This is a genomic window from Collinsella aerofaciens (assembly GCF_028209625.1).
Classification (GTDB): domain Bacteria; phylum Actinomycetota; class Coriobacteriia; order Coriobacteriales; family Coriobacteriaceae; genus Collinsella; species Collinsella aerofaciens_AM.
In genome coordinates this window covers 57,672-115,342 of the sequence record NZ_JAQLDU010000002.1, presented here as the reverse complement: position 1 = coordinate 115,342, position 57,671 = coordinate 57,672, and the positions used below count along the sequence as shown (strand labels likewise).

General features: G+C 60.6%; 50 protein-coding genes (2 of these 50 cut by a window edge). 36 read left to right on the top strand and 14 right to left on the bottom strand.

Features of this window, described 5'->3' with window-relative positions:
• The 7 genes from PMW70_RS01815 to PMW70_RS01785 form a co-directional block, all read left to right on the top strand.
• Positions 1-194, top strand: the 3' portion of a protein-coding gene (locus PMW70_RS01815; RefSeq protein ID WP_089572163.1) for a desulfoferrodoxin family protein. Its footprint begins 169 nt before the window's first position; the window shows 194 of its 363 coding nt (coding positions 170-363); the start codon falls outside the window, past its left edge; the stop codon is at positions 192-194.
• 117 nt (positions 195-311) lie between these two features.
• Complete coding sequence (locus tag PMW70_RS01810; protein WP_271743706.1) at positions 312-2,297, top strand: NAD(+) synthetase; 1,986 nt, start codon at positions 312-314, stop codon at positions 2,295-2,297.
• Between the two features lie 279 nt (positions 2,298-2,576).
• On the top strand, positions 2,577-3,098 hold the full coding sequence (gene ruvC / locus PMW70_RS01805) for a crossover junction endodeoxyribonuclease RuvC (protein WP_035137351.1): 522 nt from the start codon (positions 2,577-2,579) through the stop codon (positions 3,096-3,098).
• Positions 3,098-3,718: a Holliday junction branch migration protein RuvA gene (gene ruvA, locus PMW70_RS01800; RefSeq protein WP_055250934.1), complete on the top strand. Its 621-nt coding sequence runs from the start codon at positions 3,098-3,100 to the stop codon at positions 3,716-3,718. Before ruvC ends, ruvA begins: the two co-directional genes overlap by 1 nt.
• Positions 3,718-4,785 (top strand): Holliday junction branch migration DNA helicase RuvB, encoded by a 1,068-nt coding sequence (gene ruvB, locus PMW70_RS01795; RefSeq protein WP_118377279.1) that lies wholly within the window; start codon positions 3,718-3,720, stop codon positions 4,783-4,785. The genes ruvA and ruvB overlap by 1 nt, the downstream gene beginning before the upstream one ends.
• A gap of 144 nt (positions 4,786-4,929) precedes the next feature.
• The gene (locus tag PMW70_RS01790) at positions 4,930-6,597 is read left to right on the top strand and encodes a formate--tetrahydrofolate ligase (RefSeq protein WP_117564492.1); all 1,668 of its coding nucleotides are present in this window, start codon (positions 4,930-4,932) and stop codon (positions 6,595-6,597) included.
• 180 nt (positions 6,598-6,777) lie between these two features.
• Positions 6,778-7,767 carry a hypothetical protein gene (locus PMW70_RS01785; protein ID WP_118377280.1) on the top strand — a complete coding sequence of 330 codons (990 nt, stop codon included), beginning with the start codon at positions 6,778-6,780 and terminating at the stop codon, positions 7,765-7,767.
• Positions 7,768-7,779: 12 nt separating this feature from the next.
• Here the strand turns inward: PMW70_RS01785 and PMW70_RS01780 are convergent, their stop codons facing one another.
• Positions 7,780-8,961, bottom strand: a complete 1,182-nt coding sequence (locus PMW70_RS01780; RefSeq protein ID WP_118377281.1) for a cation diffusion facilitator family transporter — start codon at positions 8,959-8,961, stop codon at positions 7,780-7,782.
• A gap of 218 nt (positions 8,962-9,179) precedes the next feature.
• On the opposite strand from PMW70_RS01780, the gene PMW70_RS01775 reads away from it, so the two are divergent.
• From PMW70_RS01775 to PMW70_RS09745, 3 genes are all read left to right on the top strand, one after another.
• Positions 9,180-10,517, top strand: a complete 1,338-nt coding sequence (locus PMW70_RS01775) for a TFIIB-type zinc ribbon-containing protein (protein ID WP_089572151.1) — start codon at positions 9,180-9,182, stop codon at positions 10,515-10,517.
• Positions 10,518-10,633: 116 nt separating this feature from the next.
• Positions 10,634-11,005 (top strand): DUF1499 domain-containing protein, encoded by a 372-nt coding sequence (locus tag PMW70_RS01770; protein ID WP_147338930.1) that lies wholly within the window; start codon positions 10,634-10,636, stop codon positions 11,003-11,005.
• Positions 10,932-11,102 carry an SHOCT domain-containing protein gene (locus PMW70_RS09745; RefSeq protein ID WP_089572150.1) on the top strand — a complete coding sequence of 57 codons (171 nt, stop codon included), beginning with the start codon at positions 10,932-10,934 and terminating at the stop codon, positions 11,100-11,102. Before PMW70_RS01770 ends, PMW70_RS09745 begins: the two co-directional genes overlap by 74 nt.
• Before the next feature lie 368 nt (positions 11,103-11,470).
• Here PMW70_RS09745 and PMW70_RS01765 read toward each other — a convergent pair whose 3' ends face one another.
• From PMW70_RS01765 to PMW70_RS01755, 3 genes are all read right to left on the bottom strand, one after another.
• Positions 11,471-11,689 (bottom strand): hypothetical protein, encoded by a 219-nt coding sequence (locus PMW70_RS01765; protein WP_118377282.1) that lies wholly within the window; start codon positions 11,687-11,689, stop codon positions 11,471-11,473.
• Between the two features lie 32 nt (positions 11,690-11,721).
• Positions 11,722-12,510: an ADP-ribosylglycohydrolase family protein gene (locus PMW70_RS01760; protein ID WP_118267087.1), complete on the bottom strand. Its 789-nt coding sequence runs from the start codon at positions 12,508-12,510 to the stop codon at positions 11,722-11,724.
• Positions 12,511-12,573: 63 nt separating this feature from the next.
• Positions 12,574-13,587, bottom strand: coding sequence for a PDDEXK nuclease domain-containing protein (locus tag PMW70_RS01755; protein ID WP_148333820.1), 1,014 nt, complete (start codon positions 13,585-13,587; stop codon positions 12,574-12,576).
• Between the two features lie 204 nt (positions 13,588-13,791).
• Here PMW70_RS01755 and PMW70_RS01750 point away from each other — a divergent pair, with 204 nt between their 5' ends.
• Entirely contained in the window at positions 13,792-14,061 is a 270-nt protein-coding gene (locus PMW70_RS01750) for a hypothetical protein (protein WP_118267089.1), read from the top strand.
• A 94-nt stretch (positions 14,062-14,155) separates the two neighbouring features.
• Here the strand turns inward: PMW70_RS01750 and PMW70_RS01745 are convergent, their stop codons facing one another.
• Together PMW70_RS01745 and PMW70_RS01740 are read right to left on the bottom strand one after the other, a co-directional pair.
• A complete protein-coding gene (locus tag PMW70_RS01745; RefSeq protein WP_271743705.1) occupies positions 14,156-14,749 on the bottom strand; it encodes a hypothetical protein in 594 nt (197 codons plus the stop codon).
• A 217-nt stretch (positions 14,750-14,966) separates the two neighbouring features.
• Positions 14,967-15,566 (bottom strand): hypothetical protein, encoded by a 600-nt coding sequence (locus PMW70_RS01740; RefSeq protein ID WP_271743704.1) that lies wholly within the window; start codon positions 15,564-15,566, stop codon positions 14,967-14,969.
• 341 nt (positions 15,567-15,907) lie between these two features.
• Between PMW70_RS01740 and PMW70_RS01735 the strand changes: the two genes are divergently transcribed.
• From PMW70_RS01735 to PMW70_RS01700, 8 genes are all read left to right on the top strand, one after another.
• Positions 15,908-16,759 (top strand): zinc ribbon domain-containing protein, encoded by an 852-nt coding sequence (locus tag PMW70_RS01735; protein WP_271743703.1) that lies wholly within the window; start codon positions 15,908-15,910, stop codon positions 16,757-16,759.
• Positions 16,760-16,944: 185 nt separating this feature from the next.
• Entirely contained in the window at positions 16,945-17,577 is a 633-nt protein-coding gene (locus PMW70_RS01730) for a cyclodeaminase/cyclohydrolase family protein (protein WP_158555253.1), read from the top strand.
• A 2-nt stretch (positions 17,578-17,579) separates the two neighbouring features.
• On the top strand, positions 17,580-18,434 hold the full coding sequence (locus PMW70_RS01725; protein WP_271743702.1) for a bifunctional 5,10-methylenetetrahydrofolate dehydrogenase/5,10-methenyltetrahydrofolate cyclohydrolase: 855 nt from the start codon (positions 17,580-17,582) through the stop codon (positions 18,432-18,434).
• Between the two features lie 365 nt (positions 18,435-18,799).
• Positions 18,800-20,323 carry a C69 family dipeptidase gene (locus PMW70_RS01720; protein WP_271743701.1) on the top strand — a complete coding sequence of 508 codons (1,524 nt, stop codon included), beginning with the start codon at positions 18,800-18,802 and terminating at the stop codon, positions 20,321-20,323.
• 148 nt (positions 20,324-20,471) lie between these two features.
• On the top strand, positions 20,472-20,888 hold the full coding sequence (locus PMW70_RS01715; RefSeq protein WP_117637319.1) for a hypothetical protein: 417 nt from the start codon (positions 20,472-20,474) through the stop codon (positions 20,886-20,888).
• An 8-nt stretch (positions 20,889-20,896) separates the two neighbouring features.
• Positions 20,897-22,660 (top strand): ABC1 kinase family protein, encoded by a 1,764-nt coding sequence (locus PMW70_RS01710; RefSeq protein ID WP_271743700.1) that lies wholly within the window; start codon positions 20,897-20,899, stop codon positions 22,658-22,660.
• Positions 22,661-23,243: 583 nt separating this feature from the next.
• Positions 23,244-29,798: an InlB B-repeat-containing protein gene (locus PMW70_RS01705; protein WP_271743699.1), complete on the top strand. Its 6,555-nt coding sequence runs from the start codon at positions 23,244-23,246 to the stop codon at positions 29,796-29,798.
• A 9-nt stretch (positions 29,799-29,807) separates the two neighbouring features.
• Positions 29,808-30,701: a DUF4430 domain-containing protein gene (locus tag PMW70_RS01700; protein ID WP_158559588.1), complete on the top strand. Its 894-nt coding sequence runs from the start codon at positions 29,808-29,810 to the stop codon at positions 30,699-30,701.
• A 158-nt stretch (positions 30,702-30,859) separates the two neighbouring features.
• On the opposite strand, the gene PMW70_RS01695 is transcribed toward PMW70_RS01700, so the two are convergent.
• The 3 genes from PMW70_RS01695 to PMW70_RS01685 form a co-directional block, all read right to left on the bottom strand.
• Positions 30,860-31,267 (bottom strand): GtrA family protein, encoded by a 408-nt coding sequence (locus PMW70_RS01695; RefSeq protein WP_117842626.1) that lies wholly within the window; start codon positions 31,265-31,267, stop codon positions 30,860-30,862.
• 219 nt (positions 31,268-31,486) lie between these two features.
• Positions 31,487-31,882, bottom strand: coding sequence for a GtrA family protein (locus PMW70_RS01690; protein WP_117637315.1), 396 nt, complete (start codon positions 31,880-31,882; stop codon positions 31,487-31,489).
• Positions 31,883-31,960: 78 nt separating this feature from the next.
• Positions 31,961-33,877, bottom strand: coding sequence for a fructose-1,6-bisphosphatase (locus tag PMW70_RS01685; protein WP_271743698.1), 1,917 nt, complete (start codon positions 33,875-33,877; stop codon positions 31,961-31,963).
• 320 nt (positions 33,878-34,197) lie between these two features.
• On the opposite strand from PMW70_RS01685, the gene PMW70_RS01680 reads away from it, so the two are divergent.
• The gene (locus PMW70_RS01680; protein ID WP_271743697.1) at positions 34,198-35,088 is read left to right on the top strand and encodes a DegV family protein; all 891 of its coding nucleotides are present in this window, start codon (positions 34,198-34,200) and stop codon (positions 35,086-35,088) included.
• A gap of 107 nt (positions 35,089-35,195) precedes the next feature.
• Here the strand turns inward: PMW70_RS01680 and PMW70_RS01675 are convergent, their stop codons facing one another.
• Positions 35,196-36,287: a beta/alpha barrel domain-containing protein gene (locus tag PMW70_RS01675; protein ID WP_271743696.1), complete on the bottom strand. Its 1,092-nt coding sequence runs from the start codon at positions 36,285-36,287 to the stop codon at positions 35,196-35,198.
• 191 nt (positions 36,288-36,478) lie between these two features.
• Between PMW70_RS01675 and PMW70_RS01670 the strand changes: the two genes are divergently transcribed.
• A complete protein-coding gene (locus PMW70_RS01670) occupies positions 36,479-36,649 on the top strand; it encodes a hypothetical protein (protein WP_158571045.1) in 171 nt (56 codons plus the stop codon).
• Between the two features lie 24 nt (positions 36,650-36,673).
• On the opposite strand, the gene PMW70_RS01665 is transcribed toward PMW70_RS01670, so the two are convergent.
• Entirely contained in the window at positions 36,674-37,777 is a 1,104-nt protein-coding gene (locus PMW70_RS01665) for an RsmB/NOP family class I SAM-dependent RNA methyltransferase (RefSeq protein ID WP_271743695.1), read from the bottom strand.
• A gap of 59 nt (positions 37,778-37,836) precedes the next feature.
• Positions 37,837-39,987 carry a class I tRNA ligase family protein gene (locus tag PMW70_RS01660; protein WP_271743694.1) on the bottom strand — a complete coding sequence of 717 codons (2,151 nt, stop codon included), beginning with the start codon at positions 39,985-39,987 and terminating at the stop codon, positions 37,837-37,839.
• Between the two features lie 132 nt (positions 39,988-40,119).
• Here PMW70_RS01660 and PMW70_RS01655 point away from each other — a divergent pair, with 132 nt between their 5' ends.
• From PMW70_RS01655 to queA, 3 genes are all read left to right on the top strand, one after another.
• Complete coding sequence (locus tag PMW70_RS01655; RefSeq protein ID WP_271743693.1) at positions 40,120-40,689, top strand: DUF3267 domain-containing protein; 570 nt, start codon at positions 40,120-40,122, stop codon at positions 40,687-40,689.
• Between the two features lie 67 nt (positions 40,690-40,756).
• Positions 40,757-41,332 carry an epoxyqueuosine reductase QueH gene (locus tag PMW70_RS01650; protein WP_089572108.1) on the top strand — a complete coding sequence of 192 codons (576 nt, stop codon included), beginning with the start codon at positions 40,757-40,759 and terminating at the stop codon, positions 41,330-41,332.
• Between the two features lie 70 nt (positions 41,333-41,402).
• Entirely contained in the window at positions 41,403-42,614 is a 1,212-nt protein-coding gene (queA, locus tag PMW70_RS01645; protein WP_271743734.1) for a tRNA preQ1(34) S-adenosylmethionine ribosyltransferase-isomerase QueA, read from the top strand.
• A 367-nt stretch (positions 42,615-42,981) separates the two neighbouring features.
• Here queA and PMW70_RS01640 read toward each other — a convergent pair whose 3' ends face one another.
• A complete protein-coding gene (locus tag PMW70_RS01640) occupies positions 42,982-44,745 on the bottom strand; it encodes a coiled-coil domain-containing protein (protein ID WP_271743692.1) in 1,764 nt (587 codons plus the stop codon).
• Positions 44,746-45,039: 294 nt separating this feature from the next.
• Between PMW70_RS01640 and PMW70_RS01635 the strand changes: the two genes are divergently transcribed.
• The 5 genes from PMW70_RS01635 to PMW70_RS01615 all read left to right on the top strand — a co-directional run bounded on the left by PMW70_RS01635 (position 45,040) and on the right by PMW70_RS01615 (position 49,137).
• On the top strand, positions 45,040-45,840 hold the full coding sequence (locus tag PMW70_RS01635; RefSeq protein ID WP_006235414.1) for an SDR family NAD(P)-dependent oxidoreductase: 801 nt from the start codon (positions 45,040-45,042) through the stop codon (positions 45,838-45,840).
• A 461-nt stretch (positions 45,841-46,301) separates the two neighbouring features.
• Complete coding sequence (gene tgt / locus PMW70_RS01630) at positions 46,302-47,441, top strand: tRNA guanosine(34) transglycosylase Tgt (RefSeq protein ID WP_271743691.1); 1,140 nt, start codon at positions 46,302-46,304, stop codon at positions 47,439-47,441.
• Positions 47,442-47,654: 213 nt separating this feature from the next.
• Positions 47,655-48,413 carry an LOG family protein gene (locus tag PMW70_RS01625; RefSeq protein WP_117564470.1) on the top strand — a complete coding sequence of 253 codons (759 nt, stop codon included), beginning with the start codon at positions 47,655-47,657 and terminating at the stop codon, positions 48,411-48,413.
• Positions 48,414-48,526: 113 nt separating this feature from the next.
• Entirely contained in the window at positions 48,527-48,826 is a 300-nt protein-coding gene (locus PMW70_RS01620; protein ID WP_055250873.1) for a type II toxin-antitoxin system RelB/DinJ family antitoxin, read from the top strand.
• A 2-nt stretch (positions 48,827-48,828) separates the two neighbouring features.
• Entirely contained in the window at positions 48,829-49,137 is a 309-nt protein-coding gene (locus PMW70_RS01615; RefSeq protein ID WP_055250871.1) for a type II toxin-antitoxin system RelE/ParE family toxin, read from the top strand.
• A gap of 93 nt (positions 49,138-49,230) precedes the next feature.
• On the opposite strand, the gene PMW70_RS01610 is transcribed toward PMW70_RS01615, so the two are convergent.
• The gene (locus PMW70_RS01610) at positions 49,231-50,091 is read right to left on the bottom strand and encodes a DegV family protein (protein ID WP_118206530.1); all 861 of its coding nucleotides are present in this window, start codon (positions 50,089-50,091) and stop codon (positions 49,231-49,233) included.
• Between the two features lie 156 nt (positions 50,092-50,247).
• Between PMW70_RS01610 and PMW70_RS01605 the strand changes: the two genes are divergently transcribed.
• The 7 genes from PMW70_RS01605 to PMW70_RS01575 form a co-directional block, all read left to right on the top strand.
• Positions 50,248-50,910: an HAD hydrolase-like protein gene (locus PMW70_RS01605; RefSeq protein ID WP_089572099.1), complete on the top strand. Its 663-nt coding sequence runs from the start codon at positions 50,248-50,250 to the stop codon at positions 50,908-50,910.
• 54 nt (positions 50,911-50,964) lie between these two features.
• Positions 50,965-52,401: a M20 family metallopeptidase gene (locus PMW70_RS01600; protein ID WP_161194519.1), complete on the top strand. Its 1,437-nt coding sequence runs from the start codon at positions 50,965-50,967 to the stop codon at positions 52,399-52,401.
• Between the two features lie 319 nt (positions 52,402-52,720).
• A complete protein-coding gene (locus PMW70_RS01595; RefSeq protein WP_161194520.1) occupies positions 52,721-53,659 on the top strand; it encodes a phosphate ABC transporter substrate-binding protein in 939 nt (312 codons plus the stop codon).
• 24 nt (positions 53,660-53,683) lie between these two features.
• On the top strand, positions 53,684-54,592 hold the full coding sequence (gene pstC / locus PMW70_RS01590) for a phosphate ABC transporter permease subunit PstC (RefSeq protein ID WP_117735919.1): 909 nt from the start codon (positions 53,684-53,686) through the stop codon (positions 54,590-54,592).
• Positions 54,585-55,511: a phosphate ABC transporter permease PstA gene (pstA, locus tag PMW70_RS01585; protein WP_271743690.1), complete on the top strand. Its 927-nt coding sequence runs from the start codon at positions 54,585-54,587 to the stop codon at positions 55,509-55,511. The genes pstC and pstA overlap by 8 nt, the downstream gene beginning before the upstream one ends.
• Entirely contained in the window at positions 55,508-56,380 is an 873-nt protein-coding gene (gene pstB, locus PMW70_RS01580) for a phosphate ABC transporter ATP-binding protein PstB (RefSeq protein ID WP_192934525.1), read from the top strand. Before pstA ends, pstB begins: the two co-directional genes overlap by 4 nt.
• A gap of 296 nt (positions 56,381-56,676) precedes the next feature.
• A protein-coding gene (locus PMW70_RS01575; protein WP_271743689.1) for an ABC-F family ATP-binding cassette domain-containing protein crosses the window boundary here: on the top strand, positions 56,677-57,671 show its 5' portion. It continues 865 nt past the right edge of the window; only the first 995 of its 1,860 coding nucleotides appear in the window; the start codon lies at positions 56,677-56,679; its stop codon lies off the right edge, out of view.

Genomic DNA, 57,671 nt, shown 5'->3' with positions numbered 1-57,671 from the left:
GCGTTGGCTCGGTCGAGCACCCCAGCCTGCCCGAGCACTATATTGAGTGGATCGCCCTTGAGGCCGAGGGCCGCTTAGAGGTCCATTACCTTGAGCCCGGCATGAAGCCCGCGACGTTTTTTGCCGGCGGTTCCAAGACCGGTACCGTCTATGCCTACTGCAACCTGCACGGGCTGTGGTCCGCGACGTTCTAGGAGCGCGCCCCCGCTCGGGGTATCATAGCTAGCATATGCACATGCGAGCGCCGACTGCATCATGCGGCCGGCGCTTTTACTACGATTTCGATGGTTTACGACGGAAAGGGCTGAGCCATGAAGCTCGCGCTTGCACAGATCGATATGCGCCTGGGTGATATTGAGGGCATTTGCGGCCGCATCGAGGACCAGGCTCGTCTGGCCCACGAGCGCGGGGCGCGCGTGCTGTGCGTTCCGGCTCCGCTCTTTATGGGCGCCATGCCCGGTGGCCTGGTGGGCGCTGCCGACTTTGAGCACGACATGCTTGCCGGCTTGACTGGTATCGCCGAGCGCATCCAGGAGCTTGACATGATCTGCATCGTGCCCGCGGCGGTTTCGTTTGAGGGTCAGCCGCTGCTCGACTACATGATGCTCAAGGACGGTCATGTGGTGCCGGCGCGTTCGAGCATTGCCCTGCAGCGTGGCGAGAACAACGACACGCGTTGGGCGCCGCCGGTGTTCGACGTGGACGGCGTGCGCATCGCCGTGATTTTTGACTTGGACCGCGAACTCGAGATGTTGCCGACCGGTGTTGACCTCATTGCGTATTTCCAATTCAATGCGTTTGACATGACCGACCGCGAGACTGCCGCCATTGCCGCCGTTCGCAGCGGCGCCTACCGCAAGATCGCATCCAAGCGCAGCGTGTGGTTTGCCTGTATGGCGCCGGTCGGTGCCTATGACGAGTCGGTGTATACCGGCGGTTCGTTTGTGCTCGACGACTGCGGTCGCGTGGTGGCCCAAGCGCCGTGTTTTGAGGAGAGCCTGCTGGTTCAGGAGATTCAGCGCGGCGTGATGCTCGATGCCCTGGAAGATCACGAACTGCCCGAGTTCCGTTCCGAGGAGTGGCTGTGGCAGGCGCTGGTGCTCGCCGTGCGCGACAACGCCCGGGCCCACGGTGCGTCGCGCGCCGTGGTGGCACTCGAGGGCGACTTGCCGTCGTCCCTGCTGGCGGCGCTGGCCGTCGACGCTCTGGGCCCACGTAACGTGATTGGCCTGGTGCTGGGGCGCAACCGCATCTTTACGCCGGCGCAGGAGGAGGCCGAGGCTGCTCGCTGTGCCGCCGTTCGCGCCATTGCCGAGCGCCTGCATATTCGCACGGTTGAGCGCGATGCGCCGGATGCCGCGCGCGTGCTCGACCGCGATGTGTCGGCGGGCGACGCCGAGCGCCTGCGCTCTCGCACGCTGGGCCTCATGCTGGAGGACACGGCGCTCGAGCTGGGTGCGATGGCGTTGAGTCCGCTGTCCAAAACCGAGTACGCGCTGGCGGCGCCGGCGCTTTGCGGCGGCTACCAGGGTGATTACGCGCCCTTTGGCGATGTGTACCTGTCGACGCTTGAGTTTGTGGCGCGCGTGCGCAACCGCACGTCTGCCGTGGTGCCCCAAGAGCTCGTGACGCTCAACGCGGTGGAAGATTGTATGGAGCGAGTGCTGGCGCAGGCGCTCTCGACGCTCGACGGTCCGGTCGATATGCTCGACCGCGCGGCACAGCTGCTCGGCGGGCTCGAGCCGGGTGAGGTCGATGGTGCGCTCGAGTCGCACGTGGACCGCAATCGATCTTTCGACGACATCCCGATGGCCGCTGGCAAGCCTGAGGCCTGCTCGCTGCTGCTGATGCTCGTGCGTCAGGGCGAGGCCGCCCGCCGCATGCTGCCGACGGTGCCGATCGTCTCTGCCCGTTCGTTTGCCGAGCGCGCCTGGCCGTACATGCTTGCGTGGTCCGATCTGGGGCTCAACGGCAAGGAGCGCATGACGGTTGATTCGCTGGCGCGCGCCGAGGTGCGTCGCTTTGCCGACGACGATACGAGTGACCGTATGCGCGGTGAGATGATGGGCATTTTGGGTGAGCTGCTGGGTATTTCGCCCGAGCAGATGGAGGAGCTGCGCTCTGAGGACGGTCAGCGTCGTTTGCACGAGGGCATGAAAAAGTTCGAGGGCGAGGTTCAGGACGCCATCGATAAGATGATGGGCGGCCAGGGTGGCCCGCAGGGTGGACCCCAGGGCACGCCGATGCCGCATCCGCCGGTGGATCCGAGGCAGTTCCCGTTCTTTAGCCAGAACTAAAAAGGTTACGCGGTTTTGCCAAACCGCGTAACGAGTCGACGCTGCGCGCCCGCCAGAGCGGCAATCTGCCTTTCAATCGTCGGGCATGACCACCAGGTCAATGCCCTCCTCTTTCAAGGCACCTTGCTCGCTCTGGCGGGCGCTCGCTTGCGTATGCTCAACCTACAATTCGATCTCGGCTGACTTATAGGGCTAGCGTTGTGTTATTCTAGAACAGACGTTCGTGAATAGTGCGCGGGGCCTTGTCTTGCGCTGCGCTTGTGGCGAGGGGAGGTTGGCTTGGTTATCTTGGGCATTGACCCCGGTTTGGCTCATACGGGTTGGGGGATTATCGAGGAGCGGCGTGGCGAGGTTCGCTGCCGTGCCTATGGCTGCATCGAGACCAGCGCGGGTAGTCCGCTCGCGGTGCGCCTGTCGCATATCGCCCGCGACCTCAAGGGCGTCGTGGAGCGTTATCGACCCGATACCGCTGCCATCGAGAGCATTTACTTTGGCGCCAACGTTCGCTCGGCCATCCCTACGGCGCATGCCCGCGGTGCCGCGCTCGTGGCGCTTTCGGAATGCGCGCTCGAGATTGGCGAGTACACGCCTATGCAGATTAAGCAGGCTGTTGTGGGCACCGGAGCCGCGGACAAACGGCAGGTCGCGTATATGGTTCGTACGCTCACGCAGCTCGACCACGACCCGCATCCCGACCATGCCGCCGATGCCCTGGCTTGCGCCATCTGCCACGTAAACCTCAGCCGCACCCGTGCCCTTACCGGTGGCGAGTTCTATCAACAGAGAGGAACCGGATACTGATGATTTCCCAGCTCCATGGAACGCTTGTCGAGGCCACGATGAGCTCGGCCGTCGTCGACGTGTCGGGCGTTGGCTTTGAACTCGGCATTTCTGGCGGCACTGCGGCCACGTTGCCGACGCCCGGCGGCGAGGTCCGCCTCTACACGCGTATGCAGGTGCGCGAGGACGCCATGACACTTTTCGGTTTTTCTTCAAAGGATGAGCGCACGATGTTCGACCGGCTCGTGTCCGTCTCGGGCGTTGGCCCGCGCTTGGCGCTCGCCGTACTTTCCACCTATACCGTGGGACAGCTGTATTCCCTGGTGATGGCCGAGGACGACAAGGGCATGGCCAAGGTGCCCGGCGTGGGCAAAAAGACCGCCCAGCGCCTCATCTTGGAGCTCAAGAGCACCTTTGCCAAGGACAAGGGCTTTGTGCCGGTCGATGCGATCCCCGGTCAGGTTGCGATGCCCGTGCCCGCCGCCGCTCCTTCGGCGATCGATGACGCCCGTGCGGCACTCCTTTCCATGGGCTTTAGCCCGCAGGAGACCGATGTCGCTCTGAGCGGGTATGATGGGCAGGATATGCGTGTCGAGGATTTGCTCGGCGCGGCGCTTAAGCGACTCGGAATGGATGCGTGATGTGGGAAGCCGATGACTCTCAGGACCTGTGGGCGACGCCCGGCAACTCGCCGGCGGCATCCATGGCGCACGGCGAGCGCATGGTGGGCTCGGAGCTGACGGCCGAGGACCTCGATGTCGATCGCACTTTGCGCCCCCAGCGCCTGGACGATTACTGCGGCCAGGAGCATATCAAGCAGAGCCTGCGCGTGTTGATCGAAGCGGCGCAGAGCCGTGGCGAGACGCTCGACCACGTGATCTTCTCGGGCCCTCCGGGTCTGGGCAAGACCACGCTGGCTACGGTTATCGCCAACGAGCTGGGCGCTCAGATCAAGACCACGAGTGGCCCTGCCATCGCGCGCACCGGCGACCTGGCAGCCATCCTTACTAACTTGCAGCCGGGTGATGTGCTGTTTATCGACGAGATCCACCGCCTCAACCGTTCGGTCGAGGAGGTCCTGTACCCCGCGATGGAGGACTTTGCCCTCGATATCGTGATTGGCAAGGGTCCGGCGGCGCGCTCGATTCGCCTGGATATTCCCAAGTTTACGCTGGTGGCGGCAACGACCCGCTCAGGCATGTTGACCGGCCCGTTGCGCGACCGCTTTGGCATTTCATATCGCCTGGATTACTACACGGTCGAGGAACTCGCGCAGATTGTTACGCGCTCGGCGACTATCCTGGGCGTGACGATCGACCATCCCAGTGCACTCGAGATCGGCTCGCGTTCGCGCGGCACGCCACGTCTTGCCAACCGCCTGCTCAAGCGCGTGCGCGATTACGCACAGGTGCGCGGCAACGGCCCCATCGAGCTCGATATCTGTCGCCAGGCGCTCGAGTTCTTCGAGATCGATGAGCTCGGTCTGGACTGGATGGATATTCGCATTTTGGAGACGCTCGCTAAGACGTTCTCCGGACGTGCCGTGGGCCTGACAACGCTTGCCAGCGCGGTGGGCGAGGACCCGGGAACGCTCGAGGATGTCTATGAGCCCTATCTGCTGCAGTGCGGCTTGATGATTCGCACGCCCCAGGGCCGCCAGGCAACGCTTCGCACCTTTGAGCACTTGGGGATTGAACCTACCATTTAGGGCGCTTTGTTTTGGCGGGCTGTTAAGCTATCGCTGAGCATTGGATAAACATATCGCCATTCATCGGTTACGGGTGTTTTACTATTGCGCGCCCGTGCTATGCTGAATTGGTCTTTTTCTCATTCGGTAACGAAAGGACCGCCTATGCCTACTGACATCGAAATCGCACGTTCTGTCACGCCGCTGCCTATTACCGAGGTGGCCAAGAACGCCGGCGTCGACGTTAAGCACCTGATTCCGTACGGCTTCGACAAGGCTAAGGTCGATTATTCACTGCTCAACGAGCCGACTGATCACCAGGCCAAGCTCGTCCTCGTGACCGCTATCAACCCAACGCCTGCGGGCGAGGGCAAGACCACCACGACCATCGGTCTGGCCGACGGCCTGCGCCGTCGCGGCGTCAAGAGCGCCGTGGCCCTGCGCGAGCCTTCGCTTGGCCCCGTCTTTGGCGTTAAGGGCGGCGCTGCCGGCGGCGGCTGGGCTCAGGTCATCCCCATGGAGGATATCAACCTGCACTTTACCGGCGACTTCCATGCCATCGGTGCTGCCAACAACCTGCTGGCCGCCATGCTCGACAACCATATTCAGCAGGGCAACCAGCTTGGCATCGACGTTAAACGCATCACTTGGAAGCGCGTCGTCGATATGAACGACCGTCAGCTGCGCCACGTCATCGACGGTATTGGCGGTAAGGCCCAGGGCGTGCCGCGCGAGGACGGCTTCGATATCACCGTCGCCTCCGAGGTCATGGCAATCCTGTGCCTGTCTACGAGCATTAACGACCTCAAGGAGCGCCTGGGCGAGATTGTTGTCGGCTACAGCTATGCCGGCGAGCCCGTTCGCGCCCGTGACCTTAAGGCTCAGGGTGCCATGGCGGCCCTGCTTAAGGATGCGCTCAAGCCCAATCTGGTGCAGACGCTCGAGGGTACGCCCGCGTTTGTCCACGGCGGTCCCTTCGCCAATATTGCCCACGGCTGCAACTCCATCATGGCCACGCGTATGGCGATGCGCTTTGGCGATGTCGCCATTACCGAGGCCGGCTTCGGTGCTGATCTGGGTGCCGAGAAGTTCCTCGACATCAAGTGCCGCATGACGGGCGTTCGCCCCAGCGCCGTCGTGGTCGTCGCGACCGCTCGTGCGCTGAAGTACAACGGTGGCGTCGCCAAGGCCGACCTCAACGAGGAGAACCTCGAGGCACTCAAGGCCGGCATGCCCAACCTGCTGCGTCACGTCGACAACATCCAGAACGTTTATGGTCTGCCCTGCGTAGTCGCCATCAACCGCTTCCCGACGGACACCGAGGCCGAGCTTGCGCTCATCGAGTCCGAGTGTCAGAAGCTCGGCGTCAACGTTAAGCTTTCCGAGGTCTGGGCCAAGGGCGGCGAGGGCGCGCTCGAGCTTGCCGATGAGGTCATGCGTCTGATTGAGCAGCCGAGCGAGCTCAAGTTTGCCTATGAGGACGGCGCCGATGTGGCCGACGCTCTTGAGGCCATTGCCACCAAGGTCTACCGCGCCGACGGCGTCGACTTTACGCCGGCCGCCAAGCGCCAGCTCGCCGAGCTGCGCGAGAACGGCTTTGGCAACCTGCCGGTGTGCGTGGCCAAGACGCAGTACAGCTTTAGCGACAACGCCAAGGCCCTGGGCGCTCCCGAGAACTTCCGCATCACGGTGCGCGAGCTCAAGGTTTCCGCCGGTGCCCACTTTGTGGTCGCACTGACTGGCAGTGTTCTGACCATGCCGGGCCTGCCCAAGGTCCCCGCGGCCGAGAACATCGACGTCGACAACGACGGCAACATCACCGGCCTGTTCTAAGCCTGCTGTCCATAGCTGCTAGCCCGCCCCGCCGTGCCTACCAAGGCCCGGCGGGGCTTTTTTATCCTTAGGCCCGCGCATGTCTTGTAGATACCGACGGGCTCTGCCCATCATAGGCTTTTGCGCGGGTAGAATGCATGGATAACTTGATGCTCACGCGCGACGGAAAGGAATCGTTGCATGGATCAGGACAAGACAACCGTGATGGGCGGCTACGGTTCCGCGCAGGCTGGCGATAGCGCCGATGCGACCCGCGTTGTTCCCAACCGCGGTTATACCGACCCCGCCGCGACGCAGCCTTCTGCCGAGCCCACCCGGGTTATGGGCTATGGCGACACGGCGCAGGATTCTTATGCTGCATCTTCGCAAGGCCCCTATGGCAACGCAGCTCCGGACCCGTTTGATTATGCGCCGCAGGATTCTTATGCCGCCTCGACACCGAATCCCTATGATGACCTGCCGCAGAATCCCATTCCGCAGCCTCAGCAGACGACGTATATGCCTCGCACGGCGCAGCCTCGCTACGAGTCGCGCGAGCCGTATCGCGAGTACCCCAAGTCGATTCCGCAATATGGCGAGGACGAGGAGAAGAAGCCGTCGCGTTCGTCGAGCGTGATCAAGAAGATCCTCATCGTGCTGGCGATCTTCTTTGCGCTGTCGGTTGTGTTTGCCATTGTGTCGGGCATGCTCAACAAGCGAGGGAGTTCAACGGCTGATACCGCTGCCGAGCAAACCGAGTCCGCCTCGTCTAGCACCGTCGATCTGAGCGATATCCCGGGGCAGTACTGGTCCAACGCCAAGAAACTTCTCAAGTCGCGCGGCGCCAATCTTTCGAATGCCGTGGTCCTGACTGATGATGGCTCAACGCCCGTCATCGATGCCAACTGGGTCGTTACTTCTGCTTACTATAACGACAGCGGCAACCTCGAAATTCAACTCACGCACAAGAATAGCTCGGGCAACTCGCCCGACGGCCAAAGCGGTACCGACAGCTCGAGCTCCAATACGCTGGAGGACTTGAGCAACAAGGCACAGGAGTTGGGAGACAAAGCGCAAGAGCTGGGCGACACGGCGCAGAACCTGGGCGACACCGCTCAGAACCTGGGTGATATGGCGACGGATGCCTGGAACGCACTGCAAAACGGCATCTCGGGCGCGCAGGGAAACTAGCTGTTAAGCGGGCTACAGTTGCTCGGCCGGACGCTCGGGCGAGCTAAAGCCCGAGTCAAACGTAACGACGCATGAGGCATTGGGTCGGCGCTCGTGCACGATGCGCGTGACGAGCTCCAGCAGCTCCTCGTCGGATATGTCAAAGCCGTCGGGACGCACAAGGTCAAACGAAACGAACCCGTCGTGCTCGTGCAGGTCGTGGATGGAGAGCGCGGGGTCGATCTGCATGATGCCGCGCTTGACCCAGCCGCGCAGGTCGTCGCCGGTGGTGGCGATGGGGTCACAGTGCAACGTGATGCCGATGCCCATCTGGCGCTTGATGTCGTGCTCGATGGTGTCCAAAATCTCGTGGTGCTCAAATGCGTCGCCCTCGCCGGGCATCTCCACGTGGGCGCTGGCAAACTGACGACCGGGGCCGTAGTCGTGCACCATCAGGTCGTGTGTGCCCAAGACCTGCGGATAGGACATGATCTTGTCGCGGATTGCCTGAACGAGCTTGGGGTCGGGCGCTTGTCCCAGCAACGGGCTGATGGCGTCGCGCACTAGACCCATGCCGCTGATGCAGATGAAGATGCCCACACCCAGGCCTGCCCAGCCATCGAGGTCAAAGCCGGTCGTCTGCGAAATAAGCGCCGCCATCAAGACCGAACCCGAGGTGATGACGTCGTTTTTGGAGTCCTGTGCTGTGGCAATGAGTGTTTCGGAATCGATACGGTTGCCCAGCGCGCGGTTGAATGCGGCCATCCAGAATTTGACGAGCATGGACAAGACGAGAGCGGCTAGGGAGACCAGCGTGTAGGCGGTGGGGGAGGGCTTGATGATCTTGGTGACCGACTCGAGGATCAGGTTGATGCCGACGGCGCAAACCAGGACGGCGACGAACAGACCGGCTAGGTACTCGTAGCGGCCGTGGCCATAGGGGTGGCCTTCGTCTGCCGGGCGGCTGGCAAGGCGGAACCCGAGCAGGCTTACGATGTTGCTCGAGGCATCGGAGAGGTTGTTGAAAGCGTCGGCGATGAGGGAGACGGAGCCGGCGAGCAGGCCCGCGATGCCCTTGGCCAGGCACAGAGTGATGTTGAGGCCAATGCAGATGAGGCTTGCGGCGAAGCCCGCGTTGGTGCGGCAGGAGGTATCGACCGGCTCGCCCTCGCTGCCGGGAACAAGCGTATGTACCAGCCGATTTACAAATAGCATAGCGGTCGTCCTCACAATCATGTTTAAGGGGATAGTGTAGCTCGCGCGGAGGCGCTGTGCACCGATGCTCAGAAAATGCAGTAATGGTCTGCCGGTGCTAACGAGCGAGCCTTCTCGTCTGCCTGGGTGCTCGATTTTGGGCCACATGGGTATGGGCATGTGCTTACCTGCCCGACATACTTAATGTCGACAGCCCCAGTGCAAAGGAGGACGTATTCATGGACGAGATGTTTGCCATTAAATGCCAAAACTGCGGCGGCCCTATGTACTCACACCAGGCTAAACGCAGCTTTGAGTGCGCCTATTGCGGCACGGTCGTTCCGTGGCAGGCCGATGCGGGGGAGCCCAAGAGCGCCCTGGGCATTCGCCATACGCCACTGACGGTTGTCGATGGGCTGCTTAAGCTCACGCATGTGTCGCAGCTCGAGCGCCCGGTGGACCCCGACTGGTATTTCTTTAATGAGCACTGGCGCAATCAGTCGGTTCTGGAGCATCTGCTGTGGGAAGACCGCGGCACGGCCCAGGAGTTCCAAGAGGCCACGCACGTGAGCATCCCCTGTCCCTTCTGCGGAGCGTCCTTTGAGGGCGAGTCGACCCAGCGCGTGTTTGAGTGCCCGTCCTGCGGCAATAAGATCGGTGTCGCCGACCTGCTCAAGCCGGGGACGTTTAGCAAGCGCCTGACCATGGGCGTTGGTGCGGAATATGTGCCCGAGCAGGGTATTCCCTGCGAGATAACGCCGCAGCAGGCGCGCGCCAATGCGCTTGAGCTGGTGCGCCGATATCCAGACGCCTTTGCCGGTCACGATGTGGAAGACGCGATTCAAAACGACATGATGCTCTTCTACTTCCCCATGGCGCTCGCGGACCTGCGCATGATGGCGTCCTTCCCGGGCAAGGGCCTGAGCAAGGAGACCCTGGTGTACTACGAGGTGCTCGACTGGGCATATCCCAGGGCAAACTACCTGGACGTTCGCCTTATGGGCATTCTGGAGCCATGGGACTTTGCCAAGGTTGGGTCGTTCGACCCGGCCATGCAGGAAGGCGACTTCCGCGTTGTCTCCGTCGATGCGTCCACCAAGGACCAGGTGGTCATTGACAAGCTGGCGCTCGACATTGTTGGCAACGATGCCGAGACTTTCCTGGGGCTCAATAAAAAGAGCATCCGCACCTGGGCGCGCAAGGCCCGCAAGCACAAGGACGGCCTGGTTATGGTGCCGGTCTACTTTGTCGATCGTCCCGCGTCGGATGGACGTAATGGCGAGCAGGTGCGCATTGCCGTGAACGGCCAGACGGGCCGTGCGGCGGCGGTGGTGTTTAGCGACAAGCGCGAGACGCATATTGTGGCGCCGCTCAATCCGAGCCTGCATCTGTCCGGCGAAAGCACCGTTCACGCCACGCCCGTCGAGGTCAAATACATCAAATCGCCATTCCTGTACCAAATTGTGCGCCGTGGAGGCGACGAGCAGCCACGTCAGGTGGCAGCGGCTGCCGAGGGTTCCTACCGAGAAGAAAAACCCAAGCGCAAGGGATTGTTCGCTGCGATCTTTGGGAAGTAGGGAAGCGGAGCCGGGGCGTCGGGCTGCATCGCAAGGTCATGAGACGAATTTAAGACTGCTGGGAACGTGCTACCATTGCCGATAGCCTTAATCTTGTAAGAAGCGGAGGCCAGATTATGGGTTTTGCGGATCAGCAGCTTCAGCTTCAGGTACCGTATTCTCCTGACGACACGTTTAATGCCTTGAAGGCAGCTATGGAAAAGCTGCCTAAAGTAAAAGTTGATAGTGCATCGCCCACAACAAGAACAGTTGCAGCCGAGATTGGTATGAGCCTTTGGTCTTGGGGCGAAAATATCAGTATTTCGGTTGTTCCAGTTGAAGGCGGATCTGGCGTTACTGTCAAGTCGTCATCTAAGGTCAGGGCAAACGTATTAAACGGGGGCAAAAATGCAAAGAATATTGCCGAGATAGTCGATGCCCTATCGAAGGAGCTTGAGCGGTATCCGCAGGTTTCACAGACTATTGAGACGCTGGCGGATAGTGATTGATGTAGTTGCAAGGCTTGAGAGGCTTGCAACGCTGCGTGATAGTGGAGTGCTTACCGAGGAAGAGTTTGCTGCAGAAAAGGCAAAAATCTTTTTGTAATCAGACACGGTGGTTGGATTTGCATTCTATTATTGAACTTGGTTATACCAGGCTGAAAATATCGTGTGTAATAAAGGTGCGTAGTAGTCTCGTCTTGATTGGCAGATGTAAATAAACGGTGGAACGGCTGTAAAAGAGCCTTGCCACTGGGTAAAATCAGGATGTGCCGCGGAACCCGCTCCTCAGTCGGTCAACTTTGGAAGCGCGGGCAACGCAGGTGCTATCGTCTTAAAGGGTCGGCTGCAACCGACCCTTTTCTATGACTCCCTTCGCTATCCGTTACTGCTTATATTCCCGCCAGATCGAGTAGAGGTTCCGGGCAATGCCGGTCACATACATCGAGAGGCGCAGGATTTCAAGAAACAAGTTCATAGTTTGAATTGAGCCAGCATCTGCCCGAAGGTGCTGAGCTCGAACGGCTCATAAATGAGCGAATCGCCGTCCGCGGTCCTGTAGACCCCGCAGGGGAGGTAACGCCCGTCGGGGAGGATATAGAGGCTGGCTTCTTCCTTCAGTCCTACTGGAAATAGCGGAATCCCGTTTTCGTCCACTTGGAACTCGTCTATATTTGCGACCTTCCTCTCCATGATGCCTCCTGCCTTATTTCTTGAATGGCGCCCTAAAACAGGCAGCTCTCAATCAACTCTTTACCGCGCAGGGTGTCGACCCACTCCTGCGGGATGGCGTCGATGCCGTATGCCGTGCCTGCGAGCGCGCCGGCGACGGCTGCGGTGGTGTCGGCGTCGTCGCCTAGGTTGACGGCGGCAAGCACGCATTCTTCGTAGCTGTTGGTGTTCACAAAGCACCAGGCGGCAGCCTTAAGCGTGTCAAGCACGAAGCCGCCAGACCTGATTTCGTGCTCAGGCACGCCTTTCAGGTGGAGTGCCCACGAGGGGAGCGCGTCGTTCATCACGGTCCTCATCAGCTCGACAAATATGACGCATGCATCGGTTGACGTTCTGTGGGCGTGCGTAATCGCGGAGACCTCGCTGACCTCTTCGTCTGTCGCATCGGTGAACGCCAGGGGCGCGATGCACATGAGCGATCCGTTGCCGTTGTCGCGCTCGCCGGAGCCTCCTTTGCCGGTGTGCAAGGCGCGGGCGGTTGTGCCGCCGTAATCGAAAACGCCGTCGATTGTATACTCGTCACGGGCAATCCAGCCGACGAACTTGTCGCGCATGTCCGCGGTGTCGATGTGCCCGAGCTCCCTAATCGAGTCGCAGGTAGCAAGCGTCATGGACGTGTCGTCGCTCCAGGTGCCGTCGGGCTGCCCATGCGTGCCGTAGCCGATCATGTCGGTGCATTCGAATGTGCCGCGGGGCCTGAACTCGTAGGGAACGCCCAGCGCGTCGCCGACGGCAAGCCCATAGATGCAGTCGCGCAGTGTCGTTTTCGGTCTGTCTGTCATGGAGCGCTCCTCTTATGTCGGGGGATATGAAACGCCGTCGGGGGTATCGGTCGCAACGTGCTGCTACCCTTGCGCTTCGCCATTAGTCGCTTCGTTGATGGCGCGGTACTCGGCACTCAGCTCGCGCGCCAGCTCTTCCTTGCTTGGAAGATACGGCAAGTATTTGGCGGCAAACACTTGGTCGTTGTCTTCGGGCAGCGTGTACTCGACAATCGAGTCGCTTTTGTCCGCGCAGAGCACGATGCCTATAGGCGGATTGTCGCCTTCGTTCATGAGCTCGCGCGTGTAGTAGTTCACGTACATTTGCATCTGGCCCAGGTCCTGATGCGTAAGATCGTCCGTCTTAAGGTCGATGAGCACGAAGCAGCGCATCAGATAGTTGTAAAACACAAGGTCAATATAGAAATGGCGCCCATCAAAGGTGATGCGCTTTTGGCGCGCCTCGAAAGCGAAACCACGGCCAAGCTCCAGCAGGAACTTCTGAAGATGCGTGATGAGCGCCTGCTCTAGATCGCTCTCGCGAAACGCAGTATCGTCCGAGAAACCTAAAAACTCCAGTACATATGGATCGCGGATGATATCCTCGGGGCGACGAGCCGGGGCGCTCTCTTGGATTTCCTGGGTGACGGCCTCCTTGTCCTTGCTGGCAAGCAGGCGCTCGCGGAACATGGTGTTGATCTGACGCTCGAGCTGACGCGTGCTCCAACGAGAATCGGCGCATTCGTTCATGTACCAGGCGCGAGCATCAGGGTCGGGAATGCGCATCAACCTGCGGTAATGAGTCCAGCTCAATTCGCTACGCAGTGCGTCGCGAATTGGAAACGCAAGAAAGAACTGACGCATATTGCGAAGGTTTGCGATGCCAAAGCCTCTTCCGAAATCCGCGGTAAGCCTTCTGGAGAGGCCTGCAATCAATGCCTCTCCATATGCTGCGCGCTCCTCTCCGCCCTGTTCATCAACAATGCTCTTGCCGATTTCCCAATATGCCTCAACCATCGCAAAGTTAACGGCGGTATAGGCCTTGTCGCGAGCGGCGTTGAGAATCGAGGAAACCTGCTTGTAAAAAACTTCTGGCACGATTGCCGATTCTCCACGGTTTACCAGTTCGCCCATCACTGTCGCCCCACTTTCCTCTTATGGAATGCATCTTTATCGCATTTAGTTTAAAGCCTCGCGCGGACACGAATTGCTGTGCTGTCTGGCACCTTCGCATGGGAGCCTTGCGGTGACTAAAATGTGACCATAGAGGCAGTTTTAGCGAACCCCATGGGAGTGACACGCATGGACAACAACACCTTGCTGTTTCAGGACAAGGGTTCGGGTAGGTTTAAAGACGTCAAAATTTACCCTAACCGTATCGAGGTGCTCAAGAAGGGCGCTTTCGGCGGCAAGCACACCGAGATTGTCTACCTTAAGGACATCACGGGGGTCAACAGGATCAAGGGCCGCGACGTTTTTCTGCGTAACAGGCTGTTGACTGCCTGTGTCTTTAGCCTCAGCAGTCACGCGAGGGCGCAGGAATTCGTCAACGTGCTCAATATGGTGATGTGACCGGGCGCTTTCGAACACAAAAAACCGGGATGCAAGGAGTCGCACCTTGCATCCCGGCTGAGCTAAAACGGCGCTGCTGCATGCCGTTGGAGCTTTAGCGCTTGATCTCGATATCGTCGAGCTTAACGTCCATGGCCTCGGTCTTGGCCTTGGCGATGTCGTCGGCAAACTCCAGGGACTTCATCATGGTCTCGACGGCGTCCTTGTGCTCTTCGACATTGTCGATGCGCACGTACACGCTGCCGCCGTCAACGTCGGTGAAGTACTCGGTCGTCACGCCGCCCGTGTGCGTGTAGGAAGCGTTGCGCCAAGTCTTGCCGTTGTACTTGACGGGGTCATTCTCGGTCCACTCAAAGTTGGCCTTCCATTTGGCCTCGTAGTCGAACAGCTCGTCAGCGTTCTTGTCAGAGTCGAAGACGGGGATGAAGCGGTCGCTGGCGTGCTCGCTCTCGGTGAACTTAAACTGGGCCCTGTCGGCCGTGTCGCCGGCAACGTTGGTGATCTCGACGCCCTCGGGGACCTCGACCTTAAACCAGATGAAGTCGGTCCTCATATCCACGGCTGGCTTTTCTGCTCCGCCGCCACCGCCACTGCCGGTAGCGCCGCCGCTTCCGCCACAACCCACCAGGGCAACTGCGGCAAAGAGACTGATGCAGAGGGTGAGAATCGCAAAGGCCTTCTTTTTCATGGTCGTGTCCTCCTCGATCTGTAACCGCCCATGGATTACTTGCCTTTACTGTACGCGCGAGCGGCTCGTTCGGGTGGGCCATGTGTCCCATTCTGGGGGCCGGATTTGCGCCGGCAAGTGGCAATATGTCCGGGCGCAAAAGAGGGGAGGGCCGGTGCTGTCGACCCTCCCCGGGTTGGGCGCCCGTTGTTTTAATGGGGCGCGTGCGGGTGCCCCGTTACTTGATCTCGATGCTCGAAATTTCGACTTCGCGTGCCTCGGAAACTGCCTCTTCCATGTCATCGGGGAACTCGATGGAGTTGAGGAGCGCCTCGGCTTCTTTCTCGTGCTGGTCGAAGTTCGAGATGAGGACGTAGACGCTTCCCGGCTCAACGTCGGTAAAAAGCATGGTTGAGATGCCGCTGTTGTCCTCGTATGTTCCGACGAGCCACGTCCTGCCGTTATACTCGACGGACCCGCCATCCTTCCACTGGAACGTGTCCCCCTTCTTTTCCGCCTGGTCGGCGTGGGATTCCTCGGCCGTCAGCGCTTTTTTCCAAACGGGGATAAAGCGATCGGCCGAGGCGTTCTCATCTTCGGGGAAGGTGAGCTGGACCCTGTCGGCATTCTTGCCGGCAGAGTCACTTACGCCGACGCCCTCGGGCATCTCGACCTTAAACCAGATGAAGTCGGTCTTCTTGGCGACGGGGGCCTTTTCCTTGCTCTCGCTCTTGGGGGCGCTGCCGCCGCCCGATGCGCTCCCGCCGCAGCCGACAAGGGCAAACGCGGCAAAGAGGGCGATGCAGAGGGAAAGGATTGATAGGGTCTTTTTCTTCATGATGGCGTCCTCCTTGTCTGCCGATGACATCACGGCGCCGCGGGTTGTTGGGGTACTGATTGCGCTGGCGGCGGATGTCTCTGTGTACTGTGCGGCGATACCTCCGTTCGTTGTTTGCGGCCGTCGCTCGGCCGCGCCCCAACGGGTTCCTTACCTATAGATATGCCCCAGCTTGTGCTGCCCGGGAGTCTCGAAAGGTGGGCCATGTGTCCCATGTTTGGGGCACGGGGCGCATGGGACGGCACGGCTCAGCATCGACTTTTCCATGTTGCGCAACAGCGTCTTGGGTGGGGGCGTATAGACTTGGCTGTGACAAAAGCTAAACCACGAAAGGTCGAACGATGTTCTGTCAAAAATGCGGACAGCAAGTTCCCGATGGATCGACGTTTTGTACGCACTGTGGGGCCTCGCTGGCGGGTGGTTCCGTGCCGACGCCTACGGCTGCCGCACCGACTTCTGCGCCCACGTCCGGCCCGGGCCTGACCCAGTCGATGCCGCCGGTCGCGCCCGCGCCTCAAAAGCCTAAGAGCAAAGCTCCGATTGTCATCGCGGTGGCGTGTGCCGCCGTGGTACTCCTTGGGGGCGGCACGGTGTTTGCGCTTACGGTGCTCAACGGGTCAAAGAGTTCCGGCACTCAGATTTCGGTGGTCGATACCGGGTCTTCGGACGAGAAAGATTCTTCTGCCAAGAAGAAGAGCGACAAGTCCAAGTCCAAGGAATCCTCGTCGTCCGATGACGAGGCCGTTCCCGAGGACGAGTCGGCATACTACGGTTCGGGCGATTCGGACGATTACCTAACCGACGTGCATACGTACACGAACGACATGCATCCTTATAGCATGTCGATTCCCAATCGTTTTGAGATGGAAGATACTCCCAGTGGCAGTGGCACAAGGTACGAGGATCCGGAGACGGGCTTTGTAATCAACCTGTCTGGCTACGTCAACGTTAACGACGAAACTGCACACGAGATGTTTGTCGATGAGGACACCTCGGGTAAGGCCGACCTCTATACCGCGGAGGGCGACAACTGGTACGTGGTTTCGTGGCGCGAGGGCGATACGATCATTTACGAAAAGACGATCGTCACGGATTCGACAATTGCCACGGCGCATTTGGAGTGCTCGACCGCGAACCGCGACATGGGGTCGAAGATTATCGACACGCTGTTGCCGACGTTTCAGGTGGACTAGGCATCCGTGCCTATAGCCGGCAATCGGAAACGCCGATAGCCAGAGCTCCTGACAGTCTTTGTCTTATGGGCTAGACTGGCTTGGACAAGATCGATGAATGGGACAACCGCTTCCTGGCGTCGTTGTCCCATTTTTTATTATGCGTGCGGCCCATGGTGGCCGGCGCGGTGGGCAGAGGTGTTTCGATGAGCCAAGAGATGATGGACAAAACCTGCCGAGGGTTTGCCGAGGCGTTGGCTGCACGCGAGCCCGTTCCCGGCGGCGGTAGCGCCAGTGCGTTTGTGGGAGCACTGGGCGCCTCGCTGTGCGGGATGGTTGCTCGCTATGGCGCGACGAACCCCGCGCTTGCCGATCGCGCGGACGATCTGACGCGCGCATTCGCCCAGGCAGACGAGTTGGCACAGGAACTTGTGGGTCTGGTCGCCGAGGACGTTCGTGCGTACGGCCAGGTGTCTGCGGCGTACGGTATTTCGCGCGAGGATCCGGCTCGACCGGCCGCGATTCAGGATGCGCTGCACGTGGCGGCCATGCCGCCGTACCGCATTATGGATGCGTGCGGTCGTGCGCTGGCGCTTCTCGAGGACATGGCGGACAAGGGCTCCCGACAGCTGCTGTCCGATGTGGCGTGCGGCGCCGTATTCTGCCGCGCCGCCATGCAGGGCGCAAGCCTGACACTCTTCGCCAACACCACGTCTATGAAGGATCGTGCCCGCGCCGAGGAGCTCGAGGCGGCGTGCGATGAGCTGCTGGATACGTGGCTTCCGCGCGCCGATGCTCTGGCGCGCCGTGCCGCAGATGCCGCCAGGAAGAGGGGATAGCCATGGCCGAGCTGCTCAAGGGGGCCCCTGTTGCCCGTGCTTTGACCGAGGAGCTCGTCGCTCGCTGCGCCGCCCTGCGCGAGCGCGGCGTTGTGCCGACGCTGGCCATCGTGCGCGTGGGCGAGCGCGAGGACGACCTGTCCTACGAGCGTGGTGCACTCAAGCGCTGCGAAAAGGTGGGCATCGAAGCTCGTCGCGTATTGCTGCCTGCCGATGTTTCGCAGGATGAGCTGCTGGCGGCTATTAAGGACATCAATGCCGACCCCACTGTTCACGGTTGTCTGATGTTTCGCCCGCTGCCTGCCGGTCTTGACGAGGATGCAGTTGCCGCGGCGCTCGATCCCGCCAAGGATGTTGACTCCATGACGCCGGCCTCGCTGCTTACCACGCTTTCGGGTCGTGGAGTGGGCTTTGCTCCTTGCACGGCTGAGGCCGTGTTGGCGTTGCTGGACCATTACGGCGTTGAGCTGGATGGTACCAAGGTTGCGGCGGTCGGTCGATCGCTGGTGATTGGCCGTCCCGTTGCCGCCATGCTTACGGCTCGCAATGCCACAGTGACGACGTGCCATACGCATACGCGCGACTTGGCTGCCGAGTGCCGTTCTGCCGACATTGTTGTTGCCGCGGTTGGGCGTGCGCGTACGATTGGCGCGGATGCGGTTCGCGAGGGCCAGACGATCATCGACGTGGGTATTAACTGGGACGAGGCCGCCGGCAAGCTGGTCGGCGACGTCGATTTTGATGCTGCGGAGCCGATTGTTGGCGCCATCACGCCCGTGCCGGGCGGCGTGGGCGCAGTGACGACGGCGATTCTCGCCAAACACGTGATCGAGGCGGCGGAGCGCGCATTGAACTAGGCATTTTTGGCTGATTAGGGGGTTAGATATATACTCCCGTGACACGCCGTGTGCAAAAAATGCCAAATATGAGTACTGTTGCCAAGCTAGTCACATATAATTTAGGTCATTTTGGCTCTCTAACGATATTTAGTATCGATAGGGAGCCTATTTTATTGGACCTTTGAGGAATTACATAGTCTAACTTTTGTACAAATGTAGACTTTCGACGCCCACGCCCGGCAAAATAGCTGCTACTAAATTGGTGACAGTACTCATATTTGGCATTTTTTGCACACAGGGGTTGCTGTGGCCGTGGTTTCGCCCTTTTTGCGCCGAAGCGATACACTGTTGCCGTTTGATTTCTTCGCTCAAGGAGGATGCGCATGCCGTGCACAACGATTTTGGTTGGTAAGAACGCGAGCTACGACGGGTCGACGCTTGTCGCCCGCAACGAGGACTCGTCCAACGGGGTGTTTGAGCCCAAGCGCATGCGCGTGGTGCATCCCGACGAGCAACCGCGTGTCTACACGAGTGTCCTGAGCCACCTGACCGTTGAGCTGCCCGACAACCCCATGCGTTACACGAGCGTCCCCGACGTTGTCCCGGGCCATGGCATTTGGGCCGAGGCCGGCTTCAACGAGCTCAATGTTGGCATGTCCGCAACCGAGACACTCACCACCAACGAGCGCGTCCGCGGCGCCGATCCGCTCGTGGACTATGTACCCGCCAAGGGCAACGAGGGCGAGGACGGCTATGTTCCGGCCCAGCCCGGCGGACTGGGCGAGGAGGATATGGTGACCCTGGTGCTGCCGTACGCCAAGTCCGCCCGCGACGGCGTGTGTATTTTGGGTGACCTGCTCGAGCGCTACGGCACCTACGAGAACAATGGCATCGCCTTTAGTGACGTTGACGAGATCTGGTGGCTCGAGACCATCGGCGGCCACCACTGGATCGCCAAGCGCGTGCCCGATGACGCCTATGTGACCATGCCCAACCAGCTGGGTATTGACAGCTTTGACCTGGACGACGCCGAGGGCGCTCAGGTCGACCACATGTGCTCTGCCGACCTGCGCTCCTGGATGGCAGAGTGGCATCTGGACCTAACGCTGGGCGTCGAGGGTGACGGTCCCGCCGCGGTCTTTAACCCGCGCGAGGCCTTTGGCTCGCACAGCGACAGCGATCACGTCTACAACACGCCGCGCGCCTGGTATATGCAGCGCTGCCTCAACCCCAGCGATGTGTGGGACGGTCCCGACGCCGACTACACGCCCGAGAGCGACGACATTCCCTGGAGCCGCGTGCCCGAGCGCAAGGTGACCATCGAGGACATCAAGTACGTGCTTTCGAGCCACTACCAGGGCACGGAGTACGACTGCTACGGCAGCAAGGGCACGCCCGCCACGCGCGGCGCCTATCGTCCCGTCGGCATCAACCGCAACAGCCAGCTTGCCGTGCTGCAGCTGCGCCCCTATGCGCAGCCGGCGTATCGCGCCGTGCAGTGGATGGCGTTTGGCTCCAACTCGTTTAACGCGCTCGTACCGCTGTACGCCAATGTCGAGACCATGCCCGAGTACTATGCCGGCACGCAGGCTCGCGTGACGTCCGAGAATTTCTATTGGGCCAACCGCCTGATCGGTGCCTTGGCCGATGTTCGCTTCCATGAGTGCGGTCGCGCGGTCGAGGATTATCAGGAGAAGGTCGGCGGCATGGGCCACAAGCAGATTCACGACGTCGATGCCGCCGTGGCCGCGCTGCCCGAAGCCGAGGCGCCCGCCGAGCTCGCCCGCGCCAACGAGGAGTTTGCCGAGCGCGTGCGGGTGGAGACCGATGCTCTGTTGGGCAAGGTGCTCTACACCACGAGCTGCGCCATGAAGAACTCCTTCGCGATGAACGACAACGTAAGGTAAAGGCAACCTTGCAGCGAACGAGCGGGGCAAACGCCGTCAAAGGCTTTGGCCCGCTCGATTTCTATCTTGGCGGTAAAACGATTTTGTGTCGTTCACTCAATCTTGGGTACAAGAAGTCCAATGCAGTTGTTCATGATTGGAGCCAACCATGGTTATGAAACTCGATCAGCTTGTTAACGGTGCCATCAACGTGGGCTTCGGCGCCGCTGCCGTTGCCGTCGAGGGCGGCAAGAAGGTTCTCGACGACCTCGGTACCAAGGGCGAGCAGGTCCGCAAGGATGCCGGCACCCCCGATATCGCTCGCAGCGTGTCCGATATGTTCGAGCAGGCGGGCGGCACCATCTCCGACCTGACCGAGCGCCTGGGCATGCAGGGCGAGACTGCGGCACAGCGCGTGCTCGACGAGCTCATCCTGGCTCGCGTCCGCGTTATGACCGCCCCCGAGCGCACGGCCTTCCTGGCCCATGTGCGCGACATCGTCGATTCGGTCGAGGACAACGTGACCTCGGTGCCCGTCGAGTCCGTTGAACCCGACGACGCAGAGGACGCCGAAGAGGCCGAGTAGCAGCGCAGATGGCAGATTCCACCACCGATTACAACAATCAAGATCCCTTGGGTGACGAGGCGGCGGTTGTCGACGAGGTCGATGCCGCCGTCTCGGGCGCTCGCAAGAAGCCGCGCGCTGTCGATATGGTCCCCGAGGAGCCCGACGCGATGGCGCCGGATGAGGAATACCAGCTCACGCCGGCAGGTCGTCGTGAGCGCATTGGGCAGATCGTTCGCCTGATCAAAAAGTATCGCGTGTGGGACAACCTCACGCCGGTGCGCCTGCGTCGTCTGCTTGAAGAGCTCGGCCCTATGTTCGTCAAGATGGGGCAGATTCTGGCTAACCGCTCCGAGATTTTGCCGCAGCGGTTTTGCGACGAGCTGCGTCGTCTGCGCTCCGATGTAGAGCCGGTGCCGTATGAGGTAGTGCTCCGGTGTCTGGAAGAGGAGTACGGCCAGCGCCTGGGGCAGATGTTCGACGCGATCGATCCCAACCCGCTCGGAAGCGCTTCTCTTGCACAGGTGCACCGCGCCCGCCTGGTGACCGGCGAGGACGTGGCCGTTAAGGTGCAGCGCCCCGGTGCGCAGCAGGTGATGGCTCAGGACATCGACATCATTCGCTCGGTGGTGCGCATCGTCTCAAAGTTTGTCAATACCGATCAGTTTGTGGACTTGCATGGCGTGGTCGAGGAGCTGTGGACCTCGTTTCGCGAGGAGACCAACTTTTTGGCCGAGGCCAAAAACCTCAACGATTTCTATGAGTTCCATAAGAGCGTGCGCGGCGTGTCGTGTCCCAAATCTTACCTGGACCTTTGCACCGAGCATGTCGTGGTCATGGACTACATTGACGGCATCTCGATTGCCGATCCCGAGCGCCTGGTGGCCGAGGGCTATGACCTGGAAAAGATCGGCTCGGCGATTGTCGAGGACTATTCGACGCAGGTGCTCGACGACGGCTTTTTCCATGCCGACCCGCATGCGGGAAACATCATTCTTAAGGACGGCATCGTCTACTTTATTGACCTGGGCATGGTTGGGCGCATGTCGAGCCACGACCGCGGTATCGTTAAGGACATGATTTTCGCCGTGGCCGAGGGTGACGTCCCCAAGCTCAAGGATTCGCTTATGCGCTTTGCCGTGACGCGCGGCGACTCGGCCGAGCTCGACCATTCGGCCTTTCTGTCCGATTTGGACTTTATCGTTGCCGACTTTGCGGGCCTCGACCTTAAGGACCTGGATATCGGCGAGTTTTTGACCTCGCTGCTAAACCTGGCGCGCAAAAACGACGTTGAGCTGCCGAGTGTGGTGACGATGTTTGCCCGCGGCATGGTGACACTCGAGGGTCTGCTGACCGAGTACATGCCCAACGTCAACATGATCCAGATTATCCAGACGCACATCAAAAACGAGAAGAGCACCTATGCGCGCATGCGCGATATGGGGCGCGATCTTGCCGCGAGCAGCTATCGCGCGGCAAAAGGCTCGCTCGAGGCGGCCGAGTATCTGGGCTTGGCGTCGCGCATGCTCACGCGTGGCCAGCTTAAGGTGAACACGCAGATTATGAGCAGCGATAAGGCGCTGCGACAGCTGGGCGGAATTATCGATCGCATGTCGATGGCAATTGTAATCGCCGGCCTGTTTATCGGCTCGTCGGTGGTGTACTACGCGCGCATCGAGCCGGTCGTGTTTGGTATCCCGGTCATTGGCTTTATGGGCTACGTGAGCGCGCTGGTGCTGGCGCTGATGCTGGGCCGCGAGATCTGGCGCAACAGTCACGGCGGCAAGCATTAACGATTTCCCGGGGTCGGGGAAACGGGTTATTTTGCCTTGCGTCGCGCCGGCGTGGGCTGGTCCGAACAAAACTATGCCGGTTTACGGGGCTGGAGTGCCGAACCTCGACCATGCCGAAATTCGCGCTTTTAAAACCGCAGGTAGATGAGTCGTTGGTTTTCGAAAATGGCAGATATGGTTGCGAGGTGCTGAATCATCCCCGTAATCCGGCATAGTTTTGAAACGGGCTATTCTTGCAAGGTCCGCCGACAGCCCTTCCTATCGCAAACCATAGCTTTTACCTTGGGCTTCGCCTGCGTGCGGGGCCCTTTTGCGTGCTACCATACTGACAGTAATAATCGATGGCCTAGATGGTGGTGCGGAGACGCACGAATGCGCGGTTTTCCTGCGCGTTTGGGAGAATCGGGGTGCAAGTCCTCGGCTGTACCAGTAACCGTAATTCCTCTTGGCCCGGGATGTTCGCGTCGCAGATCGGACGGCGCGCCCGGGTCGGTAAGGTTAAGTCGGATCGCCTCCCATCTTGTGCGCGACCGCGGCGCATGCCGCCGGTACGCGTTGGGCTCTGGAGGGAAGGGGGACCCCGATGGGGGAACTCGAGCGCAACATGCGCGATGACGTGGGGCAGCCGCTGGGCAATGTCCCAAGTTCAGACAATAGGAGACAAATGGATATGTTTGAGGATGAGTGCCAACGCGCCTCGTGGCGTCGTCATGGAGCGATTGCCCGCGGCGTAGCCAAGCGCGGTCTGGTGGCGTTCCTGGCTTTTGCCATGGCTTTTGGCACCACGCCGGCGCAACTTTGGGCCGAGGGCGCCGAGGGCATTGCCGAGGCCGTGGCGCAGGCTGCGACGGGCGGCGAGGGCGCGGCGGCCGACGATGGCACCGCTGCCGACACCGGCGCGAACAGTGCGGCGGCGAGCGCCGCTGCCGATGACGCCGGCGCAGATCAGGGCGCAACTGCGAGTGCCGCGAATGGTGCCGACACCGCCGCAGGCAACGCGACTGAGTCCGAGAACTCTGCTGCGACGCCTGCTGCTTCGGAGCAGAAGAACGCCGTTGCCGCCGCGTCTGCCACAACGCTTTCGAGCGAGGCCAAGGTCTTCATCCAGGATACCAAGGATAAGGACAGCTCCTATTCCACGAAGTCGGGCGCGCTCAAGGCCGGTGAGACGCTTTGGGCAAATATGTACGATGAGGTCGAGGACGACTGGTACGGCACTTCGACTGAGTCCGTTGCCAATCCCGGCACTTGGACTTACACCTGGCTCGCCGGTACGACTAGGGCCAGCAGCAATGTCGCCGACTACACCGAGGTCGTAGGCCACGAGCAGTCGCTCGCCGTCACCGCCGCGATGGAAGGCAAATACTTCATCTGCAAGGTAACGGTTGATGGCAAGGACTACTATGGTCCGTCCGTTTCTTCCGGCTCGGGCATCAATGCCAACTACATTCCTGGCCCCGTGCTGGGCGCCGGTCAGATGGAGCTTAACAGCGTCAAGCTGAATAGCGACACGCCGAGCATAGGTGATACCCTGACGGCGACTCCGTACATAAGCTATTATCAGCAAGCCCCCGCCGACGCCAAGGTTACCTACACGTGGTCCGCATCCACCTCGCAGTACTCGGGCTTTACCAAGATCGAGGGCGAGACGGGTGCTTCGCTCGTGGTGGGCGACGACCTTGAGGGCAAGTACATCAGGGTCGAGGCCAACGCTGGCGTCAACACGGTGAACAAGACCACTTCCAGCAAGGTCAAACAGGCCGGTGCGGTCGAGATTTCGGCCGTGTCCATCATCAATACCAAGGACGATACGAGCGTCTTTGCGGTGGGGGATACCGCTAAGGCCCGCGCTAAGGAGAAAGGCGGCGCGTACGGCGCGTTCGTCGACGCGAGCAAGCTCAACTATCAGTGGCAGAGCTCTGACACCAAGAGTGGCACGTATACCGACATTGCGGGTGCCACGGGTGAGACCCTCGAGCTTACCGACGCTTTAGGTGGCAAGTACCTCAAGTGCAAGGTGTCCTCGAAGATCGGCTCTTCGAGCATGGCCAACAACACGGGCGCTCTCGTTGCGGCTACCGGTTCAATTAATGTTACGAGCGTGACTATGAGCCCGACTTCGGGCAAAGTCGAGGTTGGTTCTACGATTACGGCGACCGCCAAGGCGGGTTCCACCGACGTTACCGCCGATTCGCATGTCACGTGGCAGTGGTATAAGGGCACCTCGAACACCGCAAGCAAGTGCGACACGCCTATCAAGGGTGAGACCGGTAACACCCTGACGGTGACCGCCGCCCTTAAGGGCTACTGCGTCGTGGCCAAGGCCAACGGCGGCTATGGCGAGCAGAAGCCGTACTATGCGGTGGGTCCCGTTTCCGTCGCTGGCCAAGTTGAGCTTTACGACGTGCAGTTCGAGGGTTCTCCCGCTACCAATGGCGTGCGCGTAGGCGATACGCTCAAGACTAAGGTGCGCAAAAAGGACGGCTCCAACTATCACTATATCGACCGCACCGATAACGTGACCTACCAGTGGCAGTATGCAAACAGCAGCTCGAGCTACGACTCCGCCTATACCGATATCCCCGGTGCTACCGAGACCGCCTATACCGTTGACGCCGCCTATGCCGGCAAGTACCTGCGCGTGAAGGTGACGAGCGAAAAAACTGTCTCCAGCACGCAGAAGAAGAGCTCCTACGGCGGCACGCAGTCCGTTGCCCCGCTCGGCCCCGTGACGCTTAAGGGCCAGTACAAGCTGGCGGGCATTGAGCTTGCCGATAAGAACGTTACGCTCAGCGTGGGCTCAAAGATCACACCGAGCGTGCAGGTTCCGGGTAGCTGGTCGGGCTCGACCAAGGACGTGCCCGACGATGCCGAGCTCACCATGGCGTGGTATGCCAAGGGCGAGGGCGATGCCGAATGGACCGAGCTCTCCGACGGCATCGATACGACCGATGGCAGCCTGACCATTTCGGACGCGCTTGTTGGCAAGCGCATCAAAGTTACGGCGAGCGCTCTCGACAACACGGTTGAATGGGTTTCGTCCGATAGCGTTACCGCGGCGGGGGAGTATAACCTGTTGCGCGTGACCACTACGCCGCAGATCAATAGCGAATCGACCCATCTCGTCTCGGGCGATAGCGTTAAGGCGACGGCGCAGGCCAAGCGCGCCGACGGTTCGGCCACCAATGGCATCGATGTCACCGACCAGGCGACTGTTGCCTGGTATGCGGCAGACGATGCGAAGGCTCCGGCGGCTGACTGGACGCTGCTGCCCGATATGTCGGGCGCCGAGGCGACGGTTTCGGCTTCAGCCACGGGCAAGTATCTGAAGGCTGTCGCCACGAGCGGAGGCTCGACGGTCGAGCTCGTCTCCACCAACAAGGTTATCGCCGCGGGCTCGCTTGAGGCTGCAGTCCAAAAGCTCAACGATGCCAATAAGCAGATCGCTGTTGATTACAGCGCCAAGGGCGGCAACGTCAATGATGCGCTGAAGGCGCAGCTTGCCGATTTGGGCTTCACCGATATTGACGTCAAGGTCTCCGAGGACGGCGTTGCCTTTAAGGCAGAGGACGCCAAGGCCACGGTCGGCATCTCCGACGCCCAGGATAAGACCAACGGCGATGTGACGTTCTTCTTCATTGACCCCAACGACTACACCGGTTACAACATCGACGGTCTGCGTAGCGCCGATGTGGCGTTTGAACTGTCACGTGATGGCAAGACCGAGTATTACCTGCCCAACAAGTCGGTGCAGGTTGCTTGGGACGAGGCTAAACTGCAAGACCTTCTTGACAGTGCTGCCGAATCCCTGCAGATTGGCTACGCGGCGGGCGAGTCCGCCGATGGCGTGACCCAAAATGTCACGCTTCCGTACAAGGCGGGTTCCGCAAAGAAATTCTCTGTTGAATGGACAAGCTCCGACACCGAGCGCCTGTTTGTTTCTGGGTATAGCTGGGAAGATAAGACGGGTAAGGTTTCGCGCGCATCGAGCGATCGCGACGTGACGCTGACCGCCAAGGTTACGGTTACGAGCGGCGACATCAAGCTTGCCGGCTCGCACGACTTCACCGTGACCGTCAAGGGCGATCCCGAGAAGGTCGCTGCCGACAAGAAGGCGCTGCAGGAGAAGGTCGATGCGGCCTTTACCTACGGCAACATCAAGTACTCCGGCACCGACGCGCCCGCCAACAAGGACGGCTTGACCGCCGACCTGCAGATGCCGCGCACGAGCACGCTCAAAATCGACGGCAAGTATTACGAGGTCAAGTACTCCGCCAGCACCGATGACATCACGTTCAACGGTTACAAGGGCACGGTCTATCAGCCGCTGCCTGGCACCGAGGCAGCGAAGACCAAGATCACCCTCACGGTGACCGATAAGTCTAACGCCGAGGTCACGGCTAGTAAGACCCTCGATTTTGCGATTGCCCCGCAGGACCAGAACGAGCTCGATGCCGAGCTGTTCCACCTGAGCCTTGCAAAGTCAACATTCTCTCAGGGTATTCTTGACGGGCAGGATGCGTCCAATGTAACGGGGAACTTGCATGCGCCGTTGAAGGTGTACGGTCAGGGATATGCAGTTAACTGGTGCTATTCCTCCGAAGAGGCTGCAGGCCACTACGGCTTCGTGTTCAGTGAGCTCCCCGGCGGCACGGAGAACACCTATCGTTTGCTCAAGTCGAGCAAACCGAGGGTTATCGCGCATGAGAACCTTATCTTCACTCAGCCCGAATACAACACGAAAGTCACAATTAGCGGCCGTCTGAAGAGTGAGCGTTTTGCCCGTTATGCCGAGCGCTATCCCGACAATTCGGACTACGCGGTGCTTGCCGGCTTGGATGTTTCTGCGACGGTAAACGTCAAGGGAACGACGGGGCTCGACAACCCGAACGAGGGCAAGACCATTACGGTGACGGCCAAGGTCACGGGCGTTTCCGCAAGTGATGCTGACGGCAATTATACCGAGCAATCGGTGGCGCCCTTGACCGAGCTCACGCTTCCTGCCGACGAAGACACGACGGCCGAGTCGGTGCTCGAGCAGCTTATGACGGCTGCCGGTTGCACGAACCTCGAAGCAAATGCATGGGGTCTTACGAGTGCGACGATGCCCGATGGCCGCGTGCTGAGCACAACGAGCGCCGCGCCGTACAGCTACTGGTCGTTCTTTGTAAACAATGGGTATGCGAGCGTCGGTGCTCCGAGCTACTACCTCAAGAACGGCGATTGCGTCGAGTTCCGTTATGTTAAGGGTGACGGCACGCAGAAGCCCTCGACGGCTCCTGCTACCAATCCCGGAACGGAGCATCCCGATGTCGATGCGGCATGGAATGGTTTTGCGAACGGCGGCTCGGGATCCTCGACGGACGCCCTTACGCCTACAACAAAGACCGATACGCCTTCTTGGGCACTTAATCTTCTGACCGAAGAGCAGCAGAAGGCAGGTGCAAGCGCCTCTGCGTCTGACCCCATTGTCGCGAACGGAAAGGTATACCTTGTCACGGGCGCTTCGGTATGGGGTGGAAAGACGTGGAATGCTGTCCTGAATGAGATTGATCCCGAGACGGGTTCCGTTCTGCGATCTCTTGAGCTTGGCTCTTCCATGGATACCACCTGCCGTCCTGTTATTGCGCAAGGCATTATTTTGATTCCGCTTTCCGGCGGCTATCTGCAGGCTGTTTCGGCGAAAACGTTTGAGACGCTTTGGTATTCCGATGCATTTACGAAGCAGAACCTGTCTTCGTTGACCGTTGACGGCGACTACGTCTATATCAACACCCTTGATTATTGGTCTGGCAATGGCAATGACGTGCAAAACGGTACGGTCAGGCGCATCAATATTCACACGGGCGCCATCGCCGGTAGCGCCTCCGTCGCTGACGGAGGTTACTACTGGTCTGGCGGCCTGATGGTAAATGGCTACTATGTCGTTGGCGGCGACTATGGCCAGGTGCGCGTGTATTCTGCCGATCTGTCAAAGCTTGTTGGTTCGATTAAGCTGTCTGGTGGCAACATCCGTTCGGCGCTTACCGTTCATGACGGTTATATATATGCTGTTACGCGCGACGATGGTACGTTGCACAAGCTGACCATTGGTTCCGATGGTTCCATTACTGAGGCCGCGAAAGTTCAGTTTGCCGCTTATTCGACTTCGACGCCCGTTTTCAGTGGTAAGTATGCTTTTATTGGCGGGACAACCGTGAACAATTGGAAGGCTAAGGCCAAGGCTAAGGCTAAGGCTAAGGGCCTGCTTTCGATCATTGACCTCTCCGATATGAGTGTGAAGCAGATTACGAAGGCCGATGGCGAAGAGCTTGGCTTTGAGTCCAAGGGCACGCCGCTCGTCTCAACGCATGATGGCGAGACGTACGTATATTTCACCTTGAACGGCGCCAAGGGCAATTGGCCTAACTACACTACCGGCGGTGGCGTGTACATGTACAAGCTGGGCGATGCCGAGGCAACCGAGGTGTTCGTTCCCGGTTCTGGATATGCCAACTATTGCATGGCCTCGGTTGTCTGCGATCAGTTCGGCAATCTGTATTACACCAACGATTCGGGCCATCTCTTCTGTGTGAAATCTCAGGCACATCGCGTCAAGTTTGATGCTCAGGGCGGCTCGTCGGTCAATGGTCAGACCCCCGCTTCGGGCTCGACTGTCAGCAAGCCGACCGATCCGACGCGCGAGGGCTATACCTTCGCTGGTTGGTACACCGATGAAGCTTGTACAAAGGCGTATGACTTTAGCGTTGCGGTGACGGCTGATATGACGCTGTATGCCAAGTGGATCAAGAAGGCCGCTGACAACAACGGCGGTTCTGGCGGCAATGGCGGCTCCGGTTCTGGCAACGGTACGAACGGGCAGCAGTCCGGCGGTGCTGTCTCGCCGGGTCAGAAGCCGGTCTCCACGACCACCACGACCGAGACCAAGGACGATAAGGATTCCAAGAAGGATTCCGATAAGTCCGGCAAGAAGGATGGCAAGTCCGATACGGGCTCGTCTGCTACGACCGCTGCTAAGAAGTCCGCTGCTGCTCCGGCACAGGAGTCTGGCTTCAACCCGCTCGCCATTGTTGGCGTGGCGGCCGGCGTGATCGGTCTCGCAGTCATCGGTGTGTTCGTGTTTACCAAGCGTCGGTAGGTGAGGGCTGTGTCCAATAAGCCTCAGGACGCCGAGTCCAAGCAGCCCGACTCGTCGTTCATCCAGCTTGACGATGCAAAGAAAAAGGACGCCGCTTCGGCGGCGTCCGCCCCTCGGCGCAAGGCGCTTTTTGGCGCCCTGACGGCCGTCTGCATCGTCTTGATCGTTGTGTCGCTGGGTTTTGTCCAACCTTCTTCCAGCGGTGCTTGGTCCATCGATTGGATCGCTCGGGCCGTGGCGGGGAAAAGCGTTGCCGGCTCTGGCTCTACCGCCTCTCGCAAGACGGAGGCAGCGGGCTCCTCGTCTTCTGACGCTGTGGACTCCGAGTCCAAGGACTCGGATGAATCTGATTCCAAGGACAAGTCTGAATCTTCGGACAAGAAGTCTGACAAGGATTCGAAGGAGAAGAAGTCCGAAGGCAAAGGCGGCAAGAAGTCCGGGGATAAATCGGGTTCGCAGAATTCTGGGTCCACTGGCGGATCAAGCGCTTCTGACGGCTCATCTTCAAGCGCTGGCTCGACGACCGGCGGTGGTTCTGCATCCAACGGCGGCGGCGCCTCTACGGGCGATCAGGGCGGCTCGCAGCAGCCTAGCCACGTCGTCACGGTGACGGTCTCGGTCACATCGAGCGCCGTGGGTAACCCTGTCTCTTCTGGCGGCACGTTCACCTTCAATGAGGGCGCAACTCCTTACGACGCGCTGTGTGCGTTGGGACTTTCTATCAATGCGCGCCCTTCGTCGTATGGTACCTATGTTGCCGCGATTGGCGGTTTGGCCGAGAAGGAACACGGCGGCACGAGCGGCTGGATGTACTCCGTTAACGGCAAAACGCCCAATACCGCCTGCAGCAATTACATTCTCAAGAATGGCGACACCGTCGTGTGGTATTACGTAACGGGCTAGAGGCCTCGACATGGCGCGCCAAACGGGCGGTTCGGACCAACATCCGAGCCGCCCGTTTTTCATGCGTAGAGGACTGGGTCGCCGGGTCTCTCGGCAAACAAAAAGCCGGTTGGAACGTGAATTCCAACCGGCTGCGAAGCGAGATTATGTTGGGCCGTCTACGACTGCGCGCCCTCGAGGAATAAGCGACGGCTAAAGTAGTTGTACCAGGTGACCAAGAACGTTGCGATTGCCTTCATGGCCTGGTAGCCGATGCTCAAAAACGTGACGCCCACAAACATGTACAGGTCGTTGAGACCCAGACCAATTACCGACAGGATGGTGAAGATCGTAAACTCGCGCTTGCGGCTCATGCCCTCGCGATGGTCGAACACGTACTTCATGCTGAGCCAGTAGTTAACCACGACGGAGGTGGTAAACGAGACTGTGGTGCTCATCAAAAAGTCGAGATGGAACAGCTCGACGAGCGCAATCAGCATGCCCCAGTCGATGCCAAAGGAGATAAGGCCCACGACAGCGAACTTGAGGAATTGCTTAGTATGAGGTTGTGCCAGTGCCTTGCGCACGTAATCACATCCAATGCGTTGACGAATCGAGCAGAGGATACTTTAGAGCTTTTGCATGGGAAACGTAAGGTCTTTGCCAAGAACTATACGAACTCGCCAAATTTGCAAGAGACAATCCGTAAACGTGCCAAATTTGCCCGTAAACGAGCAAGGCCCACGAACAACGCAGCGCTCGACGCACGTCGTTCGTGGGCCCCGTAGTGCAACGAGGAGGCCGAGCTATTTTGTCTCCTCGCCCTCCAGGAAGATCTTTCGGGTCACAAAGTTGTAGACCATAACAAGCGCGGTGGCGCAAATCTTGGCGATATTGGCCTCGAGGCCCAGGCCGGCGTTGAGGGCCAGTACGATGCCGTCGTTGAGAGCCAAACCGATCACGGACAGCACGACAAAGATAATGAACTCGCGGCGGCGGCTCATGCCCTCCTTGTGCGCAAACACGTACTTCATGCTCGCGACGTAGTTAAAGATGAGCGAAACGATAAAGCCGCTGGTATTGGCGATCAGGATGTTAAGACCCAGGCCGTAGTGGAGCAGATTCATGATGCCAAAGTCGATGACGGTGGCAATGACGCCGACGACGCCAAACTTCATGATCTGCGCAAGGAGCTTTTGCATGGTACCTGCCTTAGGGTGGCGCCGCAGCGCCGTGGGGATGACAAACTCAGCAAGTTTAGCCAATCCCCACGGGTGGAGCTAGGCGCGCTCCTCGATAGCACCGTTTCTATATGCATCGAGCAGTTGGCGTAGGTCCTGGATTTGGCTGCGGATCTTGGCACCCGTATCGGTGTCGCTTACCATGCGGCGGCGGTCGGCCTCGTCAAAGCGGTTGGTCTCGCTCTCGATATCGATATTGCGGGTGAGCGCCTCGGCAACGGTGGTAAAGGCCTGGTGCGACTTGAGGCGGCATCCGCGCGAGCTCGAGATGAGCGTGTAGCCGGCGATGCCTGTTTTGGGATGGTAGGCGCGGCAGAAACCACCATCGATGACCAGCAGCTTGCCGTTGGCGCGGATGGGCTGCTCGCCCTTGGTAGTCTTGACGGGCGTATGGCCATTGATGATGTGACCGGTCGGCGAACATGCCATGGGGGCAACGCCGAACTCGCGCATGATGTCGTCGCAGACCGAGGGCGACTTGGTTAGCGTAAAGTACGGGTCCATCGGCTCGACCCAGGTGCTCTTATCGGCGATATAGGCGCGCTCAAAGGTACGCACCAGGCGTCCGCTGGCGGGTGAGTTAAAGCCGATCCACAGGTACCACATCCAGTCGAGGGCATCGCGGTCGCCGACGCGCCAGGCTCGGCGGGCGATATGGTCGCAAAAATCGAGATAATCGCGGCCTGCGTGCCAGGTGCCCAGGCAGTTCATGCTGCTAAAGGTACCATCCTCGTTGAGCGGCACGCAGCCATGGAACAGCAGATTGCCGTTGGCGACCTTATACATCGAGCCGTGGGTGTAGAGGAAATCGATATGGCGATGCAGGTGGTCGGCGGTGACAAACTCGGACACGAGCTTGTCGATGATGTGTTGCTCCTGGGGCGTGAGCATGTAGGGGTCCGTCGGGTCGACGGTGGGGAAGTCGCTGGTCGTGAGCGGCCACACGCTGCCGTCGGCAAGCGTGACTGTGCCGGCGTCGTGATCGATTTTGTCGAGCAGCAGGCGGTTGGTCATGTCGAACTCGGGGTGGCGCTGGATAATCTGGCCCTCGAGCTTAAAGAGCAGGACGTTGATGGCTTTAATCAGCGGGCTGATGGGCTCACCGGCGGTATAGGTGGCATCGGCAAAGGCGACAAGCTCGCGCAGCGAGATGCCATAGTCGTTCTCGAGGATCTCGTAATTGTCGTAGCGCAGGTTGTTGCGCAGCACCGTGGCGATGCAGGCAGGCTCACCGGCCGCAGCGCCCATCCACAGTAGGTCGTGGTTACCCCACTGAATGTCGAGCGAATGGTAGGTGAGCAGGCGGTCCATAATCTTGGCAGCGCCGCCGCCACGGTCGAAGATATCGCCCACCAGGTGCAGGTGGTCGACGGCCAGGCGCTTGATGAGCGAGGCGAGCGACTCGATAAAGTCGTCGGCGCTTGCGGTCTCTAGGATGGACCCAACGATGCGCTCGTGATAGCGCACGCGATAGTTGTTCTCGTCCGGATGCGTGTGCAGCAACTCGTCGATGATGTAGGCGTAATCGCGCGGGATGGCCTTACGCACCTTGGAGCGCGTATAGCGGCTCGAAAGCGAGCGGGCAACCACAATGAGTTGGTCGAGCATGGTCTTGTACCAGGTGGGCGAGTCCTCGCGCTTGCTGTGGACCAGCTCGATCTTCTCGCGCGGGTAGTAGATGAGCGTGCACAGCTCGCCCTTTTCGTCAAACGTGAGCGTGTCGCCAAAAATCTCGTCGACATGTTCGCGCACGACGCCCGAACAGTTGTTGAGGATGTGCATAAAGGCTTCGTACTCGCCATGCACGTCGCTCATAAAATGCTCGGTGCCTTTGGGCAGGTTGAGAATGGCCGAGAGATTGATGATCTCGGTAAACGCGGATTGCTCGGTGGGAAATTGTCTCGACAGCAGACGCAGATACTTAAAGTCTTGCGGATTGCGATCGAATGCGACCATGAAGCACCTTCCGATATGGTTGATAAAACTGATAAAACAGCGTCAAGCGTTTATCAGTATGCGCCGGCTTTGTTTCGATTTTGCGCCGGCGGCTGAATTGCCGGCTGAACGGTTTGGTAAATCGATTTAGTTGAGGTAGATATGGCGGTTGAGTGGAGACAAAGCGGGTGATTTTGCCCACGTTGGCCCATGACGGGGATGGGGATGTTCACGATAAAGATAATCAATACACATGGTTCGCATTGGTAAATAGTGGACATTTGTATCGTATTTAAGCTTGCTGTGCGATAATTTGCACAGCAATACTTAAGGAGCCTCATATGAGTGATTTTGTCCTGACCTGTGAATCCGCCGCCGATCGAACCCGTGAGTTCTTTGCGTCGCGCAATATCCCTGTCGTGTGTTTTCATTACGAGATCGACGATGTTGTCTATACGGACGATCTGTATCAGTCGATTACGCCGGACGAGTTTTTTGCCCAGATCGCCGCGGGCGCCATGCCCAAGACGTCTCAGGTGAGCGTGGGTGAGTACGAGGAGTTTTGGGAGCCGTTTGTTGCCGAGGGTAAAGACGTGCTGCACCTGACGTTGTCGTCGGGTATTTCGGGCACGTATGGATCGGCCTGCGTTGCGGCGCAGATGCTCGCGGATCGCTATCCTCAGGGCGGCAAGGTGCGCGTCATCGATTCGCTGGCGGCGTCTTCGGGCTTTGGCCTGCTGGCGGAATGTGCCGCCGACATTCGCGATGGTGGCGCTTCGCTCGACGAGACGGCCGCTTGGATTGAGGAGCATAAACTCAACCTTCACCACTGGTTCTTCTCGACCGATCTGTCGAGCTACCTGCGCGGCGGTCGCATTTCGGCTGCGAGCGCGATCATCGGCACGGCGCTTAAGATTTGCCCACTTATGACGGTCGATTGCGAAGGTGGGCTGTCGCCACGTGAGAAGATTCGCACTAAGAAGCGCGCGATTTCCGAGATGGCTAAGACCATGATGGCACACGTGCAGGAAGGTGCGGATTATTCGGGTAAGTGCATCATGTCGCACTCGGCGTGCCGCGAGGATGCCGAGGCAGTTGCGGCGCTGATTGAGGAACAGGTTCCGCAGCTTAAAGGCAAGATTGAGATCAATAACATCGGTACTCTGATCGGTTCGCATACCGGACCTGGTACGGTGGCGCTCTTCTTTATGGGCGACAAGCGCGTGGATTAGCGTTCGTGGGCTGGATGACAGTTTTAACAGCTGCGCTTGCCACTCCTGACATTCGAAAACAGAAAAGGCCCGTCCCGTTGTTTGCGGGGCGGGCCTTGCTGTTGCGGTTAGCGTTTCTTTCCGCGGAAGAAGAAGCCGTGCAGTGACGGCTTGAGTCCACGGTTGGCGCGACGCTCCTCGATGTGATCGTGGATCGAAGCGACACGTTCGATGACTTCGTCGGGGATCGGCACATCGGGATTCATGTTCTCGACCTGGCTGACCTCGGCGGCGGCGACCTGGTCGATAATGGGCACATCGTCGCGCGAGATGACAGGCGTGGCGTCTTCCTTCATCTTGCGGTAGCGCTGCATCATGTCGGTCTGCAGCTGCTGGGCCGAAGGCGGCGTCCAGATGATGGCGTTGGCGCCGGCGGCGATGGTCTCACGGATGCTCTCGGGCGTCTTGCCGCCCGGTGCGATGAGCGGCAGGTTGGGATAGTGTTCGCGCAACTCGCGCAGGACCTGGGGCGTGTTCTTGCCGGCCGCGATGTTGAGGATTTTGGCTCCGGCGCGCACTTTGGCGTGAGCATCGTCGTCGCAGCGAACGACCGTGGCGATGACGGGGATGTCGGCGATGTTGGTGATGTGCTCGACCATCTCGGCAGTGGCGGGGGAGTTGACCACGCAGCCCGCCGCGCCCTGCATCTCGGAGACGGCTGCCATCTGCACGGAGCGCTTACCGGTGGTGGTGCCACCGCCCACGCCTACAAAGACCGGGCACTCGGCGACGGTCAACAGCGCCTGCGTAATGGCCGGCTGTGGCGTGAAGGGGTAAACGGCAAAGACAGCATCGGCGTTGGAGTTGCGGATGACCGCGACGTCGGTGGTGTAGATAAGCGACTTGATGCGACGACCGAAGAGCGTAAAGCCGCTGGCCTCCTCGATCTCGTCGGGCATGCGGAGGGCCGCCTTTCGCAAACGCCCGTCGATGGGCAGCGGCTCCATGGGGAGCAGTCCGTTGGGGGTCACGGCTACCTGGGGCTCGGTGAACTCGTCTGCGAGCTCGACCTCGGAATAATCGACCGAGGCGACGATGTCCTCGTGAACCTCGGCGGGAACATCGATGGGGGCTTGGTCGTTTGCCGTGACCGGCGTGTCGAAGGAGCTGGTGCCGACGAAGGCGTCGACGCGCTCGTTTAGGTCGTTGAGGGCATCCATGGATCCTCGATTCTATGCGATGGTGGCCTGCAAGGTGCCGGCAGCGTTGTGCTTGCTAAATCGTTTGACGAGTTGATTTTTCCCCGCCGTGCCATCCGTTAGACCGAAGGGCCGGCGAACGTGAAGGAGCTGTGGTGGCGGGTATTGAGGTGCTATCTTGAAAGTCCCGTTTAAAAGAGAGGTGACGCGGAATGGAATTTACAGCAATGTTGGGCTCGATTGGCCTGTGTGTGGGCGCAATCGTAGCCGCCGCGGTCATCTACTTTGTGGTTACGGCCATTAAAGGCAAAAGAGCCGAGCGCAAGGAACGTGAGACACTTAAGCAGCACCGTGACCAGCAGGACAAGCGCGCACAGAGATAGCTTGTTGAGTTTTGAATCCGTGCGCTAGCTGCGTTTTCGGATCAAGGCGATGTAGAAGCCCTCAAAGTCGCGGCTGGGCGGAATGGTCAGCGTGCCGGGCATACCGTTGGCGATGGACGAGACGTGGCCGGCGGCGATGGCCTCGGTGAGGGCGTTGCTCTCGACGCGTGGCTCTTCGCCAGCTTCCTGGGCGCGGCGCTTTTCACTTTCGCTCGGCGTGCCATCGAGGGGGATAAGCTCGCAGTCCATGTGCTTGTCGAGGGCCTCTTGCAAGGCGTCCTCGTTTTCCTGCGGCAAGATCGAACAAGTCGAATAGACGAGCGTGCCGCCCGGTTTGAGGGCTCCCATGGCGCGATCCAGAAGTGCTCGCTGCGAGCGGGCGCACTTGCCGAGCAACTGCTCGGTGAGGCCGCGCAGACTCTTCTCGTTGCCGCTGATGACGGTGCCCGTACCGGTGCAGGGGGCGTCGAGCAGGATGCGGTCAAAGCGGAAGAATTCGTCGAGCTCGCGTGCGTCGATGCGCATGACGGGCACGTTTTTGGCGCCTTGGCGATGGAGGTTGGCTTCGAGCTTCTCGGCTCGGGGAATGCTCATCTCGCAGGCCGTGAGGTGTGCCTGGCCCTGGGTGAGGGCAGCGATCTGCGTCGTCTTGCCACCGGGGGCCGCGCACATGTCCAGGATGTCCTCGCCTGCCTGGGCGCCCAACACCAACGGCGGCATCATGGACGACAGGCTTTGCAAGTAGATCTTGCCGTCGCGGTAGATGTCGAGGTCCCACAGATCGGTCACCTGGGCCTCGGGCAGGATGAAGGCGTCCGGATACCAGGTAACGGTTTGGTGCGCGATGCCGGTCTCGTCGAGTGCGGCGGCGATGCCCTCGGCGGTTGCCCTGAGCGTGTTGGCGCGCAGCGTGACTGGGCGTGTGGCCGCGGCACCGAAGCCCTCGATCATGAGCTGAGCATCGGCGGGTGCATAGGCGCCGGCGACCGTGTCGATCATAAAGCGCGGCAGGTCGGCGGCGGAGTGTTGGGCGGCAAGCTGGTCGGAAAGCTCGGTAGCGGCAAACTGCCTAAGCTTGAGCTCGGCCTTGACCTGCTTTTTCTGCTTACGACGACGCGGCTTGGACATCCGTCTTTCCTTCCCGTCCCAAATAGACTACTTTCCGGGCACGCCGCTGCTGGCGTGCTTTAGTACTGGCTCTCGTGCTTGCTGAAGAAGTCGAAGCGCGGGGGCAGCGGCTTCACGTGGTGCTCGCCGGGCTTCTCGCCCAGGCTCTCCACAAACTCGTCCGTGGAGGCGAAGATGTTATCCCAGCTAAAGAAGGCGACCGGGTCGATGTCGAAGTAATCGCAGATGAGCTCGCAGCCGGCCGGGACGATGCCGTGCATGAGTACGGTCGCCACGCGCAGCTCGGTAAAGGCGTCGACGAGGGCCTGCGTCATCGCGGCATTGGCCGGCTCGCCCTCGAGCTTGTTGGCGGCCTTGGAGGCATCGCTCCAGCGCTTGTTGGCGGCACGCAGGTAGTCGTCGCACACGGCGAGCGCGCGGTGCGTCTCGAACTTGTACATGGCCTGCTCAAAGGCAAGGGCGGCCTGCTCGGCAGCCTCGACCACGGCGGCAGAGGCGGCGCCGGCGGGAATGCAGCCGTTGCGATAGGGGCTCTCGTCGCCCTCCTTGACGGCGACGCCGTAGAAGCAGCTGCGGGCCAGGCGGTTGAAGACGCCGGTCAAAAGGGCGCTCTCCTTAAGGGCAGGATCGATGACGCGTTTGTCGTCGCAGGCGCGCACTTCGTTGCCGTCCTTATCCTTGCCGGTCACGCGCGTGTCATATGCCTTGGGACTAAAGCTCACCGGCTTCTCGGACAGGCCGAGCGACAGCCAATGCGCGCGCATCTGCTCGCAGGTGTAGTGGTTGAGCAGATCGTCTGCCGGCGGGGGAGGCGTCTGCGAGGACGAGCTCGCCTTTTTGCCCATGTAGAGTAAGTGATAGCAGGCGCTGACGGTGCTCTGCGTAAGGTCCCAACCCAGGGCCTCCCACATGGCGGTTTGCGCGATGCAGTAGAAATAGATGTTGTCCTGACCGATGAACTGGTAGATCTGCGCGTCGTCAGAGCACCACCAGTCGCGCCAGTCGAGCGAGCTGTGCTGGTAGGTGGGCGCGGGGACCTGCGTGGAATCGGCGGCGGGCTCGCCCATGAGGGCGGCATCCTGGGCGGCGACACCCTCGGTTACGCCGGCGGCCTTGGCATCGCGTGCGAGCACGGTGCGCGTATAGCTGATGGGCGCCCACAGGCTCTCGGGCCAGCACCAGCAGGTGACGTCGGTCACGCCGTCGACCTCGGGCACCGGAACGCCCCAGTCGATGTTGCCGGTGATGCGGAAGGGCACGAGCGCCTTGCCGCTGCGGAAGCGCACGCCGCCGTTGGCGAGCACCGCGTGGGCGTCGTCGCGCTCTTTCCAGCTGGGGAAGGTGACGGTAAAGCTGCTCTTGTTGCCCTCGGGCTCCAGCACGGTGTGTTCGGGGAGCTGGTCCTCGACGGCATCGAAGGCCTCGCGGAACTTATTCTGGATGTAGAGCTGAGCCGGCAGCAGCCACTCCTCCATGGTCTTGGAGACCACGGAGCGAACCTGCGGGTTCTGGGCGAGCTTGGCGGTGTAGGTCTTCATAAAGTCGAGGTAGGCCGGCAGGTCGAAGTAGAGGTTGTCGACCGGGCGCAGCTCGGGCACCTCGCCGGTGAGCTGGCTCTTGGGTGCGATAAGCTCCTCGGGCTCAAACTGGTGACCCAAGTCGCACTCGTCGGCGTACGCCTTCTCGGACTTGCAGCCCTGGATGGGGCAGCGGCCGATGACCTGGCGGCCGTTGAGGAACGTGCCGGCCTTGGCATCGTAGAACTGCAGCGTGGAGCGCTTGGAGATGGTGCCCTGCTCGTGCAGACGCTCGATAATCTCCGCGGTCACCTCGTTGTGAATCTGCGCAGCCGGCTCAAGGCCCGAGCCGCCGTAGATGTCACAGCTGATGTTGTAGTTGTTGAGGGTCGCGGCCTGGCGGGAGTGATTGGACTCGACATACTCGCCGATGGACTTATCGTAGCCTTCATTCTCCTTGAGCTTGCGGTAGCTCTCCATGATGGGCGAGCCGTAGCAGTCGGTGCCCGAGGTGAAGATGACGTTCTCGCGGCCCAGGCGGTCGCGCAGGAAGCGGGCGAAGAAGTCGGCCGGGACAAAGACGCCGCCAACGTGGCCAAAGTGAAGGCCCTTGTTGCCGTAGGGCTCGCCGGCGGTAACGATGGCGCGGCGAGGCCAGCTGGGACGGTCGTTCATGGAGTATTTGGATGCCATGGGACTCCTTCGCATATGGTGGGAGCGCGGCCGGGCACGGGGTTCGGCAGCGCGGTGGTCAATTCGTGCATATCGTTCGACATTATCGCACATGCGGACGGGTACGTGGCAGGGGCGCTATCCTAAGATGCTATGAATGAGATTTCCAACATACATGCGTTTGAGGACGAGGATTTTCTACACGCTTGCTTCGTGTGGGGGATGGCCGTGGTCGCGGTGTTTGCCGTGTGCCTGGTGCCGGTGTTTATGCTGCTGGGCGGGCCTGCGGACTTGGACGCGGCTGAGGCGGGCGGCTGGACCACCGTCGTGGGCTGGATGGTCGGTGTGGCTGCGGTTTCTGCAGCGTCGTTTGCCGTGCACGAGCTGGTGCATGCGGTGTTTTTTAAGCTGCTGGCGCCTGCGGGCGCGCATGTGACCTTTGGCGCGAATCGTGAGACGGCGATGATCTATGCCTGCGCCGAGGGCGTTGTGTATTCGCGTCGGCGGTACATGGCCATTTGCCTGGCGCCCACGGTTGTTTTGACGGTGGCGTTTGCCCTGGGCTTTGCGCTCTCGGGCTATCCGCTGCTGTGTTACCTGGCGGCTGGCTTGCATTTGTCGGGCTGTGTGGGCGACTGGTATTACGTGCGGGCCATTTTGCGCGACCGCCGCATCGCTGCCTGCGAGGACACGTCCTTTGGCGTGCGCTTTTTCGCAAAGTAGTCTTTTTGGGACGGGGCTATTTTAGCTGCCATGATGTCGGGGTGAGTTTTCTGGGACGGGGATGTCGATGAAGTCGTTGTTGCTGCATGCGTGCTGTGCACCATGCTCGCTTGAGCCGGTTCGCCTGCTGCGCGAGGAGGGGTTTGAGCCCACGATTTGCTGGACCAATCCCAATATTCAACCGCGCGATGAATGGCGGCGGCGTCTGGACGAGCTGCGCCGGTGGTGTGCCGATGGCGACATCGAGCTCATCGAGGCGGGGGAGGACCGCGAGCGCTGGGAGGCCGGCGTGGCCCCGCTGGGTGCCGATCGGCCCCGTCGCTGTCGCTCGTGCTATGCCCTGCGCTTGGCCGAGGCGTGCCGCGTGGCCCAGGAGCGCGGGTTTGAGTTTGTGGGCACGACGCTCGCCGTCTCGCCGTATCAGCTGTTCGATACCTGCAATGATGTTTTGGAGCGTCTGGCTGCCGCCCGCGGTCTCACCCCGGTGATTCGCGATTTTCGCCCGTATTATCCCGAGGCTACGCGCCGTTCGCGTGAGCTGGGCATGTATCGGCAGAATTACTGCGGCTGCCGTTTCTCGGCGGTCGAGGCGGCCATGGATCGCGCCCGCATCCGCGACGAGCGCAAAGCCGCCAAAAAGTAGTTCGTTTGGGACGTCAGCCTGCTAGGATGTAGAGCGGACTTTAGCTATATAAGGAGTATCCGACGTGTCTATGCGTACCGATGATTTTGACTACAACCTTCCTGAGGAACTGATTGCCCAGGCTCCTGCCGAGCCGCGCGACTCCTGCCGCCTGCTGGTGGTGGATCGCAAAGGCTCCCAGGCGGGGAAGCCGCTGGAGCACGGCGGTACCGTTGAGCACCGCATCTTCCGCGACATCATCGACTATATCGAGCCGGGCGATGTGCTCGTCATCAACAAGACGCGTGTGATGCCGGCCCGCCTGATCGGTCGCAAAGCCGGCTCGGGTGGCGTGGTCGAGACGCTGCTGCTCAAGCGCCGTGAGGATGTTGACCCGCTGGGCCACGTTTGGGAGTGCCTGGTCAAGCCGGGCAAGCGCCTGAAGCCCGGTGCTCAGATTGAGTATCGCGCCGGTGGCGCCCATGCGCCCGAGGGGGCTCCCGTGGTGCTGACGGCCGAGGTCGTCGTCTTTGTCACCGATAGCCGCGGCGGCCGTTTGGTGCGCTTCGAGCCAGCCGGTTGCAATGCCGCCGGCGAGCCGCGCACGCTCGACGAGGCCATTCACGCCGCCGGCCACGTGCCGCTGCCGCCCTACATTACCGATTACGAGGGCGATCCCGAGAAGTACCAGACCGTCTACGCCATGAAGGAGGAGCACTCGGCTGCCGCTCCTACGGCGGGTCTGCACTTTACTCCCGAGCTCATGGCCGCTATCGAGGCCAAGGGCGCGAAGTTTGCCGCCGTCGAGCTCGAGGTGGGCATCGATACCTTCCGCTTGGTGGAGGAGGACGACCCTACGCAGCACGTCATGCACACCGAGCGCTACCACGTGTCGCAGGAGGTTGTCGACGCCGTGCATAAGGCGAAGGCCGAGGGTCATCGTGTGATCGCCGTCGGCACCACCGCGGTGCGCTCGCTCGAGAGTGCGTTTGACGCGGACGCGCCGGTGTCCGATCCGGCTGTGACAGCGCGCTATTTTGAAGGCCGCGAGGACGGTGCCGACACGCTCGGCCGCGGCGACATCGTGGCGCGCGAGAACGCCACGACGCAGCTTTACCTCATGCCCGGCTCGACCTATCACGTGGTCGACGCGCTGATCACGAACTTCCACGTGCCGCGCTCCACGCTCATGATGCTCGTAAGCGCGCTTGCCACCCGCGACCAGATCATGGATGCCTACGCCGCCGCCATCGAGGAGCGCTACCGCTTCTTCAGCTTTGGCGACGCCATGCTCATTTGTTAGTTACGCGGTTCTACGAACCGCGTAACGGCTCGACGCTGCAAACCCGCCAGAGCGGCAATCTGCCTTTCAACTTCGGCGGCATGACCAGAAGGTCAATGCCGCCTCGTTTCAAGGCACCTTGCTCGCTCTGGCGGGTTTTCGCTGACTTTGCCAAGGCATCGGCGTCGCCTTTGTTGGCACTTGGGGACGTTCCTTTTGTGTCGGCACTTGGGGACAGTCCTTATGTCAAGAGATTGGTGCAAGAGGGATAGGTTGCCTTGCGTCGATCTAAATAGGTTGCGGTGAGATAGTTCTTGAATTGGCCTTATTGAGGACTAAACAGGAACTATCTCACCGCAACTGCGTTGAACGTTTTTTGGCAACTGGTTTACTTGCTCGCGAAGAGCCAGACCAGGATGATCGCTAGAATCACGGCGACGATGCAGACGATGGCGCCGGTGAATTTGATGCGTGAGTCGCGGGTACGCTCGCGCACCGCGTCCTCGGTGGCCTCGAGCTGGGCGACTTCTCGCTCGGTCTCGGCGTGTTCGGCTTTGTCTCGGGCCAAGGATCCTGCAAGCGACTCAGTGATCTCTGGGTGGTCGTGCACCTCGGTCGCCTGTTCGATGATCGACTGCGCATGTGCGGCATCTGCTTGGGCATTGGCGATGGCCTGCTCCTGGTCGCGGCATGCCTTGTCCTCGGCGGTGATCTTCTCGCGCAGTTCGCGCTGACGAGTCGCGGCGGCCGTCTTCGCCGTCTGCAGCTCGTCGCGCGCGGCATCGGCTTCGGTCGTCACGGCTTGGTGCGCGCGTTTTGCGTCGGCGATAGGGGCTTGAGCCTGTTCGACGGCCTGCTCGGCTGCGGCAAGCGAGTGCTCAAGGTCGGCGGTGATGCGCGGGACATCTTCTTCGGCTTTACGCAGGGCATCTGCCGTGTCGGAGATCTGCATCGAGAGCTCGCTGGTGCGCACCGTATAGTTGGCGGGATTTGCCGAGGGATTGCGTTGCAGCTCGGCATACTCATGACGCAGCGTCTCGAGCTGGGCGCGCGTGGCGTCGACGGTTTGTTGTGCGGCCGCAATGCCGGCGTCTCGCTCGGCCTTCACCTTGTCGCGGATGCGCTTGGAATCCTCAAGACGTCGAACGAGGCGGTTGCCGGTCTCGCGCGAGCTCGCCTCGCGGGCCTCCACGGCGTCGAGCGCGGCCTTCAAGCGGAGTTCAGTCGCGTCATCCTCTGTCTTCATTTGTTCGAGCTGGCCCTTGAGCTCTGTCGCCTTGGCGGCGTGGGCATCACGGTCAATCTCAGCGGCCGCTGCAGTCTTTTGGGCCGCGGCAATCGCCTGGCGCTGGTCGGCGACGATCTGGTCGTAGCGGCCTGCGATATCCTGGCGCGTCTCGAGTTCCTCGGCCTGATCGGCAATGCGCTGCTCGAGTTCGGCCAAGTGGGCGCGGGCGTCGGCAAGTGCCTTTTTCGCGGCGTTCATCTCACGCATGGCCGAGGCGCCCTGGGCGATAAAGGCGCCCACGGCGTTCGCAGTGTTCGAGACGGCGGTCCCCAGATCGCGGCTCGCGGCGGGGGAGTGCGGGGCGGTCGGGCGAGCGGTGTCGACAGCGTCCGCATCGGCAGCCTGCGGCGCGGCGATATTGCCGGTACCGCCCTCGACCACAGAAAAGCCTGCTGCGTGCGGATCGACCGCGTCGGCGCCAATTGTGGGGTGCTCGAGCTGCAGGAACGAGGGCATGGTGCTGCCTTGATCGGCAACGGGGGTCTCGCCGGGCACAAAGGTCGAGGCGGCCTCGGCGGCCTCCTCTTCCTCGGCATCCACGTCGGCGTCGGCCACGGCGTCTTTCATCGCTTTGACGGCATCCATCATGGAGTCCATGACGGCGTCGAGCTCTTCTTCCGAAGACACCTCGATGGGGCCCGCAGCTTGCGGAGCAGCATCCTGTACGGGGCGGTCGTCCTGAGCGGGCGCATCGTCGTTTTGCTCGTCTGCATCTTCGGCGCCAGGGGTTTCCGCCGTAGCGTTTTCGTCCAAGAATGGGCCGTCGAGGTCAATATCATCGCAGGTCACAGCGTCGGCATCTGCAGTGACGTCTGCGGAATCATCAATATGCTGTTGAGTCTGGGGGTCCAGCTCGTCTGTCATAGGCATGTGCTCCTCATCGTTGTTTGTCACCCTATGATAAAGTCTCGCGCCGACATCCCGCGCGCTGCAGCAAAGTTTCAAAACGTGTTCGATGGCTCGCGTCGATAGCAAAAACTCGGCCACTTTATCCAGTTTGTACTTGACATTCCCTTCGCCGAAAGACGTTGCGCCGTTCGCCTGCCATGGGCTTTATTTTTCACTTGAACCCGCTAAAGTTGCATTTCAGCTTTTGGCGCGTGAAGTTGGATGCGCGCAGTCGACGGGCAGGCCCGTCGCGATTTGAAAGGACTTTATATGGGACTTTTCACTGGTAAGACCGTGATCGTCACCGGCGGCGGCAAGGCCACGCTCAAGGACGGCTCCGCTGGCTCCATCGGCTACGGTATCGATATCGCTTTTGCCAAGGAGGGCGCAAACCTCGTCATTACCGGCCGCAACGTTGCCAAGCTCGAGGCTGCCAAGGAATCCCTCGAGGCCGAGTACGGCGTCAAGGTTCTGCCTGTTCAGGCCGATGTCTCGGCTGGTCAGGACAACGAGGCCGTCGTCCAGAACGTCATCGACAAGGCCATTGAGGAGTTCGGCCGCATCGACGCCGTCGTCAACAATGCTCAGGCCAGCGCTTCGGGCGTGACGATCGCCGATCACACCATGGACCAGTTCAACCTCGCCATTTACTCCGGTCTGTATGCCACCTACCTGTACATGCAGAAGGCCTACCCGCACCTGAAGGAGACCAAGGGCTCCGTGGTCAACTTTGCTTCGGGCGCCGGCCTGTTTGGCAACTATGGTCAGTGCAGCTATGCCGCCGCCAAGGAGGGCATCCGTGGTCTGACTCGCGTTGCCGCCAACGAGTGGGGCAAGGACGGCATCAACGTCAATATCGTTTGCCCGCTTGCTTGGACCGCCGCGCTCGAGAACTTCCAGGATGCCTATCCCGAGGCGTTCAAGGCCAACGTCCACATGCCGCCGGCGGGTCACTACGGCGACGTCGAGAAGGAAATCGGCCGCGTCGTCGTTCAGCTCTGCGGTCCCGACTTTAAGTATATGAACGGCGAGACCGTCACCCTCGAGGGTGGCATGGGCCAGCGTCCGTAGGAGTTGCGGCGTTTTACCAAACGCCGTAACGGGCCGACGCTGCGCGGTCACCAGAGCGACAACTTGTCATTCAAAGAGGGCGGCATGACCAGAAGGTCTATGCCGCCCTCTTTTCATGCCAATTTGTTCGCTCTGGTGACCGCTCGCTGACATTGCCAGAACATCGGGGCTACCCTGGCTGTTGGATGTAGTCGTTGGGGACGTTCTTGTTTGACTAGTCGTTTAAGAACGTCCCCAATGACTACCTGCAAAATGAGCGTGGATAATCTCCCGTTTTTGGGCTGTGCTTTGGGCAAAAGTGGGAGATTATCCACGCTCATCCGGTAAGCGTCCAAAAATCCACGCTCATTTGCCGTGTCCCTGCCGTATCCTCCTCGCACCAGTTTCTGTCGAGTCGGTGCTTCTTGCGGGTTGCCCGTATAATGGTTTGCGTATGAACCGCAACCAAGGAGTTCCAGTTTATGGACCAGAACCTTTTTAAATTCGACCTGATTGCCGAGGATCCGACGACGCACGCGCGCGCCGGCGTACTGCACACCCCGCACGGCGACATCGAGACGCCGATCTTTATGCCCGTGGGCACCAAGGCAAACGTCAAGGGCATTCCTACCGAGACTGTCAAGAAGCTCGGCGCCCAGATCGTGCTCGCCAATACCTATCATCTGTCCATGCGTCCCGGCGAGGATACCATCGCCGAGCTGGGCGGCCTGCACAAGTTCATGAACTGGCACGGCCCCATCCTCACCGACTCGGGCGGTTTCCAGGTCTTCAGCCACAACGATGCCGTCAAGCTCACCGATGAGGGCGTGCGCTTTATCGTCAACGATTACGACGGCCGCCACGTGTTTTGGACGCCCGAGGACAACATGGAAATCGCCATGAAACTCGGCTCCGATATCTGCATGCAGCTCGACCAGTGCCCGGGCTATCCCGCCACGCGCGCCTACGTTGAGCGCGCCGTTGAGCTGTCGAGCATGTGGGCCGAGCGCTGCAATAAGGCGCATACCCGCGATGACCAGGCGCTCTTTGGCATCGTTCAGGGCGGCATGCACCTGGATCTGCGGCTGCGTTCGCTGCGCCATCTGGAGGAGTGCGGCGACTTCCCGGGCTATGGTATCGGTGGCTATTCGGTGGGCGAGGATCACGAGACCATGTTCGAGACCCTGGCGCCGCTCGTGAGCGAGTACATGCCCAAGCATAAGCCGCGCTACCTGATGGGTGTCGGCAACCCGACCACGCTCGTGCGCGGCGTTGGCGTGGGCATCGACATGTTTGACTGCGTGCTGCCGACGCGCACCGGCCGTATGGGCACGGCATTCTCCAGCGAGGGTCGCCTCAACTTCCGCAACGCTCGCTTTGCGCACGACGACGGTCCCATCGATCCCACCTGCACCTGCCCGGTGTGCACGGGCGGTTACAGCCGTGCGCTCATCCGTCACATGGTCACGCAGAAGGAGATGCTCGGCGGCATTCTGCTTTCGATGCACAACATCTACTACCTGCTCAACCTTATGCAGCGGGCCCGCCAGGCCATTATCGAGGGCCGCTACGGCGCGTTCGTGAGCGACTGGATGAACAGCCCTGCGGCGGTGGATTACTAAGAGCAGCACGGGCGCTTGCAGAGCGCGGGCAACGGCAAGGGGCGAGCGCCGGCCGGTCATCACGTTTGCTAACACCGCTTGCGCGACCGATGACCGATAGCTTGCAAGCACTTGATGCATCGTGGGTACCATACCGAATAGTTGATGTTCGGGCGGGTGTTTGACGCATGGCGTCGACCCCGCCCGCTTTTCTTTTTCTCGATAGGAGTACCCATGATTAAGAATGAGAACGTCGAGGGCGAGCCTGCCTACGACGAGACGTACCGCCGCGGCCCCGTGGTCATGCGCGGCCCCATGATTCCCAAGGACAACACCTACGCCAACCTGCTGGCGCCCGAGGACTCGACCGACTGGTTGCACACCGACCCCTGGCGCGTGCTGCGCATTCAGGCAGAGTTCGTTGATGGTTTTGGCGCACTTGCCGAGCTTGGTCCTGCGGTGACCATCTTCGGCAGTGCCCGCACGCCCAAGACCGATCCGCTCTACAAGGCGGCACGCGCCGTTGGCCGCAAGATCGCCCAGCGCGGCGTGGCGGTTATCACCGGCGGTGGTCCCGGCGTCATGGAGGCGGCCAACAGGGGAGCGGCGAGCGCCAACGGCAAGTCGGTCGGCTTGGGTATCGAGCTTCCGCACGAGCAGGGGCTCAATAAATACGTGAACCTCGGCATGGACTTCCGCTACTTCTTTGTGCGCAAAACCATGTTCGTTAAGTACAGCTCGGGCGCCATCGTATTTCCCGGCGGCTTTGGCACGCTCGACGAGATGTTCGAGGTTCTCACGCTGGTGCAGACGCACAAGGTCAAGCGCATGCCGCTCGTGCTGGTGGGCACCGAGTACTGGCAGGGCCTATTCGACTGGCTCAACGGCCCGGTGATGAGCACCGGTATGATTAGCCCGCTCGATCCGGATCTGGTACACATTACCGACGACCTCAACGAGGCCGTTGACATTGCGCTCAGCGGGCTGATGTAGATCAATCGTGCCCACGCGACATGAATACGCATGGCAATCTGATGTTATCTAACATCAGATTGCCATTTATATTGGGTATACTGGTGTAAAAGACGAGGGCGAGGAGGTCGCAAATGTCTACAGCAACAGTTAAGCCTACGACGGTTCGAATCGAAGAGGGGCTCAAGGAGCAGGCGACTGAGTTCTTGGATTCGGTCGGCCTCAGCCTCAATTCCTATCTCAATCTTGCCGTTCGGCAGCTGGTAAATCAGCGAAAGATTCCTTTTGAGATTGTAGGAAGGGCGGAGGTGCCCAACGAGGTGACGAGGCGCGCCATGGTGATCGCCGAGGCTCATGAGCTGGGGATTTTGCCGGACGATAGCCTGTCATTCAATAACGCTGATGAGCTTATGTCATTCCTCGATGAGGAATAGCGATGTTCGAGATTAAAGTCGAGGCTCAATTTAAGGTGGACTACAAACGAACGATGCGCATGCATCCGCAGCTAAAAAGTGAGTTTAAAGCGGCGGTTGCAGAGCTTGTGGCTCATGGGTCACTTCCGGCGGAGTATGGCGCCCACGAGCTCTCAAACCCGGGCGGAAACTACAACGGCCACATCGATTTCCACCTATCCGATGGCTTGGTCGATGTGGTCGTTCTTTATCTTCCCCATAAGACTAACCCAGTGATTAGGCTGGTGAGAATGGGCACTCATCAGGAACTGTTTCAGGGTCCGCTGGGCTGATCGCCGTTTTCTAAGTTGCGGTGGAATAGGGATTGATTGGCGGCTAATAAGCCAAAAACAGTCCCTATTCCACCGCAAGAGGTAAAGGTGCCCCTAGTGGATGGGCTGGTAGCGGGGGCAGTAGCTGATGGCGATGGCATCGACGCCTACGTGGGTGGCGATGGTGCAGCCGATGGGGCCAGTGCCGGCGTCTACGTAGTCCTGGCCCGCGAGCGCCTCGTTGACAAGTTCCTGCTCCTCGGCGGCGCCGGTCGTGAGCACGCGCACGCTGGAGCCCGGATGCTCGGCCAAAAATGCGAGGCAATCGGTCATGGTGTTGGCAACGATGCGCTTGGCGCCGCGGCCCTTTTTGACGGCCTTGATCTCGCCCGATTTCCACTCCGGCGAAACGGCCAGGCGAATGTTGAGCATCTGCGTCAACTGGCCGGCGAGCTTGGGCGCGCGGCCGTTCTTAACGAGGTTCTCGAGCGTGCGCGGAATCAGCAACAGGTGGGCGTCGGGCAGGGTCGCGCGGATCTGCGCCTCGGTCTCGTCCAGGCTGCGGCCGTCCTCGCGCATGGCCAGCGCGTACTCCACCAGCAGGCCCTCGGCGCCCGAGCCGGTGCGCGAATCGATGCAGCGCACGTCGAGCTCGTGGGTTTCGGCCGTCAGGCATGCGTTGGCATAGCAGGCGGACCACTCGCTGCATAGCGAGATAAAGATCGCGCTATCGTGGCCGTCGGCGCGTACGCGGTCGAAGAGTGCCTTGAACTCGCCGGCGCTCGGCTGCGAGGTGTGCGGCAGCTGCTCGGAGCCGGCCATGCGGGCGACGTACTCCTCGGCGGTAATCTGCACCTGGTCGAGCAGGTCCTCGCCCTCGATAATCACATGCAGCGGAATCACGTAAATGCCGAGCTCTTGGGCGCGGGCGGGGGAGATGTCCGACGTGGAGTCGGTTATGATGGCAAAAGACATAATTGCACCTTTCGTTGGGGCGCGGCAGCGCCGCCTTCTGAAAGCAAAGTGCGACAAGTATAGTGGAGTTGCTCTACATTGCTAGGTTCAATTGTTGAATAGTCAACAGTTTGAAGCGGTGGTGTGGAAATCATCAACTGGGGAAGAAGGGTGCCGATGGCGGCATTGCAACTTTGCGAGCGGCCGGTTGTGCTGTTCGATTTTGACGGCACGGTGGCCGATACGGGTCGGGCAGTGATGACCTCGACGCGCAAGACGCTGGCTGCGCGCGGGTTTTCGGAGACGCAGATGGGTGATCTGCGCCGCATGATCGGGCCGCCCCTGTGGAAGAGCTTTCACGACTTTTACGGCTTTTCCCGCGAGGAGTCGCTTGTGGTGGCCGACGAGTACCGCGCCTTTTTTGATGAGCTGGGACCGGAGGAGTACCCCGTGTTCGATGGGATTCCCGAGCTGCTGGATGAGTTGGCCGCCCGGGGCAAGCGTATGGCCGTGGCGACGTCACGCATGGAGGCCAAATGCATCGACATGGTGCATGAGCTTGGTCTTTCTCAGTTCGAAGCCGTGGTTGGCATGAATCCGCCGCAGGGGCGCGAGACCAAGGCCGATTCGGTTCGCGATGCCCTGGCGGCGCTCGGCGCGACGGCGGACGATGCCGTGATGATCGGCGATCGCTTTAACGACGTCGAGGGTGCGCACGCGATGGGCGTGCCGTGCATCGGCATCTATTCGGGCGCGGCGGCGCCGGGTGAGCATGAGGCGGCGGGTGCCGATGCAGTGGTGCACTCGGTGGCCGAGCTTGCTAAACTTTTCTCTATCTAATGACGTAATGTGAGGGGCGAGCGCGCTCGCCGCTCATTGGTAAGGAGGCAGTCTATGAATCAGGTGGAGCAGAGCGTCGCTGAGTATGTCGACGAGGTCTGGGAAGATGTCGTCGCCGATATCGAGCAGCTGGTGAGCTATCCGTCTGTGGCCGTTGCTGCCGATGCGGAGCCCGGTGCGCCGTTTGGCCGCCCGGTTCGTGATGCGCTCGATTGCGCGCTCGGCATTGCGCAAAAGCTCGGCTACCAGACGAGCGATGACGAGGGCTTTGTGGGCATCGCCGATATTCCGGGTCGCGGCGATAAGCAGCTCGCGACTATCTGCCATGTGGACGTGGTGCCTGCCGGCCCCGGCTGGAATACCGACCCATTTGCGATGGAGCGTCGCGAGGGCTGGCTACTCGGCCGCGGCGTGATCGACGACAAGGGCCCGGCGGTGCTGTCGCTCTACGCTGGCGCTTATCTGCTCAAACACGGCATTGTGCCGCGCTATACCTTCCGCGCGCTGCTGGGCTGCGATGAGGAAGTGGGCATGTCCGACGTTCACCATTATCTGGAGAACCACGCAGACCCCGACTTTCTGTTTACGCCCGATGCCGAGTTCCCGGTCTGCAATGCCGAGAAGGGCCAGTTTGGGGCGACATTTGTGAGCTCCAAGATCGACGGCGGCCGTATTGTGTCCTGGAGCGGTGCCGAGGCGAGCAACGCCATTCCGTCGCAGTCTATCTGCGAGCTTGCGATTGACGCCGATGAGCTGCCGGCACCGGTCGAGAACGCCGACCGCCTGGAGATCACAGCGCTCGACAACGGACATGCCCAGATTTTCGCCCACGGCATTGGCGGTCATGCCTCGATGCCCGAGGGAACGATCAATGCCGTCGGCCTCATCGTGGCGTATCTGCGCGAGGCCGAGGATGCGTTTGGCGCCCGTGACGAGCGCCTGTTGACGCCTGCGGAGCACGAGTTTGTCAAGTTTTTGGCTTTTGTGCATGCGGACGCCTATGGCCGCGGCTTGGGCATCGATGCGACGAGCCCCGCGTTTGGCCCGCTCACCAGCAATCCCGGCGTCATCCGTGTGGTGGATGGCCACATCGAGCAGGTCATCGACGTGCGCTTCCCCGACAGCACGAGTGCCGATACCATCCGCGAGCAGCTCGATCCGCTCGTGGGCCGTTTTGGCGTGACGTGCCGTGTGGGTCGTGCGAAGGTGCCGTTCTCGGTCTCTGCCGACGATCCGGCCGTGAAGGCGCTTATTGATACCTATAACGAGTTTACGGGCAAGCATGCTGAGCCCTTTGCCATGGGCGGCGGCACGTACGCACGCAACTTTGCCCGCGCCGTCTCGTTTGGCCCCGAGGAGACCGGCCTGGAGCTGCCCGCATGGGGCGGCCAGATGCACGGCCCCAATGAGTGCGCCAACGAGGAACAGCTCAAGCAGGCGCTCAAGATCTACATCGTGGCAATCTTACGTTTGAACGAGCTTGAGCTTTAAGGCTGCGGCGTTTTAACAACTTAGCACCCCTTTCGTCCGGGCTTTTTAAGTTGCGGTGGAATAGTTCCTAGAATGGGCCATTTGATGGCCAAGCAGGAACTATTTCACCGCAACTTTGTTTTTATTGGTGTAAAAGGCGGGTCATGCTTGGTGGCGGGTTTGTTATTCGTTTGTAAAGCCGAGCCGCGCTTGCGGTAAGGGTCTATCAGATGCCCGTAAAAAACCGCAGTTGGCGCGGGCGCTGCCCGGTCGGGGCCGTATCTTTCCAAACAGCAAAGCGGGCAGGGTGCCCGCGAGTCGCATGTATGAAAGGAAGATCATGCTCGATCAGGCTTATTCTCGTCGTCAGTTCCTCGGCCTCGCTGGTGGTCTTGCCAGCATCGTCGGTCTCGGTCTCGTTGGTTGCGGCGGCTCCAACGCCGCCAACACCGCTGCTGAGGGCAGCGCCGCTGCTGCCGAGTCCGTCTCGGGCGAGGTGACCTACGACGGCGCTTCCTCGTTCCAGGCTCTCGTCGAGACTGCTGCCGAGAAGTTCATGGATGCCAACCCGGACGTCTCCGTCTCTGGCTCGGGTAACGGTTCGGGCAAGGGCCTGACCGCTGTCGCCGCCGGCACCGTCACTATCGGTAACTCCGACGTCTTCGCCGAGACCAAGCTCGAGGCCGACCAGGTCAAGAACCTCGTCGACCACGAGGTCGCCGTCGTGGGCATGGGCCCCGTCGTCTCCAAGAACGTCAAGGTCGACGACCTGTCCCTCGAGCAGCTCAAGGGTATCTTCTCCGGCCAGATCACCAACTGGAAGGAGGTCGGCGGCGACGACGCCAAGATCGTCGTTCTCAACCGCAAGGCCGGCTCCGGCACCCGCGCCACCTTCGAGGCCGCCGTCTTTGGCGACGAGGCCGTCGACTTTAAGGGCGACGCCGAGCTCGACAAGTCCGGCGATGTCCAGACTCAGATGGGCAGCACCGACAATGCCATCTCCTACCTCGACTTCTCGCACTTCGACGACTCCAAGTTCAACGCCATCAAGGTCGAGGGCGTGGAGCCCAAGAGCGCAAACGTCACCGACGACTCCTTCAAGATCTGGGCGACCGAGCACATGTACTGCTCCAAGGACGCCGACGAGGCCACCAAGGCCTTCCTGGAGTTCATGCTTTCCGACGACGTCCAGGGCAAGCTCGTCGAGGAGCAGGGCTTTATCCCCGTCTCTGCTATGAAGGTCGTCAAGGACGCCAGCGGCAAGGTCTCCGCTAAATAAGTAATCGCCCCGGAAAGGTTTGCAATGGCAAAACAGCTGCCAAAGCGCGACCTTGAGAACGTGGGCCTGGGCGTCACGGGCGCGTGCGTAGCGCTCGTGACGCTTGTCGTTGCCGCGCTCATCTTTATGGTCGCCCAAAAGGGCCTCTCGGCTTTTCTCAAGGACGGCGTTTCGGTCGTCGAGTTCTTCACCGGCACCAAGTGGGACCTGGCCAACACAGCCGAAAACGGCCTGCCCTACACCGGCGCCCTGCCCCTGATCGTCACCTCGTTTGCGGTCATGGTGCTCTCCACGCTCATCGCGCTGCCCATCGCCATCGGCTCTGCCATCTTTGCGGTCGAGATCCAGCCTAAGTTTGGCTCCAAGGTCTTTCAGCCGCTTATTGAGCTTTTGACCGGCATTCCCTCGGTCGTCTTTGGCCTGATCGGTTTTCACGTGGTCGTCGGCCTTATGAAGAGCGTTTTCCATGTGAGCACGGGTCTGGGTATCTTGCCCGGCGCTATCGTGCTGGCAGTCATGATTCTGCCGACGATGACCACGCTTTCGGTCGATGGCCTGCGCGCCGTGCCCGATAGCTACCGCCAGGGTTCGCTCGCGCTGGGCTACACCCGCTGGCAGACCATCTGGCACGTGGTGCTCAAGTCCGCCATGCCCTCGCTCATGACCGCAGTCATCCTTGGCATGACCCGCGCCTTTGGCGAGACGCTCGCCGTGCGCATGGTCATTGGCGGCATCGAGGCCATGCCGACGTCGCTGCTGTCGCCGGCGTCTACCATCACCACCACGCTCACCACGTCCATGGCGGTCTATGCCGAGGGCTCGGCGCAGGACGACGTCCTGTGGGCGCTCGGTCTGCTGCTGATGGGCATGAGCCTCATCTTTATCCTGATCATCCATCTCATTGGCCGCAAGGGGGCGAAGGCTCGTGGCTAGCACGCGCATCCACATCGACGAGGCGAGACTCGGGCTTGTCCAAAAGCAGGACCGCATCGCCACGGGCGTGCTGACGGCGATTGTCGCCATCGTCATGCTTATCGTCGTCTCCATGGTGGCCTACATCCTGTTCGAGGGTATCTCGACGCTGTTCCAGCCGGGCTTTCTCACGCAGCCCGCACGCGCCAACGGAGCGCAGGGCGGCGTGCTCTACCAGCTGTTCGACTCGTTCTATCTGCTGCTGATCACCCTGATCATCTCGGTGCCCATCAGCCTGGGCGGCGCGGTCTTTTTGGTTGAGTACGCGCCCGATGGGCCTATTCGCGACATCGCCTCGACCGCCATCGAGACGCTGTCCTCGCTGCCCTCCATTGTCGTAGGCATGTTCGGCTTTCTGGTGTTCTCGGTGCAGCTGGGCTGGAAGTACTCCATCATCTCCGGCGCCGTCGCGCTCACCATGTTCAACATCCCCATCCTGGTGCGCGTGATTCAGCAGGCGCTCGAGGACGTGCCGCAGGCCCAGCGCGATGCATGCCTGGCCATGGGCCTCACTCGCTGGGAGGCCACACTGCACATCCTGATTCCCGAGGCCATGCCCGCCATCGTGACCGGCATCGTGCTTTCGGCCGGCCGCGTGTTTGGCGAGGCCGCGGCGCTGCTCTTTACCTCGGGCATGAGCTCGCCGGTTCGCCTGAACTTCTTGAGCTTTAACCTGTCGAGCCCCACCTGCGCCTGGAACGTGTTCCGTCCCGGCGAGTCGCTGGCCGTGCACATCTACAAGATCTATGGCGAGGGCAGCCCCGAGGCCCAGCAGATCGTCTGGGGCACTGCGGCACTGCTGATGATTTGCGTGCTGCTGTTTAACGTAGTCGCCCGTATCGTGGGCAAGCAACTGGCAAGGAGGATGACGGCCGAATGAGCGAGACGAATGCGACGCCCGCAACCGAGGCGGCATCGTCCGACACCCAGGACTTTTTGTCGAGCGTGGGGGAGAGCGAGAAACGTGTTCGCGTGAGCGGCAAGGCCGTGAGCGACGAGGTCGTGCTCTCCACCAAGGACGTCAACGTGTACTATGGCGACCACCATGCGCTGCACAATACGTCGCTCGACTTCCACAAGGGTGAGATCACGGCGCTCATCGGGCCTTCGGGCTGCGGCAAGTCGACCTTCTTGCGCAGCCTCAACCTGATGAATCGCGAGATTCGCGGCTGCCGCGTGGAGGGCGAGATCAGCTACCGCGGACGCAACGTGAACACCAAGACCGAGAATACCTACGAGCTGCGCCGGTCCATTGGCATGGTGTTTCAGCAGCCCAACCCCTTCCGCAAGTCCATTCGAGACAACATCACGTTTGCGCCCAAGCGCCACGGCATCACCGACCGCGACGAGCTCGATCGCATGGTCGAGGAAAGCCTGCGCGGTGCGGCCCTGTGGGACGAGGTCAAGGACAAGCTCGACAAGAGCGCCTACGCGCTTTCGGGCGGTCAGCAGCAGCGTTTGTGCATCGCGCGCACGCTGGCACTCAACCCCGACGTAATCCTGTTTGACGAGCCCTGCTCGGCGCTCGACCCCATCTCGACGCTGGCGATCGAGGACCTCATGTCGTCGATCGTGGCCGACCGCGCCATCGTCATCGTGACGCACAACATGGAGCAGGCGTCGCGCGTGTCCAACCGCACGGCGTTTTTCTACATGGGCGATATGGTCGAGTACGACGAGACCGACGAGATTTTCCAACGGCCCAAGGATAAGCGGCTGAATGATTACCTCACCGGCATGTTCTCCTAGTCCGGGACATGCTTGAGGCCCGCGGCGGCCACGGTTGCCGCGGGACTGATTGGAGAGGCGGGTCATCTCTTTTACGAGATGGCCCGCCTTTTTGCGTTGTTCACGTCCTTCGACCTGCCAAAAAGGGACAGGTTTATTTTGGCAGGTTAACGTTTTACCATGGAGCGTGCTCGGAGCGCCCTGACGTTTGCCCAGATAAAACCTGCCAAAATAAACCTGTCCCTTTTTGGTAGGTTTTGGGGTGGGGCTCGCTGCTATCATGGACAACGTTGAATTTCTACGAAGGAGCAGGGCATATGGCGATTCTTTTGGGATGCGATTCCGTCAGCCTAGAGTTTCCCACCAAGCATATTTTTAATAGCGTAACGCTCGGCGTGGGCGAGGGCGACCGTATTGGTATTGTCGGCAAAAACGGCGACGGCAAGTCGACGCTGCTGAGTGTACTCGCCGGCACGCTGGAGCCCGACGACGGCCGCGTGACGCATCGCCGCGGCACCACGATCGGCCTGCTCGGCCAAAAGGACAACCTGGTCGATACCGACACCGTGCATCATGCTGTCGTCGGTGACACGCCTGAGTACGAGTGGGCCTCGAGCCCGCGTACACGTCAGATCCTCGCTGGCCTTATTAGCGATGTGCCCTGGGAGGGCATGGTGGGCGAGCTTTCGGGCGGCCAGCGCCGTCGTGTGGACCTCGCGCGCCTGCTGATCGGTGACTACGACGTGCTCATGCTCGACGAGCCCACCAACCACCTGGACATGCGTACCATCAACTGGCTTGCACGCCATCTTAAGGCTCGCTGGCAGCGCGGCCAGGGCGCCATGCTCGTGGTCACGCACGATCGCTGGTTCTTGGACGAGGTCTGCACTAGCATGTGGGAGGTCCACGACGGCCAGGTCGACCCCTTCGAGGGCGGTTACTCCGCATATATCCTTCAGCGCGTGGAGCGCGACCGCATGGCCGCGGTTACCGAGGAGCGCCGTCGCAACATGGCGCGCAAGGAGCTTGCATGGCTGAGCCGTGGCGCCCAGGCCCGTTCCACTAAGCCCAAGTTTCGCGTGGAAGCCGCCCGCGAGCTGATCGCCGACGTGCCGCCCGTGCGCGACGAGCTGGAGCTCAAGCGCCTCGCCGTGAGTCGCCTGGGCAAACAGGTCATCGACGTGATCGACGTGGACGCCGGCTATGCCGATACCGACGGCGCGCCCAAGCAGGTGCTCTCCGATGTGACCTGGCTTATCGGCGCGGGCGACCGCTATGGTCTGCTGGGTGAGAACGGCGCCGGCAAGTCGAC

Bases quoted from the DNA above. Each gene is read 5' to 3' on its own strand.
- PMW70_RS01595 (WP_161194520.1), top strand. From the start codon at position 52,721: ATGCTCGATCAGGCTTATTCTCGTCGTCAGTTCCTCGGCCTCGCTGGT.
- PMW70_RS01600 (WP_161194519.1), top strand. From the start codon at position 50,965: ATGAATCAGGTGGAGCAGAGCGTCGCTGAGTATGTCGACGAGGTCTGG.
- PMW70_RS01675 (WP_271743696.1), bottom strand. From the start codon at position 36,287: ATGGATGCCCTCAACGACCTAAACGAGCGCGTCGACGCCTTCGTCGGC.
- PMW70_RS01650 (WP_089572108.1), top strand. From the start codon at position 40,757: ATGAAGTCGTTGTTGCTGCATGCGTGCTGTGCACCATGCTCGCTTGAG.
- PMW70_RS01775 (WP_089572151.1), top strand. From the start codon at position 9,180: ATGGACGAGATGTTTGCCATTAAATGCCAAAACTGCGGCGGCCCTATG.
- PMW70_RS01745 (WP_271743705.1), bottom strand. From the start codon at position 14,749: ATGAAAAAGAAGGCCTTTGCGATTCTCACCCTCTGCATCAGTCTCTTT.
- PMW70_RS01635 (WP_006235414.1), top strand. From the start codon at position 45,040: ATGGGACTTTTCACTGGTAAGACCGTGATCGTCACCGGCGGCGGCAAG.
- PMW70_RS01640 (WP_271743692.1), bottom strand. From the start codon at position 44,745: ATGACAGACGAGCTGGACCCCCAGACTCAACAGCATATTGATGATTCC.
- PMW70_RS01770 (WP_147338930.1), top strand. From the start codon at position 10,634: ATGGGTTTTGCGGATCAGCAGCTTCAGCTTCAGGTACCGTATTCTCCT.
- PMW70_RS01615 (WP_055250871.1), top strand. From the start codon at position 48,829: ATGTTCGAGATTAAAGTCGAGGCTCAATTTAAGGTGGACTACAAACGA.
- tgt (WP_271743691.1), top strand. From the start codon at position 46,302: ATGGACCAGAACCTTTTTAAATTCGACCTGATTGCCGAGGATCCGACG.
- PMW70_RS01765 (WP_118377282.1), bottom strand. From the start codon at position 11,689: ATGGAGAGGAAGGTCGCAAATATAGACGAGTTCCAAGTGGACGAAAAC.
- queA (WP_271743734.1), top strand. From the start codon at position 41,403: ATGCGTACCGATGATTTTGACTACAACCTTCCTGAGGAACTGATTGCC.
- PMW70_RS01720 (WP_271743701.1), top strand. From the start codon at position 18,800: ATGCCGTGCACAACGATTTTGGTTGGTAAGAACGCGAGCTACGACGGG.
- PMW70_RS01730 (WP_158555253.1), top strand. From the start codon at position 16,945: ATGAGCCAAGAGATGATGGACAAAACCTGCCGAGGGTTTGCCGAGGCG.
- PMW70_RS01670 (WP_158571045.1), top strand. From the start codon at position 36,479: ATGGAATTTACAGCAATGTTGGGCTCGATTGGCCTGTGTGTGGGCGCA.
- PMW70_RS01735 (WP_271743703.1), top strand. From the start codon at position 15,908: ATGTTCTGTCAAAAATGCGGACAGCAAGTTCCCGATGGATCGACGTTT.
- PMW70_RS01680 (WP_271743697.1), top strand. From the start codon at position 34,198: ATGAGTGATTTTGTCCTGACCTGTGAATCCGCCGCCGATCGAACCCGT.
- PMW70_RS01705 (WP_271743699.1), top strand. From the start codon at position 23,244: ATGGGGGAACTCGAGCGCAACATGCGCGATGACGTGGGGCAGCCGCTG.
- PMW70_RS01810 (WP_271743706.1), top strand. From the start codon at position 312: ATGAAGCTCGCGCTTGCACAGATCGATATGCGCCTGGGTGATATTGAG.
- PMW70_RS01605 (WP_089572099.1), top strand. From the start codon at position 50,248: ATGGCGGCATTGCAACTTTGCGAGCGGCCGGTTGTGCTGTTCGATTTT.
- PMW70_RS01690 (WP_117637315.1), bottom strand. From the start codon at position 31,882: ATGCAAAAGCTCCTTGCGCAGATCATGAAGTTTGGCGTCGTCGGCGTC.
- pstB (WP_192934525.1), top strand. From the start codon at position 55,508: ATGAGCGAGACGAATGCGACGCCCGCAACCGAGGCGGCATCGTCCGAC.
- PMW70_RS01710 (WP_271743700.1), top strand. From the start codon at position 20,897: ATGGCAGATTCCACCACCGATTACAACAATCAAGATCCCTTGGGTGAC.
- PMW70_RS01660 (WP_271743694.1), bottom strand. From the start codon at position 39,987: ATGGCATCCAAATACTCCATGAACGACCGTCCCAGCTGGCCTCGCCGC.
- PMW70_RS01620 (WP_055250873.1), top strand. From the start codon at position 48,527: ATGTCTACAGCAACAGTTAAGCCTACGACGGTTCGAATCGAAGAGGGG.
- ruvB (WP_118377279.1), top strand. From the start codon at position 3,718: ATGTGGGAAGCCGATGACTCTCAGGACCTGTGGGCGACGCCCGGCAAC.
- PMW70_RS01685 (WP_271743698.1), bottom strand. From the start codon at position 33,877: ATGGTCGCATTCGATCGCAATCCGCAAGACTTTAAGTATCTGCGTCTG.
- ruvA (WP_055250934.1), top strand. From the start codon at position 3,098: ATGATTTCCCAGCTCCATGGAACGCTTGTCGAGGCCACGATGAGCTCG.
- PMW70_RS01760 (WP_118267087.1), bottom strand. From the start codon at position 12,510: ATGACAGACAGACCGAAAACGACACTGCGCGACTGCATCTATGGGCTT.
- PMW70_RS09745 (WP_089572150.1), top strand. From the start codon at position 10,932: ATGCCCTATCGAAGGAGCTTGAGCGGTATCCGCAGGTTTCACAGACTA.
- PMW70_RS01780 (WP_118377281.1), bottom strand. From the start codon at position 8,961: ATGCTATTTGTAAATCGGCTGGTACATACGCTTGTTCCCGGCAGCGAG.
- PMW70_RS01740 (WP_271743704.1), bottom strand. From the start codon at position 15,566: ATGAAGAAAAAGACCCTATCAATCCTTTCCCTCTGCATCGCCCTCTTT.
- PMW70_RS01725 (WP_271743702.1), top strand. From the start codon at position 17,580: ATGGCCGAGCTGCTCAAGGGGGCCCCTGTTGCCCGTGCTTTGACCGAG.
- PMW70_RS01625 (WP_117564470.1), top strand. From the start codon at position 47,655: ATGATTAAGAATGAGAACGTCGAGGGCGAGCCTGCCTACGACGAGACG.
- PMW70_RS01715 (WP_117637319.1), top strand. From the start codon at position 20,472: ATGGTTATGAAACTCGATCAGCTTGTTAACGGTGCCATCAACGTGGGC.
- PMW70_RS01665 (WP_271743695.1), bottom strand. From the start codon at position 37,777: ATGTCCAAGCCGCGTCGTCGTAAGCAGAAAAAGCAGGTCAAGGCCGAG.
- PMW70_RS01610 (WP_118206530.1), bottom strand. From the start codon at position 50,091: ATGTCTTTTGCCATCATAACCGACTCCACGTCGGACATCTCCCCCGCC.
- PMW70_RS01785 (WP_118377280.1), top strand. From the start codon at position 6,778: ATGGATCAGGACAAGACAACCGTGATGGGCGGCTACGGTTCCGCGCAG.
- PMW70_RS01655 (WP_271743693.1), top strand. From the start codon at position 40,120: ATGAATGAGATTTCCAACATACATGCGTTTGAGGACGAGGATTTTCTA.
- PMW70_RS01790 (WP_117564492.1), top strand. From the start codon at position 4,930: ATGCCTACTGACATCGAAATCGCACGTTCTGTCACGCCGCTGCCTATT.
- pstC (WP_117735919.1), top strand. From the start codon at position 53,684: ATGGCAAAACAGCTGCCAAAGCGCGACCTTGAGAACGTGGGCCTGGGC.
- PMW70_RS01750 (WP_118267089.1), top strand. From the start codon at position 13,792: ATGGACAACAACACCTTGCTGTTTCAGGACAAGGGTTCGGGTAGGTTT.